Origin of the sequence: Paenisporosarcina sp. HGH0030 (assembly GCF_000411295.1) — a bacterium.
In the GTDB taxonomy this organism is placed as follows: domain Bacteria; phylum Bacillota; class Bacilli; order Bacillales_A; family Planococcaceae; genus Paenisporosarcina.
Genome location: NZ_KE150421.1, coordinates 2,211,589 through 2,269,259, shown reverse-complemented (window position 1 = coordinate 2,269,259; position 57,671 = coordinate 2,211,589). Strand labels below are relative to the sequence as shown.

Sequence of the window (57,671 nt, the reverse complement as noted above, 5' to 3'; positions counted from 1 at the left end):
GTATAATCGTTTTCAATATAATATTCGTGGTTGGCAAGTGTAATCGAATAGGCTTTTTCCATCAATTGCACTCTATGGCTCTTTATCGACACGGTCTGTGATGATACATGATCGGTAAATGTGTAGCCAATGCCTGGAAATGTACAATCTACACTATATAAAGGTTGCTCGTACTCATTTACGATTTTATAACAGTAGGGCAAGCCAGTGATCAGGGCATCGTTGACGATTTTGGCAACAAAGCCATGGGGCTGCTTTTGCATCGCAAAACTGGTGCCGCCTAGCTCATGATTGATGGGCATTGTTGTAGAAAGGAACACAGTTCCAGGCACTTTGTATGTATAGCGTTGCATAAGAATCCTCCTATTAATGAAAGTCATTTGAGTAATTTTTTACATAAAGGCGTTGTGAATCTGAATAACTTCCATACCACAACATGTAAAACACCGCTAATTCAATGATGGATTAGCGGTGTTTTACTTGAAAATTATATTTGCATCCACATCAGGTGATCGTTTTAGGCGTTCTTCCATAGCGGACATACACGGCATAAAACAGCGCGGCACTCAACAATCTCAGTCCAGAGTTTAGATACATTGCCGTCTCGACACCCCAACTGTTCAACATCCAAATACCGATTTGCGGTGCAAGAAACGCCGCAAATGCAAGCAGGACATTGTAGGTTGTGATGCAATACGTACGTGATTCTTCAGGAGACTGTTCCAACAATAAATTGAACAGCAGCAACACGACGCCTGACAGGAAGAAGCCTGACATTGTCTGGACGAGTGTTAAGTAATACAAGTTCGTCGATAGTACCGTCAGAAATGGCGTTGAAGCCATTCCAATTGCGGCCCATACGAAGACACGCACATTCGATTTGCGCTCAGCCCATTTTTTCCATAGCGGGAATGTCAAAATTTGCATCAACATATTTCCAACAGAAAACATACTGATCCAAAAAATGGTCGCCCCAACCACACGCACATGGTAAATGTTAAAAATCCCCCATGCCATTTGCCACGCAAAGTTGAAGAATAGTGCTGCTACTAAAAACCATACGTAATTAGCATGCTTGAAAATGGACCAATCCATTAACTTTTTCTTTACCAAAGGGCCACCCCCATGGGCAGGCGCTTCGTCGTGCTTCATCAACAAGAAGGCCTCCAAAAGTCCAAATCCAAAGGCCATTGCAAATAGGATTTGATACGCTGTCACATTGTCGGATTCATCTTTCATCACAATGCCGATGATAAGTGTCGAAACGAGCCCAACCATCGTCAACAGCCGATTGCGGTCACTGAAAAATTGGCCACGCCTGGATTCATCGATCATGCCGCTAATCAAGGTTTGCGAGCCGATGTTTGCCACAGTATTCGGCACACTCATTAGTGCAATGATGGCAAGGAAAGCCCATGCCTGCATCGATTCAGAAGGCAAATACACGAGCATGACAATCAGCAGGAACATCAACCTTGCAAGCAAAACCGACATCGCCACTAGCTTCTTATGCTCATGTGCTCGGTTCAGTAGAATGGCAGCTGGAATAGTCATGAGCAACGCGACAAGCGGGGGAAGGGAACTAATCAATCCCACTTGGTAGTTGGTGGCGCTCAAAATGGTAATTGCAAAAATGGGAAAGAAGTTGTTAGAAAAATTCATCGCAATGGTCGAAGCCATGCCATAATAAATGCTGATTTTTTCATTATATGGTCGCATAAGTTTCTCCGTTATAATTCAAAGAATAGGTTTGATATTCTATGAATTATAAACCTGTAAAAAAAGAAAACAAGTACTTCGAGACACAAAATTTTTGGGACGCTGTTTAAAATTTAGGAGGCACCCCATTCAAATGTTTTAAAAACAAACATGAGGGTTTTTTCTAATCGCCGAATATGTAGAGTTCACGTACAAAAAACAGCTTGCAATCTACGTTGAAGTAAATTGCAAGCTGTTCTGATTTTATTTTATTTTTTCAACATCGGAAAGGACGCTATCCAAATCGTCAGCGGCTTTATTTAATGTGTCTACATCAAGAGGGTCAATTTTTACTCCTGCTTCAATTATGTGAAGGGGTGTTTCAACTTGTTCATAAAGGTCCGCGTCTTTTTCTTTTACTGCATCTTCAAAACTCTCCCAAATTTCTTCTAAGTTTTCGCCATTTGCTTCGGCTTTCTTAGTGTCATTTGCTTCTAATTGCACTTTCAAATCGGCAACTTCAGCTTTCATTTCTTTTGCTCCATCCGCAATCGATGTTTGTGAAGTCGTCTCTTCTGTTTGGGTGTTATCATCAGTTTTTGTTTGTTCATCATTTGTTCCACAAGCCGATAAAGCCATTGATGCTGCGATTATTATTGGGAATACGTACTTTTTAGATTGCATTATTAAGTTCCTCCTGTTTTTTCATTCTTGATTGAATTGTTTTTTGTTTTATTTTACCCAAAAATGCTACAAAAACTGCAACGACTAACAAAATCATTTGAGGGATAAAGCTCTCCCAAGTTGAGTAGATCGCAAAAAAGTCAATGGTTGGAATTGGAGCTTGTGTAGCTGGAATAAGCCCGGCTAATTGTAAACCATGAATGCCCATACCCGTAAACTTAAAGCACAAGTAGAACATTAATATACTCGACACCATGAAAAATGGACGCATCGGAATTTTTAAGCCTACTTTTAAGATTAAGTACGACGTAATCAATAATATGGTTAGGCCAATCGCTATGCCACCTAATAAGGAACCTAAGTCAATAGAAGATGCCATTCCGATATAGAATAAGACGGTCTCAGTTCCTTCACGGAAGACAGCAAGAAAAGCTAAAATCGCAATTGAAAGTAAACTACCAGTATCGAGTGCCTTCGTACTTTTCTTCTGGATATAGCGATTCCATTCTAAAATACTCGATTTACTATGAAGCCAATAGCTCATGTAGCTGAGCATGACAGCAGCAAAAACACCTGTCCATCCAGCAATCAGAAAGTTGTTGTGACCAAATGTGCCAGCTGAGAATAAGAAGTTGACCAAAATGCCAAGAACCAGACTGATGCCAATGCCAGACCCCACGCCTACCCAAATCCATTTATTCTTGTCCGAATGACCGGATTTCTTTAAAAAGCCCATAAGCGCTACGACAACTAAAAGAGCTTCTAACCCTTCGCGTAACAGAATGGTCGTCGCATCTAACATCGTGTAGCTAGTTTTTGAAACCAGTGGAGATAAATAATCTCTCATTTCTTCAATGGTTTTTTTTGCCCCTTTTACATCGGGCGGATTAGCTGAAAGCATGGAATATGAAGTAACCATATCACTTTCTGCATTTTTGTAGACCGTTGCAGACTGAGTGAGCACTACACCTTCAACGTCCAACCAAGATTTTCTGAATTCCTCAATATCTAATTTAGCACCGTCAATATCTTGGTTATCAATTTTGTCTAAAGAGTGATTTAATAACATAATCAGTTTGGCAACATCGCCATTATTTTTTGAAGCATCTTGATCCGCAACTGAAGTTTGTGAGAATTGACCATTAATAAATTTAGTATTCGTTTCTTTCAGTTGTTGAAGCGATTTTTGAACACTTTCAGAGTTAACCGGATCTTGAGCTAAAGCAAACTGAACTTGTCCCATATTATCTTCTATATCATGGTAAGCCTGTTCAGATTTTTCCTTAATTCCTGATTCAAAAGAAATCCAATTAGCCGTGTATTTCTTAAATTGTTCAGAGGCAGTTTTAGTGTCGCCCAATTGAACAGATTTTACGACTTCATCAATTTGAACGTTTGCTTGGCGCAGGTCATCTTCAGGGCTCGTAGCAAAACTTTTGGTTGGAAAAATTAACAGCCCGATAAGGACGAAGACTAGAGCAAAATGTATAGATCGCATTATTTTGTCTCCTCTTTATATTGTTATTTAAATTAATTGAAAGATTAATTCGATAATGAAAATCATTATCAATTAGATTCTTACGAATTATAAGGTTATATAGATGTCTTGTCAATCGCAAAATAAATATGAATAAGGTCGAAATAAAAAAGGGGAGAAGAACGATTTTAATATAGAGGGAAAAATGGAGTGGTTGAATGGAAAAAATAAACAAAATGGTGCCTTAAATAAACTAAATGTGATGGCTCACAACTTTTCAATTTTCAAAAAGATATGTGCCATCACGATGGCCAAATTAAGGGTATATACTCCTGAAGGGAAATTCATATATGACGGTCTGATGCCAATCGAGTAAATGCCTATACATAAAATAATGAAGATATTAATATTGAACTACCTATTGTTTCTCCTTCGCTCGCTCTTTTTGAGCTGCGTCATACCGGGCACGCATCCGCCAACTTTGGATGAACGAAATCAAATAATACATCCCGACGTAAAGAACAACAAACAAAGCGATATCCAAAACAAATTTGAAAAGGGATTCCCAAACAAATTGACCGTCACTGAACAATTTGTATTGGAAAAATGGTAATAGTAAATACGTGAAGTTACTAATGAGCCACGCTGAAATGAATGCGGCAACTGCTTTCCAAAAAGTCATTAATGATCACCATCCTTTATAAGGATATAAAGTTGAAACAACATGATTCGGAATATCTTTAAGCACAAATTGTGAAAAACGGTCTGTGGAGTCATTTTTTTTAAATCATTTGGATCCCAGAGAACTGAAAGTACCAGGGACTATGTCCATTTATAACCGTCTCATTCTATTTCCTTGTGATATTTCAATGTGTACTTGATGGGTGGTCCCGCCGTCTAAACCGTTTCCTCGAGAAATAGCCAATTCTGTTTCAATACGGACTACTTTTGTTTCGTGCCCTTGAAGGGAAACGGTGTAAGGAGCATTTTCATTCATCAAAGGAACCACCTTGAATCTCTCTTCGAAAAGCGGTTCGTCACCAAATCGAACATCAAAAGTCACTTCATCGTCACTAAAATTTTCAAACGGTAAATCACACATGACACTCAATCTCTTGTCATCCATTTTCTTGAATTCACATACACTCTCATCCAACTCATAGTCAATCGCGTAAATACCCGAAGCGAGTGTGTTTTGATAGACATTGATTAAGAAAAAAGGCAATAAAAAGTAGAGAAGAATCGCTAAAATCACCAGTCGAGCCCGATATTTTTCCAAGGAAGTCCCAAACAGATAGATACCAACTACCAAAATGACAAGCAAGACGAGCCCACCAAACTTGAACCCATCCATATCCTGAATGGGAATGTTCATGACTGACGCTTTACCTGCGGCAAAAGGTTTCTCATGCGGAAAAGGGAAATTGAGCAGCATGACGAATACCATCAAGCCAATCCCCACGATCAGTCTTTTTTTGTTTCGGACGATTACTCGATTATCCTTCATCATTGAGCCATTTCTTCTTCCACTTCTTCTTTATTTGTTTTCTTCGGCAAACTTTTAACCAAACTTACAATCACCCACGTAATTAATACAGAACTAATCAATAGCACAATCGCATTCGGAAGGGCTTTATCATACAGTTCTGAGCTTTCCATAATGCCCCACTTTGGCCAAGTCGGTGCGACATACATCCAGATCACGGCAATCGAATTATTGATAATGTGCATTAAAATCGGAATCAATAAATTGCGTGTTTTCAAATACAACAAGGAAGCGATCACTCCAAAGATAAATGCCCCGACAACATCTGCATGCAACAGGCCAAACAGAATACTGGAAATGAGGATTCCGCCCCACATCGACGTTTTCTTCATCATGCGATGCAACAAAACGCCACGGAAGATAAACTCCTCAGCAATGGGACCAATAATGGCTATGCTGACAAGTGAAATCACTAAATAAATCGGGTTTTCCGGCATCGGAATGGGCTCCAACAGAAAATCCACAAACCCAGGAAAAATAGGATACAAGGCAAACAATTGAAGCCAAAATACACTTATTGAAAACGCAATGGAAATCGCAACAAATCCAAATAAACGAGGTAGCCATTCAACGGTTCCTTCCTTGAATACCACTTCACGTACAGATTGACCTTGTTTTCGGAAATGATATCGGAAGAACAGAAGGGGTGCTGCTATATACAAAATCAGCGTAATTCCTGCTTCCACAAAATTATCACTGTATGGAAGGAAAATAGCCCCAATCCCAAATACCACCATCAACAAAATAGTCAAACCAAACAAATGACGCGTCTTCATCTCTTCAAACATTCGCTCAACCCCAATCAAATTCTACTTACTTATACGCAACTGGGAGGAAATGGTTTCGAATTATTGAGAAACTCCTACTGGCTGCGATAATACATCTCTTTTTCGTCTATCGGAGTATATGCTTCTTGCAAGATACATGATGATGAGAATCAACAATAATAAACTGACCACGAGAAACGTGCTTTTCAGGACAACGTTCACATATAAATCATCCGTGCTGACTAAGAAAAGGGTTTCTATCCATGAAGGAAAGAAGAATTCTTGAAATAAAGTGAAGCCGTTATGTACGATGTGAATCAAGATCGGAATGAATAAATTTTTTGTCTTCAAATAAATCAGTGAGGCAAGGATGCCAAAGATGAAAGTAGCTAGCATCTTTTCGGCTTGCATATGGATTGCTGCAAAAGCCAAACTCGAAATCAAGATACCGGCCCACATATTCGTTTTCTTGATGAGGCGGTTCAACAAAAGTCCCCGAAAAACGAATTCTTCTGCGATTGGTCCCGTAACCGTCGTCACCACCATGGAGACAATCAAAAATAGGACAGTTTCATTAGAGGGTTCAACGATAAATGGGTCTAATTGAAAGAAAGAATCTTCTATCACTAAATAAACCCAAAACGTTGTAAGTGAAAATGTATTGAAAATAAGCGCAATTGCTAGCACCGATAAGAATGAAGTATCCACATTTTTGTCTGAAACAACAGTCCGGAGTGGAGATTTATACCGATAAAAGTAATAGCCAAAGAACAGCAACGCAACCAATTCAAAAGAAACGAAATCTGAAATAATGCGTTTGTAGTTTTCAGGAATGTCATACAAGGATAAAATCCATTCCACTGCGAGAGCAAAGACAATCATTAAGACAACAAAAATCCGGATTTTCATTTCTTTAAACATCCAATTCCTCCTCGCAAGAGTAAACCTGATTGTATTCAGAAGCATCCAAAATCTCTTCTGTTTGCCCCCACATGGACAATTTGATTTTCAGATAAAAGGTTTTATCATTTGAACGAACATAAACCGCATAGTAGCCATCTTCTTCTCCATATATGTTAGCTCGGATATTGTTTAGGCAGTCGCCTCCATAAGTCTCTTCTATAAACGCAACGGACAATTCCTTCGCTTTCCATTCATAAAGAAGACCCTGCAAGCTGAAAATGAATCCCACAATAGAAATTATAAGAAATGCTATCGCAATACGTTTTTTCACCCGAACACCATCCTTATATATATATTTCGAAATTTCCTTATATGATTTATTCTAACATTTATTTACAGTTAAAAATTGAAAAAAACCATCAATTGCTCTGTAATGGCCATGGATGGTTTTTTGTCTTTTATTAGCTGCGCCGATACTTCTGTACAAAGGGAAGAATGAGTGAAGAAATAATTCCTAATGACACTACTAATAAAAAAGCGTAGCCATAAGCTAAATGCCACTGCCCCCCTAAATAGAAACCAAAAAAGTACATCGGTAGAACAAGCACTACTGCTGTTACAATTCTTGAAAGGAAAGTAATTCGGTGTTCAGTGCCGCATTGGCTGCATTGAATTGGTTTATACATAAAGATATTTGATTTAAATATTTTGCCCCAGCTGAATCGATGATGGCATTTGACGCATTTCTGTAACCCCATGTCTTTTCCCTCCTCAATCAACCTGATAACTTCTTTTTTTCTAATAAGCAAATGGGGGAGAAATGGTTTCTGTTTACTTATAAATAAAAATTATTGACACTTTTAACTTAAAAGTTAATAATTCATTCAAGAGGTGATGAATTTTGGAATTCAATTCACAAGATTTTGGTGAACGATTGAAAGAAATACGCATTCAACACGGGCTTTCTATGTTGGCACTTGGGAAAGACATCGGTACTTCCGCTAGCCGCATCAAGAGTTGGGAAAGCGGTGAGAGTGTCCCTTCTGCAAACTGGATTGTGGCGATAGCTGAACGATTCAACATTTCAACTGATTTATTACTAATAAATAGTCCTTTAAAGCAATTGGAATGGTCAGAAGAAATGTACAAAATAAGCGAATCAGCCACAACTTTTAATTTCGTGAGTGAACCTGAAGAGCAAGTCTACTCTCAGTTAAACTCCTCAGCCAGTTCAAGTAGAACAGACGTTGAATGGGAAGACATCATGAACGGGACATCATCTCAAGATGACCTTTCTATAGAAGATTTATTTCCAGGGAAATCACAAAAACAACGATACCTGGACCAACTAACATCCCTATATTCTAAACTCACCACACAGGATTTAATGGAACTGTATACATTGGCGGAAGTGAAAGCAAGGAATAAACGATGATCAAACGAGTCGAATTTACAGTAGAAGTCACAAAACCAAATATTGTAGCACCTTCATCCTACAATCCAAATCCAGGACTAGGCTTAACAAAGCACAATCAATTGGAAAAGGTGCTGGGAAGCCTTACTCTCAACTACAAATAAAAGAGGGCTGGACCTTCAAAGGGGAATCCTTTTGTGAGGGAATGGGTGGATACGGAAAAGTGGAAGGCTGGAACATCGAAGATACCGACCAAGTCGAACCGATGAGTCTAGTTCAAGGAGATGGTTCGCCCTTCTCATACTTGCAAGGGGCAATGCTATACCGTGACATCGACGAATTCGGTCGTTTCTGGCACAGCACACAATGGGGAGTGGAAGAGTGTTGGATCAACATCTTGCCATGGAAAAAGGGATTATCCCTTACGAAGATGAAGAACTTGAAGAGGACCGATGGGCATTCACAGGAAAGAAACCTGTGAACTGGAATCCTAGCTATATCGAGAAAAAATGCGCTTGGGAATGTATCTCTAAGCGCATTTTTTTGACTGTCTTTATTTACTAAAGCATCCGTTAGTTCAATAAGGTATTTATGCGTATCATGGTCCTAAAGAGAATATGAATTTAACTTTTAGATCAAAGACTGTTCAATCTTTTAAATAAATAATAATGGTCAAAACCTTCTGGATAGTTTTCAAGTTTACCTAAAACTTCATAACCAAGTTTTTTATAAAAATCAGGGGCTTGAAAACTATAAGTCTCCAATCTAATTAAATTACACCCTTTTTCTATAGCTACTTTCTCTGCTTCCTTCATTAACTCTTTTCCTTGACCTTGTCCGCGTAACACGTCATCAATCCAAAGAATCTCAATGTGAAAGCATTTCCAATCTATATTCCCTAATATTCCACCTAATATGTTGTGATTGTCATCTTTAATAATAATATTTATTTTTTCTTCTTCAGTATAAGCAACTTGTTTCTTATTGTAATTGATTAGACTTTCTCTAACATATAATGCTTCCTTTTTATCATATCCAACATGAAGTTTTAAGTTTTCCATCTGTAATATTACCTCCTATAAACCAATTAATTAGTGTTCATAATTCAATTGTATCACCGTTTAACAAGCTATCACAGACAATAAAAAAGCGCTAGATTATGCTGCGAATTATGGTCCGGAATGCATCAGAAAAAGCCAACAGATCACTGTTGACTTGAATAAGGATAATTTAGTTTATTAGTTTATGTAATTCATTACCTTAGATTATACTAATTAAAACCCCAATTCTTTTCCCCTTTTTTAGACATTTCGGTTTATCCCATCGGTTATTTCAGCTAATATTTGCAGATTTCCTTCTTCTAATATAGTTCTTAGGTCCCTCTCAAAACCCCATTTGTCAATAATATTGTATGACTATACAATTCAACTAATCCTTCCTATTTATTTACCTCATCTAGAGAACTTACTACCATTAGGAGCTTCCTCAGAAATAGAACCAAACCTTTAAGGAGGTGAAGACAAGCTCTGATTCTAGCAGTCTACTTCTTTCAGTAATCTTTTTGGGACTGAATAACTTCTTATTTTTACCTCACCATGATTTTTCTCAGCTTAGAATTATCCGCTAATTACCTTATGGAATAGGAGAATGTAAATGAAAAAGCTAACCATGAAGACGCTTCTAGTTGGATCGATTGCCGCTTCTATGCTATCAGGCTCCATTTTTCAAGTGAACGCACTTGGAGCATCTAGGAATGGGACGGTATTGGATAAATCAACTGTTGCAATGAGTAATAATGGGACCGGTGATCACGTAATTACGCTCATTACTGGTGATGTCGTAAAAGTTTCTACCCTTAAAAACGGGAAATATATCATCAATGTAGAGCCAGCTAATGAGGATGGGGATGGAGTCAGGGTCCTGACCTTTGGTGAGGATACTTTCGTATTCCCGAACTCTACCATGCCTTACCTGGCAGCAGGAAAACTCGATAAGGACTTATTTAATATTACGAAATTGATTGAATATGGGTATGATGACAAGAATCAGGCAGGATTGCCGGTTATCGTCGAATACGAAGAGACAAAGGCTAGATCTTTCTCCAAAAACATTGCTCCAAAAGGAGCGAAGAAGGTTCGGGATTTGGAAAGTATTAATGGTGCCGCACTTACTACCGACAAAATGAAAGCGGATACATTCTGGGAAGATGTCACAGTTCAAAGGGACAATAAAGAACCTGAAAAATCATCACTCTTTAAATATGGAGTAGAAAAAATTTGGCTGGATGGCCGTGTAGAAGCAGCCCTTCATCAAAGTGTCCCTCAAATTGGAGCACACACAGCATGGGGAGCAGGCTTTACAGGTGAAGGCGTCAAGGTTGCCGTGCTTGACTCTGGAATTGACCCTGGCCACCCGGACCTTGTCGATCAATTGGACGAAGCGGTGAGCTTTGTACCTGGCGAAGAAGTGAATGACGGAAATGGTCACGGAACACACGTTGCCTCCACTGTGCTTGGAACAGGTGCAGCTGATGGAAGATCCAAAGGCGTTGCTCCTGATGCACGCTTACTGGTAGGGAAAGTATTGAGTGATCAAGGATTTGGACAAGATTCTTGGATTATTGATGGAATGGAATGGGCATCTGAGAATGCAAAGATTGTCAATATGAGTCTTGGAACCAGCGAGCCAGGTGATGGCAAAGACCCTATGTCTCAAGCTGTAAATAGACTTAGTGAAGAGAATGGAACACTATTTGTTATCGCTGCCGGTAATAATGGAGCAGAGGGTTCTATCGGCTCTCCTGGTGCTGCAGATTCCGCTTTAACTATCGGGGCTGTGGACAAATCGGATCGGCTTGCATGGTTCTCTTCAATGGGGCCTCGCTATGGCGATATGGGTCTAAAACCTGACTTATCTGCTCCTGGTGTAGGGATTGTTGCAGCCCGTTCCCAATTTACATCTGGCAGTGGATATTACTCTAGAAAAGATGGTACATCCATGGCTTCACCACATGTCGCAGGTGCAGCAGCTATCCTTGCCGAAAAACATCCGGAATGGGACGGAAAAGCTTTAAAAGAAGCATTAATGAACACAACAACGAAGCTTGAAGGTTACCAGCCTTATCAGGTGGGAACAGGACGGGTTGATATAGCTGCAGCCTTGGGAACACAGCTGAGAGCAACTAGCTCCGTATCATTCGGCTTCTTTAAATGGCCGAATGATCAAGCAGCCCCTGTTGAAAAAGTTGTTACCTATACAAATGATAGTGCCGAGGACATCACAATAGAGTTGGAAGCAACATTTACAAATGCAAAGGGTAAAGAAGCTCCATCTGGTATGTTAAACCTTTCTGAAAATACCATCACTGTTCCAGCCAATGGCACAGCGGACGTGAACGTAACACTTGATCCGACACTTGGCGAAACAGGTTCTCGTTATCAAGGATACTTAACAGCAAAAGCAAACGGAGAAGCTGTTGTACACACAACTATGGCGATGGTCAAGGAAGAGGAACGTTATACTCTTACACTAAATGCAACTGACCGTGACGGCTCTGCTGGACTGGCATATGTGGCAATATCCAGCGAGAAAATGGAGCCATTTGTTTATGCTGTCAATGGTTCATCAGAACTTCGCCTGCCGCCAGGCACCTATTCAGCCATGTCCCTAATGGATGTGGACGTGAACACAGACCACGCTGGTGTAGCCCTTGTAGGTGACCCGGAAGTGGAACTGAACGGACCAAAAACAGTGGAACTCGATGCAAGAAAAGCAAAAGAAATATCTGTAGAGGTACCGAAGAAAACAGAGGCAAATTACCAACGTATGGAATATCACCGAACAATTGGTGATATGCCCCTGACTAGTCTCTATTTGATGCCGGTTTGGATTGATAAGATGTACGCTGTTCCAACAAAAGAAGTCAAAACCGGATATTTTGAGCAGCTCACTCGCTGGCGTTTAACAAAACCATTTCTGACCATTAACTTTAATGGAAAGGAACTGGATGATATTCCATTGGCTGGAAGTACATTGTTGGATGGAAAGTATAACTTATCCACGGTCTATGCTGGAAAAGGCAGTTCAGCTGACTTCGACCGCCTAAAAGCAAAAGGTAAAGCTGTTGTGGTCGATCGAAATGATGAAGTAACCCCTTCTCAACAAGCTGCTGTTGCTGCTGCTGCCGGGGCAAAGCTACTGATCATCGTCAACAATGAGGATAAAGAATTTAGTAAATATGCTGGTACTCCAGAGTACACAGACAACCCGATTGCCGTTGCTAGTATCAGCAAAAAAGAAGGCGACAAGCTTGTAAAAGCTGTACGTTCAGGAGATGTAAAACTGCAAGTAGAAGGAACAATCGATTCTCCATATGTATATGATCTTATGGATGTCCATAAAGGTTCTATACCAAAGGATTTAACCTATGCACCGAAGAATAAAGACCTAGCGACAATCGACAGTCGCTACAATTCCCACATTGAAACAGCAGGTGGAGAATTCCGATACGACTTGCGTCCGCATACATTTGGGGCTGTAGGCTTCCTGAAAAAGATATCATTACCAAGAGCCCGCACTGAGTATGTTTCGGCAATAGAGGACACAGGCTGGTATCACGAGGCAACTGTCTTAGATTCGAAATGGCAGATCCGTCAGCCATTGGCCACTTACACAAAAGGACAAAAATTAACAGAGAACTGGTTCTCTCCAGTTGTCCGTCCAAGCTTGGGTGAAGGTTACTGGGCTCCTGAGCGCCAAGGCAATCATCTAATGATCAATGTTCCTGCTTGGGCCGATGCAGGAACAGGAAACACAGGCGGTATTAACGATTATAATATATCTGTAAAAAATCAGACATCTAAATTGTACAAGGGTGATACATTAGTGAAGGAAGGTAAAAGCCAAGCGCTCTATGCAACAGATGTCGCACCAAAAGAACGTACGCAATTCCGTTTTGTTACGGACGCAAAACGTGACGCAGATCGCTGGAATACGTCGGTCCGCACTCATACTGAATGGACCTTCTGGACGGAAGCATCAGAGGATTGGAGATACGATCTTCCATTCCTAACTCTGGATTACAAGGTGGACACCGATGTAAATGGGGATGCATTGGCAAACCGTCCTACTAACCTTGAGCTGTCTGTCGGTAAAGTGGAAGGTGCAGTAGGATACGGAAACGTGAAGGATGCCATTCTGGAAGTTTCATTCAATGAAGGCGAATCGTGGAAAAAAGTGAAGCTTACAAAAGATGGCGACGCTTATGCCGCAACCATCCAAAATCCGATAAACGCAAAATCCGTTTCACTCAGAGCAAGCGCTTGGGATGATGAAGGAAACAAAATTACCCAAGAGATCATCAAGGCTTACGGATTAAGATAATTTTAGTGGAAGATGCCTGCTTTATATAGAGAAAGCAGGCGTCTTTTCTTTTGGTTAGTGAGGTGTGACCCGATGTGAAAAAGATAAATGATTAGGATTGTTAGAATAGGATATTTTGAGCACCCCATCCTAGCTCAGAAGGAAGCACAAACATTCTTTTCACCCCCGAACGATGCAAAAAACATAAAAATAGAGCGTTTTTTCCTCTTTACAAGTCCATTTTCTGACCAAAACTTAAAGCTTCAGCCATAAAAACGTAACCTCTCCATCAAACAAACTGATTATTTCTTCTGAACTTCTCCACAATTGCTCCAGCATAACGATTAGCATTGACCATATCATTGTTGGACATGTAGTAGTCAAATAATTTTACCGCATAAAACTCTTTCGCCATTACATAGCCCATTTTGTCAAAGTGGGGAAATGCCTTGTTCTCCAGATAGTGATAATACTGGTCATCCTCACCTAGAATGGAGTGATAATGCATCGTAAAGAGATGATGAAAGGTGGCGGCCGAAAAATTCCTGCATAACACGAGTCCCTCTTCTACAAGCTTTAGAAGCTTTTCCTTTGGCGTCTTCCCTTCTTTCGTCAAAGCGTTTATGTACCCCTCCAGCGAGGCGACATACTTGGGCTCCGAGGATTTGCGTGCATCCATCGACTTTTTGTAATATTCAGCAGCCTGCTTGAAATAGCCGTGCATCAAATTCAGATAGCCGAGGTTATGATGCAGCATCGCTTTTTGATGATCGAGCCCATAATCCCCTGTCATATCTATCAATCTATGATATTCACTGCTTAGAAAACGGTAATCCTTCGATTGCTCGAGCTGGATGAGCATCAGCATTTCAGCTTTAATGATACGGGAGAAGCTGCGAATTTTGGTGAAGAAGGCCAGTGCCTTATTCGCATTGAAAAAAGCTAGGACGCGAGAATTGAGCGAACTATAGGCAACAGCCAAGTCGTAATAATATTCCTGATTGGAGTATTGCTCCAGACTGATTTGACCTAGAAAAGAGATGGCACTGACATAGTCATACTTCACGGTCAGATGGAAAATCCCCTTTATGTGCAACAACATATTTTCCTCATAATTAGATAAACCTGTCCAAACATCCATCTCCTCTATTAGAGCCTGCGCTGATGTGAACTCGCTAATAGACAAGTAGTATCTGGTGAGCACAAGGGTGTAGGATCGATAAAAATCCTGAATATATAAAAGGTTAATTCCATCAAGCTGCCTTTTTATACTATCCGCCTTTGTCTGCAGTTCCTTCACAATGGCATCATGCCACTCCTTTAATAAGGATTCCACCCTCCTGTAATTTAACACTTCCCTTTCCATATCAATTCCTAGTCTTTGAGATAATAATAGAATAGTTTCATCCGATACTTCTGTAAGCCCCCGTTCTATTTTACTGATATGAGTACTGGAGGAAATTCCTTCCCCTAGGTCCTTTTGCTTCATTTCTTGTTGTTCGCGATAGAATTTGATTATCTTTCCTTCCAGCATGATTCCCATCCCCTAAGCGTCTCCATCCCAATCTATTAACACAATTTGATTAGGATTAGGTCCACTAAATTTTGTATATATAGAAATGTTTTCATGTGCCATTATAGTCCATCCATGTGAAATTGCATGAGTTTGTGTGTTCAAATTAAATGCTCCTTAAGCCATGACGGCATCTTTTTCTATTTAGTTTTTCTCCTTTTTCAATTCTCTATTAAAGGGGGATAGTCCTTCTTTAACTTAACTTGCATTATTAGTTGATGAAGAAACTTAGGACAACGTTTTAGCATTGAAGTAGTATATGTAGTAGGCTCTATATTTTTATTTTTATCGTTTATTATTCTTTTTCAACCGGAAAATCTTTAGTTTTAAAGATTACAGCATTTAGCAATAACTTCGGTAGCGATATACAACCATAAATTGACAGGAAAAAGCCAACAGTATCTGTTGGCTTTTTTTAATATATCAACATTTTCACTCTTATTTCCTTTTTTCCATTCAGTTTTTCTGCTCATTTCTTCAACAAAACTGCCCCGTTAGTTTAATAAGAAAAAATGCTTTACTCCTACTTGAAGTAAAGCACCCGTTAGTAAAAAAATATATTGCTTTAGTTAAAGACTTTTTATATATTTCGTAACATTCCCTATACAGCAACTTCCTTGAGGATTATTTACCTCACACCCGCATCTGTCTGCTTTTACATTTACTCGAATGTGTTCTAAAGGTTTAGGAGAAAGTTCTTGTTCTTCATATTTCTTAATTTTCTCTTTTGTCCAACTAAAGCAATAGCAAACTGGTACTGTGGGAGAATCATCTTTTTGATGCACAGATACCTTTACTTCTGACTTAAGGTACAATTTTTTCTCTGTATCAAAATAGACAACATCACAATCTTTCGTTGAACAAAAGTAATGAGTCAAACTCGGATTCAAAGAATCTAAAACTGATGGTTTAAGCATTGATTTCAACGTAATAATTTTCAACTTTTTCCCTTTGGTATTACAAGATGGACAAAACTCAGTATCATTACTTTCAGTAATTTGTTCTTTTGAAGCACAACAATCAGTCATTTCTACACCTTCCCTTTTAGCTCTCTGAACCAAATGCATCCTAATGCAACAAATAATCCGATCCAAGTTTATGCGCTGCACTTTTTAAAAAATCAAATCAGCTGTGTCTACTTTCGTTGTCTTTTTTTGACTGTCGGTAATTTTAATTTTCATGGGAGTTGAAGATAGGAAGGACATAACCACATTTCCAGTAATCTTCATGTTGTTCAGATTTCTTTATAAACATTATGCTGAAAATTCCTCTTTTAACTTTACTCCGTAATACCGCATTGCTTTCAAATTTCCTTCGTATTCAAATATTTCTAGTTCGATTAAACAACGCAAGCGGTATTCGAGCCATTCGTCCCCTGTATATTGCTCCATCTGCCCTAAAACTTCGCCAATAACACGTGCAGCCTTTATAAAACCAGGGTATTCAAGTTCTTCATTTAGTCTCTTTGCACAAGTAATGATTAAGTCATCATCTCTGGTTAGCACATTATAATGCCATAATTGGTGGTCTGCCCATGTGCGAAGTAAAGATTGGTCATTATTAAGAAGGTTCTTTCCTTCTTCGCATAAACTTGTTCGTCTAATGTCTTTTAGGGGATGTTGCTTATATTGCTCATAAAAACAGGATAATTTCTCACTCGGAAGTTCGCCAGTTGCTTTCGGGTAATCTTCTTCATATGGATGCAAATCATACAATTTATGAAACGCCGTATAAGTATTTATTACAAAGATTGTGTTCAACTTTCCTTTTAGCAGTGCAAGGACTATCCGTAAGCCTGTTTGTTCGTGTGCATTATTACAAGTCCAAATAACAATATCCTGAACTTGTGGAATGGCTTTGATTCTATCCACTGAATCAATCATTCTTAGCATAGCAACATCACGCTCATTGCCCTCATCCCGGTAACGCTCTTTAAACCAGTGAAAACGTGCCTGCATTCCTTCTTTTGTATGTATATTTTTCACTGGACCAACAGATAAAATATCTGGTAATACAATGATTTCCTCTGTCTTTTCATAAGGTGTATTTCGAAACGCAGCACGTAAGCTCCCAGCTGGTGATTCACCAAATATAATATGTACCGTTTGTGCTTGAATCTTATCTATTTTCTTATTTCCATCCGTCATTAACGTTCTCTGCAATTCTTCTATCTTCCTCAATATCCGCACCCCTGTACTTTAGAGTAACTAGCCCTTCACTTGCTTACTCAATTTATTTTATCTTCTTCTAAAATTTTTTCTCAAACCTTCTTATTGAAGTAAAACATCAGAATAAGACTTCAGTTAGATTTATTTGCTTTTAAAAAATTCACCATTTCAATAAATGCTTTTTCTGTGGATTCTAAATTATATTTTGGAGAGTAAGGATCACTAAATCCGTGTTGTCCGGAATATTTATGTACCTCGATATTCTTTTTATCTAAAATTGATATTAACTCATCTACATTAAATGATGGTTCTTCATGCGGAAAGAAAAGCATAGTAGGACATCGAGGAGATATTTCCTCATAATTCCTAATACGCGAACCATAGTATCCAACTATTCCATCGACACACTCTTCTTCACTACACAACCAGGAAACAGTTGCCCCTATGCTAAATCCAATGATAAATATTTTTTTATAGTTGTTTTTAGCTTCTGATAATATATCTCTTATTTTATTTGAAGCGTCAGCGAAACCTATGTTCTCCATAAAATTACGATAAGCAACTTCCTCCTGAGAATAATCAAAAGGTGTTTCTCGTTTTAATAAATTTGGGCAAATGACATCAAAACAATCTTCGGATATAATTTCACAAAAACTCTTCATATGTTGGTTGATACCATAAATTTCGTGTATCACAATGATTAGAGTATCAGACTTATTTTGGATTTTAATCATTCTGTACCTCCCTCGGTAGTTAATACCACTTCTGTAATGTGTTTATCAACACCCCCATTAGTTCATCAAGAAAATAGGCTGCTTAAAGCAGCCAGATGATCTTTAACTAAAGCACCCGTTAGTTGGATAAGCCAGTGTTTTACTCTTGATTGTGAAACTCTACCCATACTTTATATCTATTAGGTTCATCTTCTGATGTAAAAACTCTTAGTTCTCTTGCAGTAGCTAATCTAAAAGCCATTGCACAAGCAATTTTATAATCCGTTGTAATATAACCATTAAAGTTTCTACCATAAATTTCATTCACCAATGAATCTGCCCATACATCAGCTTCAAGCATTGTTTCAAAAACTATATCTTCAACTAACCAATTAATATTCACAGAATTTCACTTCCTCATATTTCAATCCGTAATATATATACTTATTGGACGAACCTGCCCCGTTTTAGTTCAATAAGAAAAAATGCTTTACTTCTACTTGAAGTAAAGCACCCGTTAGTTTAAGCGTAATTTTTCACAATATTTCAGTGAAGAATAGAAATTCTCATTTATTTCTACTTCACAAAAAATGCGATAATACCTATAACAATACACAGAATCCCACCCAAAAATTGCCCTAATCCTGAAGCTTCTCCCATTAGTATAAAATTGAATAAGTTTTTAGTTTTTCGATTTTTTCCAAATAAACCATCGTCTGTTTTCATACGATAAAGACCCCAAACCGTTAAAACTATCCCAAAAATAAATAATATAAATATCATTTTCATTCCTCCGTTGTTTGTTTAATAAGTGTATCTTAATGAAATGGATTATTTGTCATCCTCATCGAAAATAAAAGTTTCTTCAATTGATAAATTAAAAACTGAAGCTATTTTATACGCAAGTAGCACAGATGGATTATACTTTTGTTTTTCTAATGAGATGATTGTTCTAGAAGATACACTTACTTTATCAGCTAATTCTTGTTGCGTTATTCCATATTCTATTCGGAATTCTTTTACTCTATTTTTCATAAATCCTCCAATTTAAAGGGAAAGATTGTAATACTTTCTAGAGCCACTTTCACTAATTATTAATGACACTAAGATAACAAATAATGCAGTATTTGTTGGGATAACTACATAATTAGTTAAAAACATAAGAATAAAAACTTCGCACATCAGAATATACAAGGAAAAGCGAGCAACTTTTCCATCAATTAAAGCATCTCTTTCGTCATATTCCTTTGCTAATTCCTTTTCTAGTGATATATTCTTACGGGATTTAATGTAAGAAATTGTTGAGTACAACAAAATTATTCCACCTAAGAATACTATGATATAGCCAAAATTAAATCTTCCTGATGTATCGAAAATTATTTGAATGATTCCCAATATAATTAGCAAAGTTGAGACTACAAAACGCTGTATGAATAGATTTTTCAATTATACCTCTCCTAACCAACTTATTCTCCTGAAGTGAAGTTAACTTCATGTGAAGTTAATTTCATATTAACCCATTTCAAAACAAATATCAATCAGTAAATAATGATTTTAAAATGACGGACATGGAGTCGGAAGTGATCGATTATTTAATGAAAACAATCGATGGTTCATCAATGATGGGCTGTCGTACAGTAATCACAGGATTAAGATCGGATGTCGTACGAAAAATGCTGTCTCTTGGCATCAAATTCGATAAAGACACCAAAACATTCGGGACGTTACAACAAGCATTGAATATCTATTTAGTCAGTCCGGTTAACGTGGAAGCGAAACCATTACCGTATTAAGGAACGAGCTGAGCGAAGGAACATTTCGCACAGCTCTTTTTTAGGAAATTATTGGCTTATGGCGATTGTTTTGGTTAAATCAAAAGAGGAGTAAAAAGAATTTAAAGGAAGAATGGGATTAAAGCATATCGATATCGCCAGCCAGGATAAAAAGGGGATACAATGAATGAAAAAAATAATGGTAATTGGTATATCAGCAGGAGCAGGGAAGTCAACATTTGCCCGGAAATTAGGGGAAGCCTGGAACCTCCCCGTTTTTCATTTAGATACGCTATTTTGGAAGCCAAACTGGGTGGAAGCGTCTTTGGAGGAATTTTCAAATGCCCAACAGGAAATCGTTACTCAAGATCAATGGATCATGGAAGGGAATTACAGCAATACATTCGACATTAGAGCAGCGCATGCCGATACCATCATCTATTTGGAACTTCCACTTCACGTGTGTCTCTACCGGGTCGTGAAGCGTTCTCTGATGAACCTGGGGAAAACCCGGCAGGATTTGGGGGAGGGGTGTAAGGACAAACTCGAATGGGCATTCATTAAGTTTATCCTCACGACTTATTATCCAAGGAAGCGAAAGATGGACGAGCGTCTTCAAAGCTTCCAAGCAATAGGGCCGGCCAAGAAAGTAATCACATTGAAGAGTAAAAAAGAAATTCAATCATATTTAGAAAAAGTATGCGGCTATGCGCATCCGTAACGCCTTTACTAATGGAATACTGCACTTTTGGATTACGAAAGAATGGTCACTCAATTTACAAAGAAGAAGCAGCTGAAGATGCAATTTCAGCTGCTCTTCACTTTCTGACAAAGAAACCAGCTCCTCTGAAAATCCAAAATTAGTGATTTCCCCTAATAAGGTTCTTCTGGAAGGGGTATTAGAATATCCTTTAATGATAAGACTGAATATTCAATCAGTATCAAACGAAGCTAAAGCGTTTCACATTACCGATGGGAAAGGGAGTGGAGAACGATGGAATGGTCCTACTGGAAAGTCATTATGAGATACGGCCACGTGGGCTTACGGAAAGAAGTAAGCGTAGCACGACACTTAATCAAGCCTGCAGATTTCACCTTACTGGATGTCATGATAGACGCCCAACACATGCCAGGAGTAAAAGCAAAGGGCATTTTATCGGCACGACGCATTACACAGGAAGCCTATATAATTGGGAGTCGGGAAGAAGCCGAGAATTTCTATTTGCAAAAGTTAAAAACGTTTAGTCGAATGAGCAGTTGAGCAAACTTCTAAGAAAAGGTAAGAGTTTCTGCCTAGCTATGGTAGCGCCTGGCTGCACCAGTACCGAGTGTATGAAAGAGGGACGATTGAAGTGACCATGTCACTTAATCGTCCCTCTTTTTCGTACTGGAAATTTACGAGTACAGCTGTCGCTCCCCAAGAACCTTTATTCACTAGTATCGGTCTTGGTGACGAAAGAAGGAACACTTACTCAATAAAAAGGAAGCAGCCAAGATGCAATTTCGGCTACTCTGTTATTTAATATCACTATATCTGCATTCCATTATTTTCAATCCAAAGTTGCGATTAAATAAGTTATGATAGAATTTGTGCTTTTTTAACGTAGATAATCAGGAGTGTAGAAAATGACTAATAAAATACCAACAAATAACCTATTAATTACCCATCCCCATCTAGCAAAAGAATGGAACACAGAAAAGAACGATGCTTTAAAACCTGAACATGTAACTCCTGGTTCGGGTAAGAAGGTTTGGTGGATTTGTTCAAAGAATCATGAATGGAATACATATGTTTACAATAGAGCAAGAAATAAATCTGGATGCCCATCTTGTGCGAAAGAAAAGTTTCTGGAAGTTAAAAAAAATTATAGGCCACCATTTGAAAAGACGATTGCATTTTTAAAACCAAAGCTTGTGAACGAATGGAATTTTGAAAAAAATGGAGACAGAGGACCCGATACTTATACAGAAGGTTCAAATATAAAAGTATGGTGGAAGTGTGCTGAAGGGCATGAATGGGAAGCCGCTATTTGTGATAGAAAGAAGACGAACTGTCCTTACTGTTCTGGTCAGAGAGTGAGTAGGGAGAAGTCTTTCGGATCCTTACATCCGCAGCTTTTACAAGAATGGCACCCAGAAAAAAACATGGGAAAATCAGCTTTTGACTTTATGCCAAATACGCATCAAAAAGCGTGGTTTCTTTGTGAGAATAATCACGAATGGGAAGCCTATATTTTTAATCGTACAAAAGGAAAAGGTTGTCCTTTTTGTTCTGGCCATAAGGCAACAGATGAAACCTCTCTCCTAGCCGCAAATCCTCAGCTTTGTGAAGAATGGAATAGTGAGAAAAATGGTGATAAAATTCCCAATGACTTTAAACCTTTCTCAAACGAAAAAGTATGGTGGCGTTGTTCAAAAGGCCACGAATGGGAGGCTGCTATTTCAAGTCGCCATGACGGAAGAGGTTGCCCTGATTGTTCGAGAAACTCCCAGACTTCCTTCCCTGAACAGGCAATCTTTTTTTATATGAAGAAACTCTTTCCAGAGACAGAAAACCGGAAAAAATTAGACTTTCTGGCTAATAACGCGGAAGCTGACATTTTTGTTGATTCACTGAGTCTCGCAATCGAATATGATGGATACCATCATATGAATGAATTAGAGAGAGATGAGAGAAAAAATGCCTTGATGAAGGAAAATAACATTCAACTCATTAGGGTTCGCCAGTTTGTTGGCGACAGGAAATTGCCGATTATTGAGAATAGTGATTCCTTTGTAATTGAGCATGATTACAACCATAAGAAAGGGTTAGATAAATGCATCGGAGAAATCCTTGCTTACCTTAATGAAAAATATTCCTTGGATGTAGCCAGTGTGGATGTTGACTCGAACAGAGATCGCGGAGAAATTCTTAAACAAATGAATGAAAATGAACGAAATCTCGAAATGCTATTTCCCCTAGTATCCGAAGAATGGCATCCAACTAAGAATAATGCACTTATGCCAAACCAAGTATCTCCATTTTCCCATCTGAAAGTTTGGTGGAAGTGCGAAAAAAATGACAAACATGAATGGGAAGCGACGATTGCCAATCGTGCCAATGGCAGAAAATGTCCTTACTGTTTAAACAGGAAAATAAATGAAACTAATTCTCTTATGGCTTTAGCACCTCAAATGGGTAAACAGTGGCATCCCACAAAGAATGGAGCTTTAAATCCGAATGAAATAGCCTTGAACTATGGAAAAAAGGTCTGGTGGCTATGTGAAAGGGGACATGAGTGGGAAACGACCCCTAATAACCGTGTAAACAGCAGTAACAACAGCAGATGTCCTCTTTGTTATAAGGAGGAAAGAAAATCATCAGTGTAACAGTATTATTTATTTGGCTCTTTGTTAATATGTAATCCTGTAACGGTTTGCTTGTTGTTCATTAAATCCTAAAACCTTCATGCAAATACAACACTAAAAAACCACTTCATCAGATGAATGATGAAGTGGTTTTTCAGTTGAATTCGACTATTGATACGACTTTTTTCTTAAAATAAGTATGCAATCGATACTCGCAAATTTGTCGAGTCCATTAATAGACAATCGAGCGATCTTCTGATGCGATATCGAAGTTTAGTTTAAACAATTGGTTCTTAAAGGTGATTAAGTTTTTACTCGCACCACCCCACTTTGTCATCGGCATTCTTTGAATGAGTGATGCTACTTTGCGTTCATTGTACACTTCCAATTCCTTGCCTTGTTTATCACTGAAATCGATATTCATACGGTACGATTTGTCCGTCAGGTAATGATGAAAACATTTAGTTGTATCAATCGCTTGAATAGGTAAGAACCAGTCATCTTCCCCACGAGTAAGCATACCTCGGACCGGATTTCCACTTTTTTGCGATCAAAAAGAGAAACCGTTTTGACTTTCTTCATTTCCCCTGTTCGGCTATCTTTTTCGTATACACGATAGCCGATAATCTCATCATTTCGAACAGCATGCAAAGAAATATTAAAAGAAGTCGATGTCACAGTTGTCGGCGGTTCCGGCAATTCCTCTTTAAGACTTGAATCCGAAAGCATTGAGAAACTTAATGCTTTCGGATTTAGTTTACATTTGTCAATTCACACGAAAATGTAAAGTTTTTGACTGTCATGCCTTTATAATAATCTATACAGAAATATTCTTTCTGTAGCTAATTCAAAGAACAAGCTTTTTCTTTTCATATTAAGTGCAGCTCTAAAAAAGCTCATAATAACTTCACACCTTTTGGATAAGATGGATAATATGTTACTAGAGTAAAGAATTATAGGGGGGCTCGCAGTGAATAGACTAACTATCATGGTAATTGATGATGAAGAAACAATGAGATCCTTGATTAAGACGTTCCTTAAAAGAGAAGGTTATAGTATTTCAGAGGCATCTAACGGGATGGATGCCTTTACTAAAATATCAAAAAAAGCACCTGACCTTATTCTGGTGGACATAATGATGCCGTATATGGACGGCTTCACGTTTGCGATGGAGTTGAAGAAAAAATTCGATATTCCTCTAATCTTCTTGTCTGCTAAAGGGGAGGAATGGGACAAGGTTCACGGTCTGAAACTTGGAGGTGATGACTACATCGTCAAACCCTTCCATGGAGAAGAACTGTTGGCTCGTATTGAATCCGTATTAAGAAGATCAACATATGCTACTCAAAACAACAATTCATTAAAGATTGGGCCGCTGGTTCTTGATTCTTTGGGATTTAAGGCATATGTCAACGATCGAGAGCTCTCATTGACACTAAAAGAATTTGATTTGTTATTCATGCTTGCTAAAAACAGAGGGAAAGTCTTTAAAAGAGAACAGCTATTACAAGCTATTTGGGGAGAAGACTATCAGGGGACCGGCAGGACGGTAGATACGCACATTAAAACTTTGCGATTGAAGTTAACGGAAGATGCCAAACTCATACAGACCATTTGGAGTGTAGGGTATAAGTTTGAGGTAAGTGATTGAGAGAAATAGCAATGACATTAAGTCAGAAAGTATTATTGCTTATTAGTTTGTGTATCGTTTTTGTCCTTCTCTTTTCTTTTTTCTTCCTTCATTTCTTATACAAGGATTTATATATTACCAGCGTGAAAGAATCAGTTATCTATCAAGGAGAACGAACCGCTGCCCACTATCACTATGGCTCATTAAGTGACGAAATCATTGAAAAAATCCAATGGTACAATATTGTCTCCGAGTATGAGGTAATTGTAGTGGATGATTTAGAAGAACTATCCACTTACTTTCCATATAAGCTCAATTATGAAGCTTTGGTCAATGAAGAAGATAAAGAACTACTGCAACAGGGCCGTTATGTCATCAAGGATGGATATGTTGAGGAATTAAATCGAGAGATTGTCGGGGCGGTATTTCCTATACTTGCGGAGAAGAAACTAATCGGCTTTATTTATATTTATGTACCCTTGGCAGATTTGCAAGAAGTTTTTCAAGGAAGTATCCCCATCCTAATACTTGTAGGGAGTTTATTTTTCATTGTTCTATTTATTGCGGTGAATCGTATTCATCACTCTCTATTTCAGCCACTTACAGATATTCAGAAACTTGCACTAGAGGTTTCCAATGGAAATTATTCATATCGTCTAAATTTTCTACATGACGATGAAATTGGAAAGCTCGCAAATGCATTTAATCGGATGAGTTCATCTCTTGAAGAACAAGAAGTTCGAAAAAAGGATTTTTTATCAAATGTTGTACATGAATTACGCACCCCTTTAACGTATATTGGCGGTTACACGCAAGTGTTGAAGGAGCAAATCTTTTCCTCACCAGAAGAAGCTCAGCATTATTTGTTGACCATCGAAAAAGAAACAGGTCGTTTAATTAAATTGATCCATGATTTAGTAGACCTCGATCATCTTCAAGAAAACATGTATCTACTTAATAAGGAACCAATTGCAATGGCGCAGTTATTTTTTGATATGCTTGATTTATTTCAAATTCACATGAATGAAAAAAACATACAGTTAAAAATGGATATTCAGGAAGAGGTAATTGGCAATGGAGATCCCAAGAGAATCCAGCAAATCTTTTATAATCTGCTAGATAATGCAATTAAGTATTCACATGAGTATGGAATTATCTCAGTAATTCTGACGGAAGAAAAGGAAATACTTCGTTTTAAAATTACTAATCAAGGGACCGAAATATCCACTAAAGACCTCCAACATGTTGGAGAAAGATTTTTCAGAACCGACAAGGCACGAAGTAGATCCACAGGAGGGACAGGTCTTGGTCTTTCCATTGTCAAAGAAATTGTCAGATTGCATGATGGATTGTTTTCGATAGAAAGTGATTCAAGACTTGGAACATCCGTAGTTATTGTATTACCTGTGCTCACATCATCCTGATATAGGCAGAATTTCATAAAAATCAAAGTGACCTTGGAATTGGAATTCTAAGGTCATTTTCTTGAATGTTACTTATTGGTCCCATATTTCACTCAAACTTCACTTTTATCCAATAAACTAATGATGTTGCTCATTTTCTACAAAATTGGAGGATAAGATAAAAGTGAAAAAAGGAAATTATAATCGTTTTTGGCGATGGCATTTTTATGCGGCGTTATTTATTACACCCTTATTGCTTACATTAACACTTAGTGGTATTGGCTATTTATTCTATACCAATGTTGAAAATCAGCTGTATGATGATTTCTTTTTTGGCACAAGTGAGAAAACAGAAGAATTAACAATTGACCAAGGGATTTCCAATGCTGAAAATCTACATAAAGGATTTTCTGTATCGAAAGTTATTGTTTTAGATGGTTCTTATAACACGCGTTTAACAATGTCGGATGAAAATGGCGAGCAGAAATATGTGTTTTTAGATGACAACTACCAAATCGTTGGCAGTCAAAATGCTGAAAAAACGTTCTCGAATATTATGCGTAACATTCATAGTTCTCTATTGGTTGGTGGGGCGTTCGTTAACTATTTAGTAGAATTGGCAGCATGTTGGGCTATATTCCTTCTACTTTCAGGTGTTTACATGACAATTAAAGGGAAGGCATTGAAGAAAAAACAAAATCCGACGAATAGGCAAATAAATAAAAAATGGCACGCATTGCTTGGGTCAGTGATTGTCATCCCAATGATTGTAATTATCTTTACAGGGTTGCCTTGGTCAGCATTTATGGGGAATTTCATTTATTCTGCTGCTCAGGAAAATCCGTCAATCGGCATTCCTACCTTAAAACAGCAGCCGCCTACTTCTGATCTGAGTGAAGTTCCTTGGGCTACTCGTAAAAATGAAGCTCCTTCATCAAACGATGCTCACGCTCATCATAGTAACATGTCAGATGGGTCTGGAATGACCGATGAAAGCAATATGAAGGTAAGTGTGCAACAACTCATGCAAAAGGTTGAAGAAGCGCATATCTCCAAACCGTATTCCATCGTCTATCCAATGAGTGAAGATGGTGTATTCACGGTATCAAAAGGGAGTAATACAGGAGTCACTGGTTTGGATGTACACCCAAATGATGAAATGACTACGTATTTTGATCAGTATAGCGGAAAACTCATTTCAGAAGTTAACTATGATGATTATGGCATCTTAGCAAAGTGGTTTACATGGGGAATTCCATTGCATGAAGGGCATTTATTTGGCTGGCCAAACAAATTGATTAATTTAGTCGTATGCCTAGCCTTCGTATTTGTTATCATCTGGGGCTTTAAAACATGGCTATCTCGTAAAAAAGCAGGTCAATTCTCTGCACCACCGAGGGTTGCAAGCGGTGTGCCTATCGGCTTTATAGCATTATTGATTGTGTTAGGAATCATTATGCCACTGTTTGGTATTTCGTTAATCTTCGTTGTATGCATTGAGGGAATTATGTATCTCATCAAGAAACAAAAAACTACTTCCTCAACAAATTAACACGTAAGGAAAAAGCATCGAAAAATCACAGAGATTGATTTTTCGATGCTTTTATTTTGTTTTAGTGTAGCAAGAATGGAATAGACCACTCATCCAAATCTATGACATCACAAAGGATAGCATGATATCGATATCATGCATAAAAACACCATATTTCATATGTCTAACCTCACATAAATTTCACAACTATCATTTACCATTAAACTACATATAAAAGATGACTTGATTGGAGGTAAAGTATGAATAAAAATAGATACTTGATTATTGCGCTTGCACTAGTAATGCTTGCTGGTTGCAATCCCCAAAAAACATTTCAAATGGAATCATTTGCATTTACGAATCAAAATGAAGAGGAATTCGGAACGGAAGAGTTAAAAGGTAAAGTTTGGATTGCGGATTTCATCTTTACTAGTTGTGATACTATCTGTCCGCCAATGACAGCGAGTATGGCAACATTGCAAGAGAAATTCAGAGAAGAAGAAATAAATGTTGAATTCGTTTCGTTCAGCGTGGATCCAACAGTAGATACTCCTCAAAAACTGAACAACTATTTAAAGAATTTTACAGACGACGATTCGAATTGGAATATGCTCACAGGCTATTCCCAAGAAGAAATTGAAATATTTGCACGTGATGAGTTCCAAACGCTTGTCCAGAAACCGGAGACATCAAATCAGGTCATTCATGGATCTGACTTCTTTTTAGTTGATCAGAATGGGGGAATTGTAGGTACCTACAGCTTTATTCAAGGGGATAGTACGGATGAATTAATAAAAGATGTTAACAGGTTATTTTAATGAAGTAATACGGAGAAATATGGAATAGTGACAATGTGGGAGTAGAATTTGTGATTGTATATTAATTTTATTATCACGTTTCTTTCGACTGCGTAACAAAAAGATAAGAATATAACACAAATTCTTTTGGCACCATTCTTTGCCAATTTAATTAATTGCAAGGTCTTTGCTACATCTAAACTTTACGTAAAGGAGCCTGACTCATGAAACATACTTATTCATTTATCCTGCTGCTAACTGCAATTGTAGTTCTATCTGCATGCGGGAATAACATTGCTGTTAAAGAGACCGAACAACTCGTTCCCGAACCCGTTTTAGTTGATCTCGCTGTCCCTGTGAAGGCGGAAGTCGGACATGAGATTGAATTCTCTGTCCGCGTTTCACAGGATGACGAAATAGTAACGGATGCTGATGAAGTGAAGTTTGAAGTTCTGAATGAGACTTCCGGGGAAAAGACGATGATTGCAGCTGAATTTAAAGCTGGCGAATATTCTACAACTTTCACTTTTGAAAGAGGTGGATCGTATTCGATTACTTCCCATGTGACAGCACGTGATATGCATACAATGCCTTCGAAAGTAATTGAAGTAGTCGGTGGGGAAGACAAACCAATATCTCCAGGAGTGTCGTGTTCAGAAAAGGACAAGTTCGGGAACATAAAAGGTAAAACTTGATTTTCTATTTTATAATATTTCATTGTCAAAAAACTAGCAGTAGCTGAATCAACATCTTCAGCTGCTTTTTTCATTCGAAAAAGACCTTCCTATTTATCCCACTATATTTCTCCTCACAAACCAGTAACATTATAGTAAGTGATAAGTATTTTTGAAACAGATAAAGAGAAGGTGAAGACGATGAATGACAAAATGACTGAGTATATAATAGGCAGGCTAACAACTTTATATCCAGATAGGATGGTCATTTCACTTCATAAAAAGGATAACCACTTGTACAGGTTGGCAAAGGAAAAGGCTGAAATACAAGGGATGAAACTAATTGATTGGTTGGCATCTAATGGTTTTACGCAAGTACGTAAGCCAAATGAATCAAAGAATGCAGCCTATGATAGCTTTATTGAGGAACTCCAAGCTACCTTTCCGGATCGAATTGTTCTGAAGTTAAGTACGGACCATCCTGTCTTATATCGACGTTTGTTTTATGCATCACGTACAAAAGGAATGAATGTAGAGTCGTTCGTTGAGTCGATGGGGTTTTACTACAATCGTATCCCGGCAGGGACGATAGTTGTTCCTGATGGGAATAATGTTTATGATGTGAAAACCATGGAACAGTTAATGAATGAATTTAGCGTTAAGCAGACAGAGTGGGCAGAGTTGTTCGGAGTAAGTCGTCAAGCAATCGGATCATTATTGAAGCGTAGACGTAAATCTAATGCCAGTTGGGTTGAAGAGGATTTGACGGTGGAAGAGGAAAGTATTTTCCTTGAAATGATTATTCGATTTGAGGTTTCAAATGACTCTACGAATACAAAGTATCGCATCTATTCTAATGAGAATGAGCAATTTGTATTTCTTGTTAATAATAATCGACACATGAAAGTAGTCTTCAATGGCACTGTCGAGTTGCAAAAGGCTCTCAAACGCCAGTTATATCACGTGTTTCAACCTTATGATTTGGAAAGATTAAAACAACTACTCGAAAGTGCATTAAAAGACGGATATGAAGAAAGAGGTATGGACGATAATGAAATGCGCCTCATTCGAGAATTGACACAAGGGAAAACACATGGCTTTAATCATGAAAAACTTTTAGAACACTTTGGAATTCAACATCTGCGAATAATCGACCGTCGTTTTATTGGTGATGATGAAATTCTTGATATCTTGAAATCGTTTTATGATGAGGAGCTAGGCACTGTCAAAATTCCCTTGAGCTCAAACCAGTATTCTCGTATCGTTATGTTAGCAAAAAACCGAGGATTCTCTTTGAAAGATTTCATTGAGCATTTCGGGCTTCCTTACAAGCGCATACCGCAGACGAATACATTTGAAAAGTACCGTTCATTGCTAGTTCAAAGATATGCTGTAGCGCCGGGAGAAGTTTACATTAGCTCATATGATCCTTTTTATAGCGCACTATCTCTACAAGCTTACAAAAAAGAAATGAATTTAACGGATTATTTATGGGAGACCTATGGGTTAAAGAGGGTTTTATACGAAAACCTGAATGAAGGCTATAAACCATATGACTGGCGAAATTACATAGTGGATATTGATAAAGAAGAAGAGTTTATTTCATTCATTGAGAATCATTACGTCATAAAAGATAATTTTATATTCATCCCAAGTAATTCCATTTTCTATGCCAAACTCTATTTCTATGGCGTGAGATTCGAACGAACCGTGACAGAATTGATTGAGTCATGGGGCTTCGAACGAATCTACAATCCTCCTGAAGATTTTGTAGCAGAGGAAGTCGATCCTAATGTGGCATTGGATGTTCGAGAAGATTTACTTTCAAGGTTAAAGAATGTTCAAAGCGCACTTGGAAAGACCCAAGTAGTTGAAGAAAAACGGAATAGAAGTCGTGAGTTGGTGAAGTTGTTGAAGGAGCTATATCTAGATCGTTGCCAACTTTGTGAGGATTCGGACGGGGTACCCGTCATCCGGATGGAGAATAGGCGGGAGTATGTCGAAGTTCATCATATCATTCAACTCTCGACAGCAACATCCACAAACGATGAATCCGATCTGCTGCTGGATTCTTATCAAAATGTCATTGTTGTTTGCCCTCACCATCATAAAGTTTTGCACTATGAAAACGGTGGTTATGAAGATTTGAATTGGAATGATGGTGTGCCTCAATTTAAGAATAAGAAAGGCATGCTTAAAATTCATACAAATTATCATTTAGAGCCTAGAATTTAATTTAGAGCTCAAAGACTATTGATCCTGCTTATTTTAAGAAACCGACTGAAAATACTTCAGTCGGTTTTTAATATGGAGTTAATTCAATTGGGATTTATTTTTGGGAATCTAGAGTAGTCAATGCCCGTTTAATTTGCTCATTCAGTTCCTGGTACTCAGTATTTTCATACATTTTCATCATGGTCTGACTGATTGTCTCTTTTGACTCCCAATTAGATAAAGGAAGGAAACTGGTATAAATGCCAGTGTATTTTTTACCGTCTTCGAAGGATATGTCGCGAATTAGTATGCCTTCATTTTTAAGAGCTTGTAAAAGTTCCACACGTTTTTCCTGATGGAGTGGGCCAACTTCGACTTTTAACATGAGGCGGTTATTGCTGTTTGCAAACCAGGCAATCAATCCTCGATCGAGCCACCACTTTTGTCGTAAGTCTTCACGGTTATGTGCTGCTGCCCATTCTTTTTCAACGAACGAAGGGAGACGGTGATGAGCAGTGAAGTTGTCACTTTCCATTCCTTTAGAAGCTGCAAAGGCTTTGAAGGCTTCGGACATAATGCTGTTGCCGACTTTGACGATATAATCGATGGCTTCCTTGTTTTCCATGTATAGTTTTTTCAAGACCGCTTCGTCCACTGTTGCAGTTGAAATCAACTGATGATTCACTGCTTTCATGGAAGATTTTTTATTGACGGAAGTATATAGCAGGTCTACTGCATCTTTATGGTCTTGATAAATGGACAAGGCAGATTGGTTTAGTTCTTCGTTCTCCTCCAATTGATCTGCCAATACTTCTATGTAGTAAGAAATGAATGAGTGCACTTCGTCATTCATAAAGGCCTCGTTCAAAACCACATAATCCTTCAACGTACTTAATATATTCCTATAAGTAAGCATTAAATATTCGTCTTCCGATGGAGGGTCTTCCAACATTGTTAAATATATAGGAACAATCGTATAGCCCTCGAATTTTTCGTTAACAAACGCTAAGTAATTTTTCAATTGATTAAAAGATTCTTTAGACCAAAACTTATTTTCAATAAGAATAACGGTTTTATTGCTTTCAGACACAGCCAAAATATCGATCCGTTGATTAATTGATGTTAAGAGTTCTTTGTGGACGATGACATCCTGAAAATTGAGGTTGACTAAATTCAATGGATTAAGATGGGCAAGTTTGTTCGGATCCTCCAGATTATTTGGATGGACGAAAGCTTTTGCTAGAAGTTTCTTTAAAAAGAAATCTCCTAGATTATGATTCCCTTTAGGATTCAACATCCACACCAAGAAATTCGAATGACGTATTTCAAGTTGATCCACCGATAAAATCTTAAATGGATTGAATCTCTTAAAATGATTGTTCAATTTGGCGAATTCTATGGAGTCTTCAAGTAACGATAAAAGTTGTTGTGCATGTTGTGTCAAAAGGCTACCTCCAGAGTTAATGATTATAAATTATTTTACTATATGAATCTCATAATTACCCTAGGAACTGACACGAAATTGAGGGTTTTTAAAGTTATAGACAAGAATCGACAAAAGTTTCTAGATTTCACAATTATAATAGAGGGGAAGTTTGGTAAATTGTCGTGAGGTGTAAAATGAATTCGATTGCAAAGTTGGTTGGGTCTATTGTTGGCATTTACATAGTGATTAATCTAGTATTTGTAGGTTTTCAATACTTTAGTGAAAAGCAAGAACATGACCGAATGCTTATGTTAAAAAGAATGATGGATTCATATACTACGGAACTTAAATCAACAGAAGTAGCATTAAACGAAAAGGAAATGAATGTGACAACATATTTTAAAGATTTGGAACTACGCTCACAGAAAGTGATGGTCGCAGGTTTAGAGGCTTATCGGAAAAATTATGAGAATTTGATTGAGTTACACAATGGTACTGTGGCAGAGTACAACGAATTAAATGAGCAGGTTGGTGAAATATGGTTTATCGTGCCAGGGTTCCGATCGAAAACCTAACGAATTTTGTAAAACTAAACGAAAGAGGGATATAAATGTTTGGGTTTTTTAAAAAGCCTTGTGCAATTTGTAAACGAAAAATTAGTCCATTACTGAAATATCGCAATGATCGCAATGATGTGTTGAACGTCTGTGTTGCTTGTAGTGAGTATGCAGAGCGAAGGGCTTATCGGAAAGTGAAGTAGTAGCTTCTAAAATTTTAACGTCTATCACATTTTTGTTCCAATTCAATAAATAAGGGGTAAAATGGGGCTTTAAATCCACGTGGGTGGCACCGAAAGATGGTCAAACAAAAACCTGCAGGAAAATCGGTTTTCTATAGACTGGATTTTTAATGGATGAGTACGATTCTAAAATCTTAAAGTGCAGAAAAAAAGATACCAATTTGTGAAAAAAGTAAAAACGCTATAACATAAATACTAGAAACTCGATAAAGGAGAGAAGAGCGTTGAGCCCAACCAAAAACTTATCAACTGAAGAGCAAAACAAATTACTCGAAACACTACAGAAACGCTTTGAAAAACACACAGAACGCCATGAAGGAGTCAACTGGCAGGACGTGCAAGCCAAGCTAGAAGACAGTCCGGAAAAGCTTTGGTCCCTTAACGAAATGGAACGAACTGGCGGGGAACCGGATGTCATCGGCTACGATGAAGAAGCTGTCGAGTACCTTTTCTGCGACTGTGCCAAAGAAAGTCCGAAAGAGCGCAGAAGTCTCTGCTACGACCGCGCAGCCCTCGAAGCACGCAAAAAATTCAAACCTGAAAATACCGCGTTAGACGTAGCGTCGGAAATGGGCATTGAATTGTTAACCGAAGAACGGTACCGACACCTCCAGACGCTTGGCGAATTTGACACCAAGACATCCAGTTGGATCCAAACGCCAGACAATATCCGCAAACTCGGCGGCGCACTGTTCTGTGATCGTCGCTATGACACGGTCTTTGTGTATCACAATGGAGCCGATTCGTATTATGCTGCGAGAGGGTTTAGAGGATTATTGAAGGTTTAAAGTTATATGGATAGCAGGGTTTATCTCAGATAGCCTTGATATATGTTCAATCAAAATTTCACAACAATTCAATAAAAATAAAAAAACGACCTTGAGGATCAAGGTCGTTTTTTCTATAGAAATCGAGCCGCAAGAGCGTTTCGACTAGTGACAGGTTTTATTAAATATGATACAGTTATATAGATATGCTTAAATTTTCGAATTGATATAGTATTCCTTACTATAAGTATACAATACCAATTCGTCAATAGTCAAGCGTTTTGATTAAACTTTTTAAGGGGCGATTGCGATGAAACTGGAACTGCATCAGGAACAACAACGATTGGACCATGTTATGGACGTCATCTCAAACGAAATGCAGACACTTGATGGAGATACGTCACGACGAAAAAAAGAAGTCATCAACATTCGGAAGCATTTTTGGGACGAAGTGAAAGTAAGTACAGATTCATTTGATGATTATTTAGAAACGATTATTGGTTTGCGTCAAGAAGCAGAAGCGTTAGCTGTCAGTCAAAGCTTGCATCGCCATACATCAAAACGTTTAGCTACACTCCAGCGTATGCAAAAAATCCCTTATTTCGGTCGAATTGATTTTTTAGAAGACGGCACATCCTCGCCTGAACAAATCTACATCGGCATCTCCACACTTAAAGACGCAAGTGGAGATGATCTTCTCATTTACGACTGGCGAGCACCGATCTCGAGCGTGTATTACGATTATCAGCCGGGTCCTGCGAAATATACGATTCCAGGAGACTACATTGAAGGGGAATTAGAAAAAAAGTGGCAATATATAATTCGTGATGGCACGTTGGAATCGATACTTGACACAACTCTAACAATTGGTGATGAGATTTTGCAACAAGTGCTTGGAAAAGGCACTGATAAGCAGATGCATTCAATTGTCGCCACCATTCAACAGGAGCAAAACCAAATTGTTCGTCATGACCACGGGAAATTGTTAATTGTGCATGGTGCAGCTGGGAGTGGCAAGACATCGGTCGCGCTGCAACGAATTGCTTATTTGCTATACCACTATCGAGATAGTCTGACGAGCGATCAAATCATTTTATTTTCCCCAAATTCCATGTTTAACAGCTACGTCGCCAATGTGCTTCCAGAACTCGGAGAAGTAAACATGCACCAAGTGACTTTTCAACAATATCTGCATCAACGGCTCGATCAACAATTTCAAGTCGAGAATCCATTCGATCAATTAGAATATGTCTACACAAAAACGAAAGATCCTTCCTACTACACGCGATTGGCCAGTATTGAATGGAAAGCTTCAACAGATTATTTTGATGCCATCAATACCTATCACAGTTCTTTGGAAAACGCTGGTATGTGTTTCCAGGATCTTCGCTTTCGCGGAAAACTCATGGTGAGCGCAAAGCAAATGGAAGATCGATTTTATGAGCACCACACGTCACTTCGGCTCCTCAATCGAATCGAGAAATTAAGGGACTGGCTGATTGAACAAATAGCTCAAGTGGCGAAAGAAGAGTGGCAAAAACCGTGGGTCCAAGAAAAAATGGACTCGTTAAGTAATGATGACTATCATAAAGCGCATCGGTACTTAGCCAAGAAACATGGCTATGAAAGAGAGACGATGGCGGATTACGACATGAGCCCAAAAGCACTCGCGCAGTTAATCGTCCGTCAAAAACTCAACACTTTGCGAAAACGAATTCGAGCGTTTCAGTTTGTGGATATCAAACAACTTTACAGACAGCTTTTTGGAAACCCTACAAACATGCGGAGCTTCTCATCATACGAGTTGCCTCAAGACTGGCCGGCAATTTGTGAACGAACATGTGAAGCGCTCGATGAAGGTAACCTGTTGTATGAAGATGCGACACCGTACGTCTATTTAAAAGAGTTGATTCTTGGATTCCAGACTAATCGTTCCATTAAACAAGTTGTGATAGATGAAGCGCAAGACTATTCGCCTTTTCAGTTTGGATTTATCAAACGCATATTTCCTGCCGCGCGAATGACGGTGCTGGGTGACTTTAATCAAGCGATTTTTGCGCATGCTCGTCAAACGAATGATTTCCAGTCTCTATTGGATTTGTACGGACCCAACGAAACAACGGTCATTTATCTAGCCCGAAGCTATCGTTCGACAAAGCCGATCGTCGACTTCACCAGAAAACTTATACCAAACGGTGATCGAATTATTCCATTTGAACGCGAAGGAGAGAGCCCTCGCTTAGAACGAGTACACAGTACAGAAGAACTTCATCAACACATCATCAGGAATGTAGAGCAGTTGCAAGAGTGTGGCTACCAGAGTATTGCAATCATTTGTAAATCCGTTGAGGAAAGTAGTCATGCCTATGAAGGGTTATCTACTGTTCCTGGCTTGAAATTGATGACGACGGGCTCTATGGAATACGAACAAGTGGTTGTTGTCATTCCGTCGTACTTATCAAAAGGCATTGAATTTGAAGCGGTCATTGTGTACGATGCATCAACGCATGTCTATGGAGACGAAAGCTTGCGCCGCGTCTTCTATACCGTTTGCACGCGAGCAATGCATCACTTACAACTCTATAGCCTGGGAGAACCCACTCCATTTTTACTTGAATTTCCGAATTCAGCTTATTAACTACAATTGAATGAAAAAAGTAGAAAAGGTTTTGTTTTCGTCGGTGTGCGGTCGCTCAGTCATTTCTATGCGAGGCATCCCTATAGCTGTATGTTTTATTAAATCCAATCTCATATTTCGATTATTTGAAGCTTTATCAAAAAATAGAATTTGCGAGAAACCTTTGTTCCTGCATCGTTAATTTGTTTTTATTGGAACAACGTACTCTTAAGTTCCTTTTGTATGTTAGAATCTTTAGTGAATATTGGAAATTAGTTTGGAGCTTAATGTAATGATTTCCCGAACAGTCTTCGGACACGTTTATCTATATGTTTTGCACGATGGTCATTAATGTGATTCTTTGTTTCAGTATTGTTATATGGAGGATATCTATTTATCAATTTCGAGAGTTGCTCGCAGAAGTTTCCTAATTATTAGGGGATAATCTTGAATAGTAAATATGGTCAAGGAATGAAGAAACGAAAATTCTTAGTAAACTACCCGGAAGCCCTGATCCTCTGAGAGCAGAGGCTTCTTTTTCGGTTTCTTCTTTAGATGGAATGAAAGGGTAAGTGAATTGCAGATTCTATAAATTGAGAGTTGGTGCGGTTATATGAGATTTATAAAGTGGATTGTCTTATTTCTTTTTGTCCTGCTATTGCCGCTTGCCGTATGGCTATGGGAAGAACGGCATGCACAAAATTTGGATATTGTTATTCTGGATAAGACCGTTCCGAACGGGGATTTGCGTGAACATAAAGGTCTGACATGGTTGCTTAACCATACCCATATTAATAAAACGAATGGAGATTCCTATAGTGAAAAGGAAGACTATGCTGGAGTGACCTTTGATGGCAAAAGTGAAAGTGTACGTGGATTGCCTGAGGATTTAAGTTCTGCTGATATGATTTACGTCGCAGACACTTATGGAATCTATGAATCCGAGAAAGAGAAACGGAGTGATAAAATCGAGGGAGGCTTAAGCTCTGGTGAGTGGACGTCAATTCAACAGGCTGTTGATCAAAATGATGTACCATTGATCATGGAGTTTAATTCAATCTCATCACCGACGGAACCTTTAGTGCGGAAGGAAGTATCTAAATATTTAGGGTTTGAGCAAAAAGGGTGGACTGGCCGCTACTTTAAAGAATTGTCCAATGACAACGGGGAAATACCACAATGGCTAGTTGACTCCTATGAAGCGGCTGGCAATCAAAAGTGGTCATTTGCAGGAGAAGGCCTTGTGTTCATTGAAGAGAATACAGAAATGGTCCGTGTATTGTCACTTGAAAATGGCGATGTCGAAGAAGCATCCATTAACTTGAGGTTTACACAAAATGGCGAGAAGAAATTTAACTTGGACGGAGAATCTCCATACAGGTATTGGTTTGATATAACCGAAGCTGTGGATGAAAATAATGTATTGGCTTATTTCGAACTCCCTGTAAATAAACAGGGACAAGCATTGCTTGACGAATGGGGAATTCCATCCCGTTTTCCGGCAGTAATTGAAAAGAAACAGGATGCAACAAGTTCGTACTATTTTGCAGGTGATTTCGTAGACACGAATGATATTCCTTCAATCTATCAATATAGTGGAATGACAAAAATAAAAGAATGGTTTACCTTCGATTTTGTTTACCCTGAACAAAGCTTCTTTTGGAAAACATACGTCCCAATGATGAAAGTACTTTTGGAAGATGTGAAAGACGCTGATAGCAAAGACAAACAATTGATACATAAACCTGCTGTTCTTCAAAATGAACTTGGTCTGAATTACTCAGCCAAAGTAAATGGCGATCGTTTTGACGTATATACAAATGGGGAATGGAAGACATTAACGGTTAAAGGCGTCAATATCGGAATGGGGAAACCGGGAACTTTCCCTGGGGAAGCAGCTATTACAAAAGGTGAGTATGCAAGATGGTTTAAACAAATTGGAGAAATGAATGCCAATACCATACGAATTTACACGCTTCATCCCCCTGCTTTTTATGAAGCATTGAAGGAATACAATGAATCTCATGAAAAGCCGCTCTATGTATTTCATGGGGTATGGGTTGATGAAGCACCTTTGGAAGAAACACTCGATGCATTTACACCGGAAATCACGGATCGTTTCCAAAAAGAATTCCAGAAAATTACTGATGTGATTCATGGAAATGCCGAAGTTGCAAAAGAACCTGGCCATGCTTATGGGACTTATAAAGCCGATATTTCGCCGTATGTGATTGGGTGGATGATTGGGATTGAATGGTATCCATTCATGGTGGATAATATGGCAACGAAATACAAGGGAATGGACCAATATAATGGGGAATATATTCAAACAACCAATGCCGTTGGATTTGAATTATGGATAGCCCAGCAAATGGATCAATTGACTGTGTATGAAGCGGAAACGTATAAATGGACGAGACCGATGAGCTTTACTAACTGGGTCTCGACCGACAATATAGAACAACCAGCTGAACCTTTGGAACAGGAGGATTTGGCAAGTGTCGATCCAAACCATATGCATTATAAAGAAAATCTTTCAATGCCAGGAATGTTTGCTTCCTATCACGTCTATCCATACTATCCAGATTTTTTAAATTTGGAGGAACGGTACACTGAGTATATTGACCACCGGGGAGAGAAAAATAACTATGCGGGTTATTTACATGATTTAAAAGCGTCCCATAAAATGCCTGTACTTATTGCAGAATTTGGACTTCCTGCATCACGTGGACTTACACATGTGAATCCATTTGGATGGAACCAAGGCTTTCATACCGAGCAAGAGCAAGGTAACTACCTTTCTAGTCTTTATGAGGATATTATTCAAGAAGGCATGATGGGTGGTCTTGTGTTTACTTGGCAAGATGAATGGTTTAAGAGAACGTGGAATACCATGGATTTAGACAATGCAGATCGCCGTCCATTTTGGTCAAATGCACAAACGAATGAACAGAATTTTGGTCTCCTGAATTTTGATCGTATGCTCATAAAAACAGATGGCGATATAGAGGATTGGGCAGATGCAGACCCGATGTACCAGTCTGGAAAAGGGCCGATTACTGCACTTTATGCCACTAGTGATGAACGTTTTCTATATGTGAGGATTGACGGCAAACCTGGGACGGATTGGCTGAAAAACACCAAACCGCAATTGCTGTTTGACGTTAATCCTGGCAGTGGAAATGATCGTGTAGATGAATTGGGAGATGTTACTTTTAATCAGCCATTTGCTGATTTCTGGTTATCTATCCAGTCCACAGAAGAGGCAAGAATGAAAGTAGATGCTTACTACGACGTTTTCTACTATCAATACGGAATTGAACTAAATATGATGGATTCAGCAACAACAAAACCTACTAAAAACAGTGGTTTGTTCAATGAAATCCGCTTACCGCTTAATAAAGGCATTACAAGACCGGATACAGGAGAGTCGTTCCCGTTTTCTTCATATGAGACTGGGAAAATGCGTTTTGGAAATTCCAATCCTGATTCACCGGATTATGACTCCTTAGCAGATTATTATGTCGATCCATCAACAGGTGTGATGGAAATTCGCATACCGTGGCTATTGTTGAATATTAAAGATCCTAGTTCCAAAGAAGTTTTTGGTGATGTATACGTCGATGGCATGGATGCCAAGCAGCAAATCGATGATATTGGAATCGCCCTTGGAGTGACGGACAATCAGGGTCAAGTAATCCAGACTTTCCCTTCAAGCACCTCAACTAGCATTAGTGTCGATGAAGTGTCTCGCTATCGGTGGGAAGCATGGGAGCTACCTTATTCAAGCGAGCGTTTGAAACAATCATATCTAATCCTACAAGAAACATTCAGCAAAACACCATAAAGAAAAGAGGTTGTGCAGCGTATGCACAACCTCTTTTTAATCTGTAGATATACCTTTTCGCTGCATTTGTCCCCATTCTGCTTTTTTGGTGAAAAAGACAATTAAACCTTCAATACGCCAAATAACCATAATTGGACGGTACCAGAAACTCTCGGTTAGTGACCAAAAGAACAGCTTCACCAAATGAGAGACTTTCGGATACTTATGCATAGTCATCTCTTCCATTAGGACAGCAAGCGATGAAACAAAGGAGCCATACATGACCGTTACCAGGAATAGGGTGAAGACTACTGCAGGGTCGAGGAAGTCAAATAACAACCCAAAAATAATCAGTAAATATCCGATGAATTCGAACACTGCTCCAAGCAATTCCACAAATAAAAAATAAGGAAATGTGACAAAGCCAATGGTACCAAACCTTGGATTAAAGAGCATTTTTCGATGTGTATAAAGCGTTTCAGCTAAACCTGTTTGCCATCGAACACGCTGCGACCGTAAATCATTGAAAGACTCAGGGGCTTCTGTCCAGCAGACAGGATCCGGTATATATTCAATCCGGTCTGCCAGTTTTTCCTCACGAATCATTCGCTGGAGCCTGACGATCAATTCCATATCTTCTCCAACAGTACCTTCTTGGTAGCCGCCAATATGAATCACCTTGTCCTTACGAAAAACTCCGAATGCCCCCGAGATAATCAATAGCTGATTGAATCTGCTGAATCCCAAACGCCCAATCAAAAACGCACGGAAATATTCTACAATTTGCATGATGACCAAAGGTTTACTGGAGAGCTCAATCACTTCTATTTTGCTTCTGGCTATCGTTGTGCCATTTGCAACACGGATGGATCCACCAACAGCAATAATTTTCCCATCTGCCGCAAGGATAGGTTTCATTGCTTTTAATAATGCATCTTGTTCCAATATGGAATCCCCGTCAATCGCACAAAAGAACGGGTAATTGGCTAAATTAATCCCACTGTTTAATGCATCTGCTTTACCGCCGTTTTCTTTGGAGATTACGACTAAATTAGGGAATATGGGGGATTTATACACTTTACGGATAGGCTTAGTATGGATATGCTTTCGAATTGCATGATCCACCACTACCAATCCGTACTCGTCTATCAATTTGGAAAGAGTTTGATCCTTGGAGCCATCATCCACCACAATGATTTCATATTGTGGGTATTGCAAAGTCAATAATGATCGGACGGTACTGATGACCCCAATCTCTTCATTATAAGCAGGAACAATTATGGAAACGGGTATCGTACTTTCACTAATAGCCAAATCTTCCAGAGTCTCTTTCTTATCCAGTCTGCCTTCCCTTAACACTTTCCGTAAAGACAGTAGAAATAAGACAACATAGCTTAATGCCGTAAAAGACATATAAATGATAATCATTAGCGCAAAAAATTGAAACAACCTAATCCAAATATCAGACATAAGACGGAACCTCTCTATCTAGCTTTAAACACTGAGATGCCATATCTCTGGCATACGGATCAGGGTGGCTTTGTGAAAGTTCAAGCAGCTTGCTCTCACCAAACGTTTGCAATATAGCATCTGCTGTTGAATAGCGAACCCACCAAACAGGATCTCCAAGAAACTCACTAAGTTCACTTTCAAATTGTGGTAGGGTCAATGCGCCTACAATTTTTGCTGCAAACATCCGCTCTTCCCAAATTTCGGACTTGAAAAATGGTTCCAGAAACTTGGTATCTGATAAGTAGCTCATCCTGAAAATTGCTTTCAATGCTTGAATGCGCATTTCCGGAAGTTCATGAAACAATTTTTCCTCAACGAGTTGCAAATATTCCAGTTTCTTCGAAAGCCCAAAATACATTAACAAAGAACTGACAGCTTTTGAACTGCCATGAAGCGAAACATACTCAACTGCCTGTGGGATTACATCGTCAGGGAAGCGAGTAAACGCTGATAGAAAAACTGTTTCAGTCGCTGATTGATCTTTTTCTAAATACGCTAAAATGGACAGATCGCCTATGGCTGCCAAGGTGCGTATCAATTGCTGCTTTTCTTCGTCATGAATTTTGATTTCTTCCAGTCTTCGTTTAAGAATGGGCTGTAAAGATTCCATTCGAAAATTTTCTATATAATATAGTGCATTTACACGAGCCGGCCAAGCCCCAGTATTCAGTACTCTTTTATAGTATGAACTTAAATAGTATGTAGCGCTCTCGCGGATCTTGTGCTGCAATCCTTCATCTGTTGTAATCGCCATACTATCACTGAACAATTTCTCTGCAACACGATACTCTTCAGGGGGAAGAGGGATATATACATCTTGATCATTATATAAATACTGAATAAACAAAGGCATGGTTTCTTTGTAAATATGGTCTTCATGCATTTCTCGCTTGCTTTTTTTCATTTTCTTGCTTACTAAAAATAACAGCAGTAGCAGCTGGGAAAGAGCCAAAACAACAAATAGAATGATAAAAAAAGTAAGTAGGATATTCATAGGAATAACCTATTGACTAGACGCTGGATACGGGCCAATACCTCTTGTGGATGAAAAGGTTTCAGCATGTAGTCATCTGCGCCCGAATTGAGGGCGTGCAAAATATCTTGGTTATTTTTTCTGTCAGTCAACATAGCAATTAGCACACGTTCGGATTGCACTTTTTTCTTCACAATGTGTAGGACTTCTAATCCGTCCATTTTGGGCATTACACCATCCAGCATGACAACGTGATAATCCTGTGGTGTATACCAATTTGATTCCGAAAACTCAAAGCCGTCATTGTAGCAGTGGACACTAATATCAAAAGTATCCGATTGCCATGCAGAGAACTGCCTTTCAAGTAATGCTCGAACCATCGCATCATCATCAACGATATGTATCATTAAGCGGCTAGCGAGGGAACTGGCAAACGAATTTTCATCATACACATGAATGGAATTTCTGCCTGCTTTTTTGGCTTGTTGTAAAGCACGGTCAGCCTGCTTCAGCAAAGTTCCGTCGATATGAGTAGAAGGAAACCATTCTGATATCCCAGCTGAAAAGGTGATATTCCAAAGATCTCGCATCTGTTCAGCGATATCTTCTACGATATTTGCAGCAACAATAGCTGATTTATGGCGAATCAATAAGACAAATTCATCACTACCAAAACGGAATACGTCTATCTTTGTACGTAGGGTCTGTTGGGCAATCTGAACAAAAGATTGTAGCACTTCATTTCCTTTTTGCTGGCCATAAATATTATTGAAATCTTTAAATAAGTCGAAGTCAATGAGAGCAATTGAAAAAGATTCATTGGATATTTTGTAGCGATTATAAAGAGAAGACTTGGTTATATAAAATTGTTTCCTGTTGTATGCACCAGTTAATTCGTCAACGAGTAATTTATTCGTAATCGACTTTCTAAAAGCCACGCGGTTTAATATAAAGGGAATGAAAATATCCAAATCAATCGGTTTTCTGATAAAATCTATTGCCCCTAGTTCATATGCGCGTATTCGATTTTCTTTTAATTGATTGGAAGAGATAATCGCGGTTGGTATAGATCGATCTCGTGAAATATCTTTGATTTCCAGCAATACATCAAATCCACTTTTATCGGGCAGGTTTGCTTCAATAAGAACGAAATCTGGATTGACGGTATGGAAATATTCAATTCCTTTTGAAGCGGTCGTTGCAATTAAAACAGAAATAGAATGTCGGTCAAAGGAATCTTTCATGTCCATGACAAAATCAATATTTGGGTCAATAAGTAAAATTAACACCTCATCCCGATGTTGAGATTTAGATTCAATTAATGGAATGTGTTGATCCATATTGTGCACCTCCAAACTTTGAATGTTAAGTATAACAAAATAGAGTAAATAGAAATACATGTTAGTATGGGTCAGGAAATCTATTAAATCGTTAAGTAGCAGGCAAACCATTTTGGTGACAACGATAGCATAATGGAAATATATATATCATTTAGCTTTTGATAGAAGAAATGGTGACTCAACATATGCTAATAGGATAAGTACTAGATTGTTAGATTGGTTGACAGATAATTTATGTTGTTGTAGACTGTTGATGTTGTTGAAAGACTGATTTACACAATTGAATACAACCTCACTTATATGGTGAGGTAGAGGCGCGATATTTAACAGTCCTTAGAGGAGTTTGAGAAAGCTTTGATACTAGGGAGAAGGAAATGTCGCCGAAGTGAGTAATATTTCTCGGTATTACTTGCTGGGTCTGTAGTTAAGAACTGCAGGACTGTCTCAATAAACGTCCCGGTTTATTGAGGTGTGCTATCTCATTTGGGAAAAGTAGAGGATTTAGGGCAACTATACATATTGCGACCTGAGTTCATCTCAGGTCTTTTTTTTGTGGAGTTGGCCTTTTTAGTCTATAAAGACGATTTAAAACATATATCAAACAAAAGGGGAGAACTAGTCATGAGAAAAAAATCAGCCATATTTTTAACGATATTCCTTTCTACCATTTTGCTTTTAACAGCTTGTGGGACAAGCAGTTCAGAGAAAACAGGTTCATCAGAAAAGAAAGATCCATTCATAGTAGGAATGGAAGCAGGATATGCGCCATTCAACTGGACTCAAATGGATGATGCAAATGGCGGAGTGAGAATTGACGGAAATGCTGAATACGCAGGTGGCTATGACGTTGAAATTGCAAAACGAATCGCTGACAAGCTAGGTAAAGAATTGGTCATTGTCAAAACGGAATGGGACGGTCTTGTTCCAGCATTGGTTTCAGGCAAGATCGATGCCATCATTGCTGGCATGTCACCAACAGCTGAACGCAAAGAGTCAATCGATTTTTCGGACAACTACTATACTTCAGAGTTGGTCATGGTTGTTAAAAAGGGCGGGAAATATGAGGGCGCCGCTTCAATCCATGATTTCAAAGGAGCAAAAGTAACGGCACAATTAAATACATTCCACTACTCTGTGATCGATCAAATCAAAGGTGTGAAAAAGCAGACTGCTATGGATAACTTCCCGGCGATGCGTGTAGCACTTGAATCAGGAATGATTGATGGATATGTATCGGAACGCCCAGAAGGAATCAGTGCTTCCGCAGCTAACGACAACTTCGCTATGGTTGAATTTACAGATGGTTTTGAGACTTCTGTAGAAGACACGACAACTGCAGTCGGATTGCAAAAAGGCAGTGACTTGACAGAAAAAATTAATGAAGCACTTGCAGAGATTTCAGATGAAGAACGCCAGGAAATCATGGATAACGCAATTAAAAATCAACCGGCAGCACAATAAGTAACAACGTGATACCGGCTGCAATAGCAGCCGGTTTTACGTTTTCCAAGGAGGACAAAAATGAGTACTGAGTGGATTATGACGATTTTATCTAATAACTGGCCGATGTTCATTCGTGGAGCAGGTATGACACTCTTGATTTCCATTATCGGGACAATTCTTGGGGCAATCATTGGATTGCTGATTGGTGTCATCAAAACGGTTCCAATGCCTGAACGAGGGGCTAAAAAATGGCTATTAAAAATTATTAATACAATTTTATCTGTGTATGTTGAGTTTTTCCGCGGCACGCCAATGATCGTGCAAGCCATGGTTATCTTTTATGGATCGGCCCTGGCATTTGGCATCAGCATGGACGTATTGTCTGCGGCCATCTTCATCGTATCGATCAATACAGGAGCGTACATGGCAGAGATTGTCCGTGGGGGAATAGTGTCCGTCGATAAAGGCCAATTCGAAGCATCTCAGGCAATCGGCATGAATCATTTCCAGACGATGATCCATGTCGTCCTGCCGCAAGTCATTCGCAACATTTTGCCGGCAACAGGCAATCAATTTGTCATCAATATTAAAGATACGGCTGTACTTAACGTCATTGGCGTTACCGAATTGTTTTTCCAAACGAAATCAGTGGCCGGAAATAACTTCAGGTATTTTGAATCGTTCTTTGTTGCCTGTGTCCTGTATTTCATCATGACATTCACCGTCACATTAATCCTTCGATATGTGGAACGGAAACTGGATGGACCTAAAAATTACAGCATGATCGGAATGCCGGAAAATGTACTTGGTACAGCAAAAAACGGTAACCGATAAGAAAGGAGAAGTTCACATGGAAGCAGTTATTGATATACAGCATCTAAGCAAATCTTTTGGATCCCATGAAGTATTGCGCGACATTGACTTCTCGGTAAATAAAGGGGAAGTGGTCTGTGTCATTGGTTCTTCGGGATCTGGAAAGTCCACTCTTCTGCGTTGCATTAATCTATTGGAAAAACCGAGCGGCGGACAAATCATTTATAATAATGAAAACATTTTGGATAACAAGCATGATATCCATGCTTACCGAACAAAACTCGGAATGGTCTTCCAGCAATTCAACTTATTCAACAATCATAATGTCCTCAACAATTGTGTCATTGGACAAGTAAAAGTTTTGAAACGCTCAAAGGAAGAAGCGGAAAAAATTGCGATGAAATACCTGAAAGTTGTTGGAATGGACCGATATATCAACGCGAAACCAAGCCACTTGTCAGGTGGACAAAAACAGCGTGTAGCAATTGCACGTGCACTGTCAATGGAACCAGACGTCATGCTGTTTGATGAACCAACATCAGCACTAGATCCTGAGATGGTAGGAGAAGTTCTTAAAGTCATGAAAGAACTTGCTGAAACAGGCCTTACAATGCTAATCGTCACGCATGAGATGGAATTTGCAAAGGAAGTTTCAGACCGTGTCGTATTTATGGACAAAGGTGTTATTTGTGAAGTGGGAAGTCCAGAGCAAATTTTCAATAATCCAACGCAAGAACGTACAAAAGAATTCTTAAAACGAACATTAAAAAAGATGTAAATTAATCTTTTCTAAATCATAATTACATGACAAAAAAGGGATATCCGATTACTGGATGTCCCTTTTCTTATTGTCTCTCAAGTGCAGCAAATCTATGATTTTTATCGTTGAATATATTAAATGAGTTTGATTTTGATGTTGCGCTTAATGTGAAATCACGATTTGATTGAGGCTTTTATATTTATTTTCAAATAAAAATCATAGCTATTTCTTTTTTGGACATCTTATTAGAAAGAAAATGTTGTATGAGGTGATATCTATGATTATTGAAAGGTCGTCTAAGTGGAAAGAAGGCTTCATTAATCGATTGGAAAATCGTGAAGCTTGGGATAACTGGACGCTATATAAGATGAGTTATGACGTAGTAAAGTCGAACTTGATTACCGAATTTACCGGTCTTCAATCTCCTAAATATTTACCTAACCTGACACCATTGAAGCATCAACTCGAAGTCGCGGAAACCGTGATAGAACGCATGAATGGTAAAGCAATTCTCGCAGATGAAGTGGGGCTTGGCAAAACCATTGAAGCCGGTTTAATTATGAAAGAGTACCTCATCAGGGGACTTGTGAAAAAAGCGTTAATATTGGCTCCAGCTTCTTTAATCAATCAATGGGTGCAAGAGTTGAACCACAAATTTTATATTCCAGCCATTGCTTATCGAAAGAACTATGGTTTAGATCATTACAGTGTCGTCGTCATGAGCATGGATATGGCTAAAAGGAGCCCACATAAAGAACATATCTATGAGCAGGACTATGACTTAATCATCATTGATGAAGCACACAAATTAAAGAATCATAAAACAAAAAACTATGAGTTTGTTCAAGATTTAAAGAAGAAGTTTTGTTTGTTACTGACGGCCACGCCCATTCAAAACAATCTATTTGAATTATTTCATTTAATCTCCTTGCTGAAACCTGGACATCTCGGTGATTATGAGACGTTTCAAGCAGCGTTTTCCGCAAGTAAACATAGCTGGGAAAATGATGACTTCTTAAAAGAATTAGTGAATCAAGTGATGGTCAGAAACCGAAGACAGGACACAGGAATTGAATGGACCAACCGACGTGTTCAAACCATTCCGATTCAGTTTACCCCACAAGAAAAAGAAGTCTATGAAATGATTTTGGAACTGAAGAATATATCCCCTGAATTTTCGAGTGCATTCACGATGATTACACTGCAAAAGGAAATGTGCAGCAGTAAGGAAGCTACGTATTTGACCTTAAACGAGATGCGGCAAAAATGCACCGATTCAAAGGCGGTTCTTTATATAGAAGAAATCATTCAAAAGTTGGTGACGCTCGAAGTCAATGCAAAAGCTGAAAAAGCTTATGACATTATTACCGAGGCAAATGATAAAGTCATCTTATTTACCGAATACCGAGCCAGTCAAGCATATTTACAATGGTATTTACATTCTAAAGGAATCACAAGTGTCATCTTTAATGGGAAGTTCAAGGCGAGTAAACGAGACTGGATGAAGCAATTGTTTAAAGACCACGCACAGGTGCTGATTGCGACTGAATCTGGTGGAGAAGGGATTAACCTGCAGTTCTGCCACCATGTCATCAACTACGATTTACCTTGGAATCCGATGAAATTGGAACAGCGCATCGGACGTGTTCACCGGTTAGGTCAGGAACATGATGTTCACATTTACAACTTGGCAATTGAACAAACCATTGAGAAAGATATCTTAGAGTTGCTCCATGTCAAAATCGATGTATTTGAGAAGGTAGTGGGTGAGCTAGACAGTATTTTATCCACATATAAACAATCCATTTGATTTGAGACATCTAGAGGAGGAATCATATGTATCCACAACAAATCCACGAATATTTAGTGAGGTTTTTTAAAGAAAACAATTGCCAGATCGTCAAAGAACATGACCACTACATCACTGTTCAATTAACCATCGATATGGACAAAAAAATCATGAACCGCCCATATTATTGGCAATACATCGAAAATACAAACATTGTTCCGAGTCCGGCTCAAATAACGTTGATTACTGATCAAAACAAATTGGAGGAAGACATCAAAGGGGAAGTTGTGCACTTTGGTTCTCCATGGCTTAATCATATATTTCAAGCAACTAATGATCTGGGTTCATTTGTCCACATGTATGAACGGGTATCCGGTAATCCAGGTTCCCAACCCATATTAACTCCATGGTTAGGCGTGAACTATAAAGTATCGTATTACAGCGATCAGACGAAGGAAATGCTGTACTCTTTAGGTATTAATTTGATGACAGGGGAAATGAAACATAGTTTTCAGGAAGAGATAAGTGAACTGGATTTGGATTCCACCATGCCGAAAAATGCCTTTGACTTAATGTATATTATTAAACCAATAAGAGGACTAGAGCGATTGGATGCTGCAATCGAAAGCCTTATCCAGCATGACGACCACACATGGGCGGATGAAGCCAAAAGTAGATGGCAAAAGGACCGGCAAGTGCTGGAACATTTTTATGAAGCGATGGATAACAAACCGGAGTGTTACGAAATGGAGAAAAAAGCAATGGATGAGCAGTACCAAACGCGAATTAACATCGACGTAGTAAATGGCGGATTGTTCTATATGCAATCATAAATGCTGGAATCTAACTCAATGTTATTTCCCAAGACGTTATCAAAAAGTAAATGGACTTAATACAAAAAAGGCAGAGTTGTTTAACCCGTTCAGTTATCTGGTACACAATCTAAATTAAACATACAAAAAGAGCCCAAATTCGCATTGAATTGGGCTCTTTTAAAATGCCTATATAACAGGCTTTTTTAATGATTAATACATACTATATTCACCGTTTTAGCAAAGTGTTGCTAAATGTCTGTTAATTGCTTGAATGGAAATATAAAAAAGATAGTAAATGTAAATACCGAACGCAAAAACATCCAGACAAAAGGCAGAGTGTTTGCACCTAATATTTATAAGTGTTATTAAACTAAGAACCCGTTAGTTGAAGAAATTTATTGTAGAGTTGAACAAAACTGTTGATTAAGAAATCTTTTCTTCTCGTTCTTTTATATTCATATAGAGAAGAATACTGAGCCAGAAAATTGCACCAATTGTACTGGTAATAACTCTCAACAACTGAGTTTCATCAAAACCAAAAAGCAAATGTCCTAAAGTATATAAAGCTGACAGAACAATAAACCATCGAAGTAATATTTTTTTCATTGCTAGTAACTCCTTATTTCAAACAAAAAATGCCGTACTTATGTAAGTTTACCTCGGTCTGCTTTCATAAGGAAGATAGATTAAATTAACACAATCGTTAATCAACGATTCTACTCTTTGAACTAACCTGCGCCGTTAGTCTAATAAATACAAAATCTCAATACCTAATAAATATGTAAAAGGAATTAAAATTAAATGGGCAAAAAATATCATCCAAGTCTGTTTATTATTTCTTCTAAATTTCATTTTTCTTTTAAAAATGAAATTCAAAACAATAGTACCTACAATTGTTACGAAAATAGAAAAAATATACCATACCATATCTGTTGTTTTTTCGGAAATTTGAGGGCTCTCTGTTGCAAAAGTCAGCATTAAGAGTAAAGGAATGCTACTTGGGTAAACAAGAAAGTAAGATAAAACATAAGGTAAATATTTTTTTGTTGCTTTGGAATTCATTTAAGTATTTCCTCCATATTAAACGGGTTATAGTTAAACAATTGTGTCTGATGTAATTATAATAAACTTGGTACTAATAATTTCTATAATATTATTAGTACATTATTAACCTAAACTGCCCCGTTAGCCATCCATGCAGAAAAAAACGCTGCACCACAGATCAAGAACTAAATATCACTTATTTGACTTGACTTCCAATCAAAATGTCTTTTAACTGGTCAACACTTTTGACAATATAAGTAGGTTTTGAATGACTTAGTTCTTCAAATGAACCATATCCATAAGTTACTCCAATAGAGTCAATACCGTTATTATTTGCCCCAATGATATCGTGCTTCTTGTCACCGATCATAATAAAGTCATCTAGCTTATGCCCATTGTACATATCGAGTATGTATTGAATAATCTCTGTTTTTGCTGTTCTTGTTCCATCAAGATTACTTCCGACAACAAGGTCAAAATATTGGTCAATATTAAAATGAATTAGTATTTGTTCAGAAAATATAGTAGGCTTTGATGTTGCAACAACTAAAGTGAAATTTAGGTCTTTCAATGATTTCAATAGTAACGATATATTTGAATATAACTCATTTTCAAACATCCCCATCTCTCTAAACCTTTCTCTATAAAAATCAATTGCTTTTTGCGTATTTTCCTCATCGAAATTGTAGTATTCAGCAAAAGAATCTTGAAGTGGTGGACCAATGAAACATTCAAGTTTATCAATATCAGACTCAATAATGTGCATTTTCTGCAATGCATATTGAACAGACTTTGTTATACCTACTTTAGGGTCTGAAAGCGTTCCGTCTAAATCAAATAAAATTATTTTGTATTTGTCCATATTAAACTCCCCTTTGTATCAAATTCCAACTTAGGTTTATCATAAGAATCTTTAAAAAAATCATGCGCTTGTTGAACTACCCTGCCCTGTTAGTTAAGTAAGAAAAAGGCTTCACTCCTAATTGAAGTAAAGCCCCCGTTAGCACAATAAGAAAGGATCAAAGAATGATCCTTTCTTATTGAACATTCTATCGACCTATCTCTCGGTTATATTTTTTATAACTGCCATTTCCTTACCAAACCTATCACCATTATCAATAAATCCCAAACTCGAGTATAAATTATGTGCTCCCAAATTTTCAGGGTGATAGCCTACAACAATTTTTTGGGCGTTCGGTAATTTAGCCATCTCTGAAATCATTAACTTAGTTGCAGCTTTACCTATCCCCTTGCCTTGGAATTCCTTATCCACCATTATTCTATAAACCCAATAAGCATCAAGTTCTTCTTGAACAGAATTGTACATCAAAAAGCCAACTACTTTTTCTTCAGCGTAAATAGCATATGGCTTTAATGTAGGCTCAAACTTTGACTGAGCTATTGATATAGCATTGGGCTCAATGTATTCTTTTTGTTCTGTTGATACCTCTAATTCACAACAGCCGTACCAGTTTTCTGCATTTAATTCTACGATTTTCACATTTTCTGTACTCATAATTTTCCCCTTTCAAAATTCGGGGCAACGCTAAACAACTTTGTTAATTAGTCGTTATCCCCTTGTAGTCATTAATAATAAAAATTCTTTTGTTTGTCATAATGAACGCCTCCTCTAACGCCTATTTCCTAAAAATTATATCAATGAATTTTTAGATTTTTTAATTATACTATTTTTTCCCATTCTTTCTTGTAATAATTTTACGTTCTTCTTGAACTAACCGGCCCCGTTAGTCAACCAAATAGCTTAATAATAAATCTTTCAAGGCTCGGCCTTTAAAGTTTTTACTGGGTCTGCTTTAATTTGCTAATCAATATATCTATTTATTATATTTCCATATATTTGTTATAAATCTTTTTATTATTAAAATCGAGCAAAAAAAAAGCACTGCTAAAAGCAATGCTAATTTGTATGTTTATATGACATTAATTGCATAGTTATTTAAACTTTTGTACCAGAAAACTGAACGGATTAAGAGTTGTTTCCTCTGTCTTTTTTGTGTGGAAGAAAAAGAACTTAATTAAGTCCGTTTAATAAACCAATTCAACTCGATTTCTAAGCGCAATGAGTATTCATTTAAAAAGACTTCTTTAAATTCTTTATAGCCATCTTCACCTAAAATATGCGTAAAGTATTTTTTTACCGTGTTGTATTCACCAACGGAAACCCCTTGAACTGTAAATTCTTTAATAGGGTAGTGCTGCAAAGATCCGTTATCTACCAATGCAATATATTTCTTATATGTTGCAAAAGTGTTGGTTGCGTAATGTTTCATTTCAACTTGTATATCTACACGGGTTCCGCTTGCTTTTTTAAATTTAATTGTTACTTCACCCATATCATTCTTAAAAGTAGACTTCGTTCCATCAAACGTATAATTAATCAATTTTTATTACCTCCGCAATTGTTCTGTTGCAATCCTTACTTTATCACAGAACAAGATAAAAGAGCTCACACCCTTATGTCCCATTTATTCCCAATTATAAAGAAGGTGTTTGAACATTTAATGTGGAATAACTTCTATAACTAATATGAATGGGTAAACAAAATCGAACAAGTTGTAAATTATTGTTGCATGTAAATACTCATGAATTTCATCATAAGGGTAAGATTGCGACGTCTCCCTCAGGAATTATGTACCTCCAAATACAGATGTGTTAGGCACTGAAGATTAGAGAAAAATAAGTGACACTTCGTTTTATTGAAAACTATAGGATACTCAGTACGCATGATGATCTAAAAGGAGCAAGAATTGATGACACTATTAAATAGATTGCAAAAAGGGGATAAAATCGGTATTTATTCGCCTTCATCACCCATCACATATTCTTCACCGAAACGCTTTCAGCGGGCAAAAAGCTTTTTAGAATCTAAAGGTTTTGAGATTATTGAAGGAAATCTTACAGGAAAGCAAGATTATTACAGATCGGGGACCATCCAGGAGCGAGCCGACGAATTAAACGAACTTATTCGAAACCCGGAAATTAAGATGATTATGTCGACAATAGGCGGTACCAATTCCAATGCGCTGCTACCGTACCTTGATTATGAAGCTTTTAAGAAAAACCCGAAAATCATGATAGGGTATTCTGATGCTACCGCCATCTTGCTCGGTATCTATGCCCAAACAGGAATTCCAACATTCTATGGACCTGCTCTGGTGCCTTCTTTCGGAGAATTCGAACCATTTCTTGACCTTACATATGATTATTTCAAAGAGATGTTAATCGAAGAACAAAGTCTTCCTTATATTATCCCTACACCGTCAATTTGGACGGATGAACCTTTAAACTGGGAGGTTAAAACGGGTGATAAAGTACAGAGGGATAATGAATGGGTATGTGTGAATGAAGGTGTGGCGCATGGCCGATTAGTAGGTGGTAATTTAAATGCGATGTATGGCATTTGGGGAAGTCCATATGTCCCGGACATCCAGCAAGGGGATATTATCCTGTTAGAGGACACGATGAAAACGGCATCCGTCGTCGAAAAGAATTTCACTCTGCTCAAGCTGAATGGTGTATTTGAAAAAGTTTCCGGCATTCTATTGGGGAAACATGAATTATTTGATGATCAAGGTACTGGAAGAACTCCATATGATATTTTGCTCGAAGTGATGGGGAACAAGGACATTCCGATTCTTGCAGATTTTGATTGTTGCCACACGCATCCGATGCTGACTTTGCCTATTGGCATAAACGTGGAGCTGGATGCAACGAATAGAAAAGTGAAGATTATGGAGAAATGGATTAAGTAGATAAGCTAGCGTTGCTTTTCGTTCAATTCAAAATAGAGATGGAGGACTTAATAATGAAGCCTATTACTACACCTGACCTTTCAACAAGACCGTTCAATTTAGTGGTTGACCGCATAATGGATGCATCGCCCGATGTACTGTTCCAAGCGTGGACTACACAGATCGATCGTTGGTTCGCTGTACCAGGAAGCGTCATCATGCAGGGAGAAATCAGCACGTCCTTCTTCTTTGAGACTGCCTTTGACGGTCAACGTCATCCTCACTACGGAAGGTTTTTAAGGATCGAGCAAGACCGTCTTGTCGAAATTACTTGGGTTACTGGGGATGGAGGAACAAAGGGCGCGGAAACCGTTGTCACAATAGAGCTAGAGCCAAATGGAGATGGAACACAAATTCGTCTTACGCACGCAGGCTTTATAGATGATGAGTCAAGAAACGGACATAAAGATGCTTGGCCGATGGTTCTTGAACATCTAGACAAGTGTATGATGGAACGTTCTTAAGGTTCAAATACAATAAACATCTTTTGATAGGGGCAATTAATAATGAAACCTAGATTAAATTACTTACTCATAGTGTTTGCAGTTTCATAAGCATTTTATCTGATATTCGGTACGTGGATGTCGATAAAGGGATTTTCTCTTAACCATGGATGTGATTCATTTCATTCTTGATTACTCTCCAGATTTGAAGAGGTATTTTCTTTCGTTACAATTGCTTCTTGAACTAGCATGCCTGCCATTGACATACAATAGCAAAAGCGGCACGTTTTAAGTGCCGCTTTTTTGAATTAATATTACCTATAAGAGTCATGAGTTGGGCTAAACAAGTCTTCATCTGAATTTCTGACAACAGAAAAGTGTTCGACATTATAATGACCGTGAAGAGTACGATTATGATGTTTAATAATTTGTTCTGCACTTAAAACATCATTATCATTTGTTGAATGCCCATCGCCGACTAATGTAATATCCAAGCCACTGATAGTAGCTGTTCTGACTGCACTATCTATGCAGTGTTGTGTTTTACAGCCCATAATAACAACATGTTTAATCTGTTGAGTTCTTAAATGATTCAGAAGACTGGTCCCGTGAAAGGAATTCGTCGCTGACTTATCGAAAATTTTTGCATCCGTGGGTACATTGATTTCATTGTGAACTTGAAAGCCTTCACCTTTCCCCTCAGAAACATCGAGATCTCTTACAAACACAACTGGGACATCTGCTTCGCTTGCTTTTTCAATCACTTTATTGATATTCCTAATAAGTTGCGCTTTATTAAAAACTGCACTTTCTTTCTGATTCCCATCAATTAATTCTTGTTGAGCATCAATGATTAATAGTGTTTGATTCAAATGATTTTCCCCTTTCAAAATGTAGGGAAACGCTAAACAACAATTAGTTAGACGTAATCCCCATATAAATTTTCATGCTGACATTTCTTTTGTTTGTCATACTATCATCCTCCTCGGCAAAAATTCGTCTATAAATTAATATTTTTAATTTTTAGACTATTAAATTGTATCATGTTTCTTCTATAATAATAAAGTTACAATTGCGATAGGCGAGAAAAAGTGTAAAGCAATCTGTTTTTCGTTTTTGAACTCCCATGAAAGGGCAGTATCTAATATAAGTAGGACTACTTCAACGAGACATGTTAGTTCAATATCACCTCCCGTGTGAATTTTACTTCCTTCTTATTAAATTAACGACTAATCGGTAAGCTACTAAGACAGGTCTTTTCTTATTGAACTAACGAGGCAGGTTAGTGAGTCTACATTCATTATCGTTTTTTCTAGCTTAATTATTTACGCATCACATTGATCATAGTCGCTACATGTTATTAACTCTCAAGGAGTTCAGAGTATATGCTTTTGAATAATATTAAGCTAGGAGATTGAGTTTCTGAAATAAGATTAGAAAACTTTTAGTATTGTGTTGACTTTTATAAGTCAGGCTGATATATTTATAAAGTTGCTGATTTGAAAGCGACAAAGTGAAAAAAGAATATCAAAACTTTTTGTTGACATAGCAAACAGGATTTGATAAGATATAAAAGTTGCCATTACAACAACGGCAAACAAATGAACCTTGAAAACTGAACAGCAAAACGTCAACAATAAAGCGGAACACACTTCGGTGTGGGAAGCGAAACTTGAACTTAATTGTTCATTTTAAAACGTCATTAATTTGACGCCAGCAACAAAGTCGAGCTAATCGACTCACCTATTATGGAGAGTTTGATCCTGGCTCAGGACGAACGCTGGCGGCGTGCCTAATACATGCAAGTCGAGCGGAATGA

55 protein-coding genes and 1 riboswitch (1 of these 56 running past the window's edge) are annotated in these 57,671 nt (G+C 38.1%); of the genes, 25 read left to right on the top strand and 30 right to left on the bottom strand.

Annotated elements, in window-relative coordinates; genetic code table 11:
* The 10 genes from HMPREF1210_RS10790 to HMPREF1210_RS10745 form a co-directional block, all read right to left on the bottom strand.
* Positions 1-353, bottom strand: partial view of a hypothetical protein gene (locus HMPREF1210_RS10790; protein ID WP_016428719.1) — the 5' portion only. The gene continues 166 nt to the left of window position 1, outside the view; 353 of the gene's 519 nt are visible here — the first part of the coding sequence; its start codon is at positions 351-353; the stop codon falls past the left edge of the window.
* Positions 354-504: 151 nt separating this feature from the next.
* A complete protein-coding gene (locus tag HMPREF1210_RS10785) occupies positions 505-1,719 on the bottom strand; it encodes an MFS transporter (RefSeq protein WP_016428718.1) in 1,215 nt (404 codons plus the stop codon).
* Between the two features lie 243 nt (positions 1,720-1,962).
* Positions 1,963-2,382 (bottom strand): hypothetical protein, encoded by a 420-nt coding sequence (locus tag HMPREF1210_RS10780; protein WP_016428717.1) that lies wholly within the window; start codon positions 2,380-2,382, stop codon positions 1,963-1,965.
* Entirely contained in the window at positions 2,372-3,880 is a 1,509-nt protein-coding gene (locus tag HMPREF1210_RS10775) for an FTR1 family protein (RefSeq protein ID WP_016428716.1), read from the bottom strand. Before HMPREF1210_RS10775 ends, HMPREF1210_RS10780 begins: the two co-directional genes overlap by 11 nt.
* Positions 3,881-4,277: 397 nt before the next feature.
* On the bottom strand, positions 4,278-4,541 hold the full coding sequence (locus HMPREF1210_RS10770) for a hypothetical protein (RefSeq protein ID WP_016428714.1): 264 nt from the start codon (positions 4,539-4,541) through the stop codon (positions 4,278-4,280).
* 150 nt (positions 4,542-4,691) lie between these two features.
* Entirely contained in the window at positions 4,692-5,369 is a 678-nt protein-coding gene (locus HMPREF1210_RS10765) for a hypothetical protein (protein ID WP_051123204.1), read from the bottom strand.
* Positions 5,366-6,193 (bottom strand): CPBP family intramembrane glutamic endopeptidase, encoded by an 828-nt coding sequence (locus HMPREF1210_RS10760; protein ID WP_036659560.1) that lies wholly within the window; start codon positions 6,191-6,193, stop codon positions 5,366-5,368. Before HMPREF1210_RS10760 ends, HMPREF1210_RS10765 begins: the two co-directional genes overlap by 4 nt.
* 60 nt (positions 6,194-6,253) lie before the next feature.
* Positions 6,254-7,093, bottom strand: a complete 840-nt coding sequence (locus tag HMPREF1210_RS10755; RefSeq protein WP_016428711.1) for a CPBP family intramembrane glutamic endopeptidase — start codon at positions 7,091-7,093, stop codon at positions 6,254-6,256.
* Positions 7,086-7,406 carry a hypothetical protein gene (locus HMPREF1210_RS10750; protein WP_016428710.1) on the bottom strand — a complete coding sequence of 107 codons (321 nt, stop codon included), beginning with the start codon at positions 7,404-7,406 and terminating at the stop codon, positions 7,086-7,088. The genes HMPREF1210_RS10755 and HMPREF1210_RS10750 overlap by 8 nt, the downstream gene beginning before the upstream one ends.
* Positions 7,407-7,536: 130 nt before the next feature.
* Positions 7,537-7,833, bottom strand: coding sequence for a TIGR04104 family putative zinc finger protein (locus tag HMPREF1210_RS10745; protein WP_016428709.1), 297 nt, complete (start codon positions 7,831-7,833; stop codon positions 7,537-7,539).
* 143 nt (positions 7,834-7,976) lie between these two features.
* On the opposite strand from HMPREF1210_RS10745, the gene HMPREF1210_RS17375 reads away from it, so the two are divergent.
* From HMPREF1210_RS17375 to HMPREF1210_RS10735, 3 genes are read left to right on the top strand one after another with little or no spacing between them, the layout of a single operon-like run.
* Positions 7,977-8,510, top strand: coding sequence for a helix-turn-helix domain-containing protein (locus tag HMPREF1210_RS17375; RefSeq protein WP_016428708.1), 534 nt, complete (start codon positions 7,977-7,979; stop codon positions 8,508-8,510).
* A complete protein-coding gene (locus tag HMPREF1210_RS18075) occupies positions 8,507-8,653 on the top strand; it encodes a hypothetical protein (RefSeq protein ID WP_016428707.1) in 147 nt (48 codons plus the stop codon). Before HMPREF1210_RS17375 ends, HMPREF1210_RS18075 begins: the two co-directional genes overlap by 4 nt.
* 59 nt (positions 8,654-8,712) lie before the next feature.
* Positions 8,713-8,970, top strand: a complete 258-nt coding sequence (locus HMPREF1210_RS10735) for a hypothetical protein (RefSeq protein ID WP_147640310.1) — start codon at positions 8,713-8,715, stop codon at positions 8,968-8,970.
* Between the two features lie 154 nt (positions 8,971-9,124).
* Here HMPREF1210_RS10735 and HMPREF1210_RS10730 read toward each other — a convergent pair whose 3' ends face one another.
* Positions 9,125-9,550, bottom strand: coding sequence for an N-acetyltransferase (locus HMPREF1210_RS10730; RefSeq protein WP_016428705.1), 426 nt, complete (start codon positions 9,548-9,550; stop codon positions 9,125-9,127).
* A gap of 592 nt (positions 9,551-10,142) precedes the next feature.
* Here HMPREF1210_RS10730 and HMPREF1210_RS10725 point away from each other — a divergent pair.
* A complete protein-coding gene (locus HMPREF1210_RS10725; RefSeq protein ID WP_016428704.1) occupies positions 10,143-13,871 on the top strand; it encodes a S8 family serine peptidase in 3,729 nt (1,242 codons plus the stop codon).
* Positions 13,872-14,139: 268 nt separating this feature from the next.
* Here the strand turns inward: HMPREF1210_RS10725 and HMPREF1210_RS10720 are convergent, their stop codons facing one another.
* The 8 genes from HMPREF1210_RS10720 to HMPREF1210_RS10685 form a co-directional block, all read right to left on the bottom strand.
* Positions 14,140-15,384 (bottom strand): helix-turn-helix domain-containing protein, encoded by a 1,245-nt coding sequence (locus HMPREF1210_RS10720; RefSeq protein WP_036659556.1) that lies wholly within the window; start codon positions 15,382-15,384, stop codon positions 14,140-14,142.
* Between the two features lie 608 nt (positions 15,385-15,992).
* Positions 15,993-16,451 carry a copper chaperone Copz family protein gene (locus tag HMPREF1210_RS10715; protein WP_036659554.1) on the bottom strand — a complete coding sequence of 153 codons (459 nt, stop codon included), beginning with the start codon at positions 16,449-16,451 and terminating at the stop codon, positions 15,993-15,995.
* A gap of 225 nt (positions 16,452-16,676) precedes the next feature.
* Positions 16,677-17,603, bottom strand: coding sequence for a DUF1835 domain-containing protein (locus HMPREF1210_RS10710; protein WP_147640309.1), 927 nt, complete (start codon positions 17,601-17,603; stop codon positions 16,677-16,679).
* A 119-nt stretch (positions 17,604-17,722) separates the two neighbouring features.
* On the bottom strand, positions 17,723-18,325 hold the full coding sequence (locus HMPREF1210_RS10705) for a dienelactone hydrolase family protein (protein WP_016428700.1): 603 nt from the start codon (positions 18,323-18,325) through the stop codon (positions 17,723-17,725).
* 139 nt (positions 18,326-18,464) lie between these two features.
* Positions 18,465-18,707 carry a hypothetical protein gene (locus tag HMPREF1210_RS10700; protein ID WP_016428699.1) on the bottom strand — a complete coding sequence of 81 codons (243 nt, stop codon included), beginning with the start codon at positions 18,705-18,707 and terminating at the stop codon, positions 18,465-18,467.
* A gap of 173 nt (positions 18,708-18,880) precedes the next feature.
* Complete coding sequence (locus HMPREF1210_RS10695) at positions 18,881-19,087, bottom strand: hypothetical protein (RefSeq protein WP_016428698.1); 207 nt, start codon at positions 19,085-19,087, stop codon at positions 18,881-18,883.
* 48 nt (positions 19,088-19,135) lie between these two features.
* A complete protein-coding gene (locus HMPREF1210_RS10690; RefSeq protein ID WP_016428697.1) occupies positions 19,136-19,339 on the bottom strand; it encodes a helix-turn-helix transcriptional regulator in 204 nt (67 codons plus the stop codon).
* A gap of 12 nt (positions 19,340-19,351) precedes the next feature.
* Positions 19,352-19,750: a hypothetical protein gene (locus HMPREF1210_RS10685; protein ID WP_016428696.1), complete on the bottom strand. Its 399-nt coding sequence runs from the start codon at positions 19,748-19,750 to the stop codon at positions 19,352-19,354.
* Positions 19,751-19,884: 134 nt separating this feature from the next.
* Between HMPREF1210_RS10685 and HMPREF1210_RS10680 the strand changes: the two genes are divergently transcribed.
* From HMPREF1210_RS10680 to HMPREF1210_RS10665, 4 genes are all read left to right on the top strand, one after another.
* Complete coding sequence (locus tag HMPREF1210_RS10680) at positions 19,885-20,097, top strand: hypothetical protein (protein WP_016428695.1); 213 nt, start codon at positions 19,885-19,887, stop codon at positions 20,095-20,097.
* Positions 20,098-20,263: 166 nt separating this feature from the next.
* Entirely contained in the window at positions 20,264-20,797 is a 534-nt protein-coding gene (locus HMPREF1210_RS10675; RefSeq protein ID WP_016428694.1) for a hypothetical protein, read from the top strand.
* 273 nt (positions 20,798-21,070) lie between these two features.
* Positions 21,071-21,337, top strand: a complete 267-nt coding sequence (locus HMPREF1210_RS10670) for a hypothetical protein (protein ID WP_016428693.1) — start codon at positions 21,071-21,073, stop codon at positions 21,335-21,337.
* 365 nt (positions 21,338-21,702) lie between these two features.
* Entirely contained in the window at positions 21,703-23,445 is a 1,743-nt protein-coding gene (locus HMPREF1210_RS10665) for a zinc-ribbon domain-containing protein (RefSeq protein WP_016428692.1), read from the top strand.
* Positions 23,446-23,656: 211 nt separating this feature from the next.
* Here HMPREF1210_RS10665 and HMPREF1210_RS10660 read toward each other — a convergent pair whose 3' ends face one another.
* Positions 23,657-23,944: a hypothetical protein gene (locus HMPREF1210_RS10660; protein ID WP_016428691.1), complete on the bottom strand. Its 288-nt coding sequence runs from the start codon at positions 23,942-23,944 to the stop codon at positions 23,657-23,659.
* Positions 23,945-24,394: 450 nt separating this feature from the next.
* On the opposite strand from HMPREF1210_RS10660, the gene HMPREF1210_RS10655 reads away from it, so the two are divergent.
* From HMPREF1210_RS10655 to HMPREF1210_RS10630, 6 genes are all read left to right on the top strand, one after another.
* Positions 24,395-25,075 carry a response regulator transcription factor gene (locus HMPREF1210_RS10655; protein ID WP_016428690.1) on the top strand — a complete coding sequence of 227 codons (681 nt, stop codon included), beginning with the start codon at positions 24,395-24,397 and terminating at the stop codon, positions 25,073-25,075.
* Between the two features lie 11 nt (positions 25,076-25,086).
* Positions 25,087-26,478 carry a cell wall metabolism sensor histidine kinase WalK gene (locus HMPREF1210_RS10650; protein WP_231391082.1) on the top strand — a complete coding sequence of 464 codons (1,392 nt, stop codon included), beginning with the start codon at positions 25,087-25,089 and terminating at the stop codon, positions 26,476-26,478.
* A gap of 163 nt (positions 26,479-26,641) precedes the next feature.
* Positions 26,642-28,009, top strand: a complete 1,368-nt coding sequence (locus tag HMPREF1210_RS10645) for a PepSY domain-containing protein (protein ID WP_016428688.1) — start codon at positions 26,642-26,644, stop codon at positions 28,007-28,009.
* A gap of 239 nt (positions 28,010-28,248) precedes the next feature.
* Positions 28,249-28,806: an SCO family protein gene (locus HMPREF1210_RS10640; RefSeq protein WP_016428687.1), complete on the top strand. Its 558-nt coding sequence runs from the start codon at positions 28,249-28,251 to the stop codon at positions 28,804-28,806.
* A gap of 203 nt (positions 28,807-29,009) precedes the next feature.
* Positions 29,010-29,480 carry a FixH family protein gene (locus tag HMPREF1210_RS10635; protein ID WP_016428686.1) on the top strand — a complete coding sequence of 157 codons (471 nt, stop codon included), beginning with the start codon at positions 29,010-29,012 and terminating at the stop codon, positions 29,478-29,480.
* Positions 29,481-29,660: 180 nt separating this feature from the next.
* Entirely contained in the window at positions 29,661-31,694 is a 2,034-nt protein-coding gene (locus HMPREF1210_RS10630; RefSeq protein WP_016428685.1) for an HNH endonuclease signature motif containing protein, read from the top strand.
* A gap of 94 nt (positions 31,695-31,788) precedes the next feature.
* Here HMPREF1210_RS10630 and HMPREF1210_RS10625 read toward each other — a convergent pair whose 3' ends face one another.
* Positions 31,789-33,117 carry a PD-(D/E)XK nuclease family protein gene (locus tag HMPREF1210_RS10625; RefSeq protein ID WP_016428684.1) on the bottom strand — a complete coding sequence of 443 codons (1,329 nt, stop codon included), beginning with the start codon at positions 33,115-33,117 and terminating at the stop codon, positions 31,789-31,791.
* Between the two features lie 176 nt (positions 33,118-33,293).
* Between HMPREF1210_RS10625 and HMPREF1210_RS10620 the strand changes: the two genes are divergently transcribed.
* The 4 genes from HMPREF1210_RS10620 (at position 33,294) to HMPREF1210_RS10605 (ending at position 41,129) form a co-directional block, all read left to right on the top strand.
* Entirely contained in the window at positions 33,294-33,674 is a 381-nt protein-coding gene (locus HMPREF1210_RS10620; protein WP_016428683.1) for a hypothetical protein, read from the top strand.
* A 448-nt stretch (positions 33,675-34,122) separates the two neighbouring features.
* Entirely contained in the window at positions 34,123-34,686 is a 564-nt protein-coding gene (locus tag HMPREF1210_RS10615) for a DUF4256 domain-containing protein (RefSeq protein ID WP_016428681.1), read from the top strand.
* A 289-nt stretch (positions 34,687-34,975) separates the two neighbouring features.
* Complete coding sequence (gene helD / locus HMPREF1210_RS10610) at positions 34,976-37,303, top strand: RNA polymerase recycling motor HelD (protein ID WP_016428680.1); 2,328 nt, start codon at positions 34,976-34,978, stop codon at positions 37,301-37,303.
* A 592-nt stretch (positions 37,304-37,895) separates the two neighbouring features.
* Entirely contained in the window at positions 37,896-41,129 is a 3,234-nt protein-coding gene (locus HMPREF1210_RS10605) for a hypothetical protein (protein WP_016428679.1), read from the top strand.
* Positions 41,130-41,165: 36 nt separating this feature from the next.
* Here the strand turns inward: HMPREF1210_RS10605 and HMPREF1210_RS10600 are convergent, their stop codons facing one another.
* Genes HMPREF1210_RS10600 through HMPREF1210_RS10590 form a run of 3 tightly spaced genes read right to left on the bottom strand, consistent with a single transcriptional unit; the run spans position 41,166 to position 44,933 of the window.
* Positions 41,166-42,578 (bottom strand): glycosyltransferase, encoded by a 1,413-nt coding sequence (locus tag HMPREF1210_RS10600; protein WP_016428678.1) that lies wholly within the window; start codon positions 42,576-42,578, stop codon positions 41,166-41,168.
* Positions 42,571-43,614, bottom strand: a complete 1,044-nt coding sequence (locus HMPREF1210_RS10595) for a HEAT repeat domain-containing protein (RefSeq protein ID WP_016428677.1) — start codon at positions 43,612-43,614, stop codon at positions 42,571-42,573. The genes HMPREF1210_RS10600 and HMPREF1210_RS10595 overlap by 8 nt, the downstream gene beginning before the upstream one ends.
* The gene (locus HMPREF1210_RS10590; RefSeq protein WP_016428676.1) at positions 43,611-44,933 is read right to left on the bottom strand and encodes a response regulator; all 1,323 of its coding nucleotides are present in this window, start codon (positions 44,931-44,933) and stop codon (positions 43,611-43,613) included. Before HMPREF1210_RS10590 ends, HMPREF1210_RS10595 begins: the two co-directional genes overlap by 4 nt.
* A gap of 301 nt (positions 44,934-45,234) precedes the next feature.
* Positions 45,235-45,418: riboswitch (Lysine riboswitch) on the top strand.
* 136 nt (positions 45,419-45,554) lie between these two features.
* On the opposite strand from HMPREF1210_RS10590, the gene HMPREF1210_RS10585 reads away from it, so the two are divergent.
* The 5 genes from HMPREF1210_RS10585 to HMPREF1210_RS10565 all read left to right on the top strand — a co-directional run bounded on the left by HMPREF1210_RS10585 (position 45,555) and on the right by HMPREF1210_RS10565 (position 50,571).
* Positions 45,555-46,394, top strand: coding sequence for a transporter substrate-binding domain-containing protein (locus tag HMPREF1210_RS10585; RefSeq protein ID WP_036659550.1), 840 nt, complete (start codon positions 45,555-45,557; stop codon positions 46,392-46,394).
* Between the two features lie 60 nt (positions 46,395-46,454).
* Entirely contained in the window at positions 46,455-47,210 is a 756-nt protein-coding gene (locus HMPREF1210_RS10580) for an amino acid ABC transporter permease (RefSeq protein ID WP_016428674.1), read from the top strand.
* A gap of 16 nt (positions 47,211-47,226) precedes the next feature.
* A complete protein-coding gene (locus tag HMPREF1210_RS10575; RefSeq protein ID WP_016428673.1) occupies positions 47,227-47,967 on the top strand; it encodes an amino acid ABC transporter ATP-binding protein in 741 nt (246 codons plus the stop codon).
* A gap of 259 nt (positions 47,968-48,226) precedes the next feature.
* A complete protein-coding gene (locus HMPREF1210_RS10570; RefSeq protein WP_016428672.1) occupies positions 48,227-49,759 on the top strand; it encodes a DEAD/DEAH box helicase in 1,533 nt (510 codons plus the stop codon).
* Positions 49,760-49,785: 26 nt separating this feature from the next.
* A complete protein-coding gene (locus HMPREF1210_RS10565) occupies positions 49,786-50,571 on the top strand; it encodes a YqhG family protein (protein ID WP_016428671.1) in 786 nt (261 codons plus the stop codon).
* A gap of 405 nt (positions 50,572-50,976) precedes the next feature.
* Here HMPREF1210_RS10565 and HMPREF1210_RS10560 read toward each other — a convergent pair whose 3' ends face one another.
* The 5 genes from HMPREF1210_RS10560 to HMPREF1210_RS10540 form a co-directional block, all read right to left on the bottom strand.
* Positions 50,977-51,159: a hypothetical protein gene (locus tag HMPREF1210_RS10560; protein WP_016428670.1), complete on the bottom strand. Its 183-nt coding sequence runs from the start codon at positions 51,157-51,159 to the stop codon at positions 50,977-50,979.
* A 135-nt stretch (positions 51,160-51,294) separates the two neighbouring features.
* Entirely contained in the window at positions 51,295-51,615 is a 321-nt protein-coding gene (locus tag HMPREF1210_RS10555) for a hypothetical protein (protein WP_016428669.1), read from the bottom strand.
* A gap of 178 nt (positions 51,616-51,793) precedes the next feature.
* Positions 51,794-52,459, bottom strand: coding sequence for an HAD hydrolase-like protein (locus tag HMPREF1210_RS10550; RefSeq protein ID WP_016428668.1), 666 nt, complete (start codon positions 52,457-52,459; stop codon positions 51,794-51,796).
* Between the two features lie 195 nt (positions 52,460-52,654).
* Positions 52,655-53,113, bottom strand: a complete 459-nt coding sequence (locus HMPREF1210_RS10545) for a GNAT family N-acetyltransferase (RefSeq protein WP_016428667.1) — start codon at positions 53,111-53,113, stop codon at positions 52,655-52,657.
* A gap of 520 nt (positions 53,114-53,633) precedes the next feature.
* On the bottom strand, positions 53,634-53,999 hold the full coding sequence (locus HMPREF1210_RS10540) for a hypothetical protein (protein ID WP_016428666.1): 366 nt from the start codon (positions 53,997-53,999) through the stop codon (positions 53,634-53,636).
* Between the two features lie 369 nt (positions 54,000-54,368).
* Between HMPREF1210_RS10540 and HMPREF1210_RS10535 the strand changes: the two genes are divergently transcribed.
* A complete protein-coding gene (locus tag HMPREF1210_RS10535; RefSeq protein WP_016428665.1) occupies positions 54,369-55,370 on the top strand; it encodes a S66 peptidase family protein in 1,002 nt (333 codons plus the stop codon).
* Positions 55,371-55,423: 53 nt separating this feature from the next.
* Complete coding sequence (locus HMPREF1210_RS10530; RefSeq protein WP_016428664.1) at positions 55,424-55,873, top strand: SRPBCC domain-containing protein; 450 nt, start codon at positions 55,424-55,426, stop codon at positions 55,871-55,873.
* Between the two features lie 293 nt (positions 55,874-56,166).
* Here the strand turns inward: HMPREF1210_RS10530 and HMPREF1210_RS10525 are convergent, their stop codons facing one another.
* Positions 56,167-56,724 (bottom strand): cysteine hydrolase family protein, encoded by a 558-nt coding sequence (locus tag HMPREF1210_RS10525; RefSeq protein ID WP_016428663.1) that lies wholly within the window; start codon positions 56,722-56,724, stop codon positions 56,167-56,169.
* Positions 56,725-57,671: the final 947 nt, after the last annotated feature.

Bases quoted from the DNA above. Each gene is read 5' to 3' on its own strand.
- HMPREF1210_RS10780 (WP_016428717.1), bottom strand. From the start codon at position 2,382: ATGCAATCTAAAAAGTACGTATTCCCAATAATAATCGCAGCATCAATG.
- HMPREF1210_RS10730 (WP_016428705.1), bottom strand. From the start codon at position 9,550: ATGGAAAACTTAAAACTTCATGTTGGATATGATAAAAAGGAAGCATTA.
- HMPREF1210_RS10690 (WP_016428697.1), bottom strand. From the start codon at position 19,339: ATGAAAAATAGAGTAAAAGAATTCCGAATAGAATATGGAATAACGCAA.
- HMPREF1210_RS10640 (WP_016428687.1), top strand. From the start codon at position 28,249: ATGAATAAAAATAGATACTTGATTATTGCGCTTGCACTAGTAATGCTT.
- HMPREF1210_RS10660 (WP_016428691.1), bottom strand. From the start codon at position 23,944: ATGCTTACTCGTGGGGAAGATGACTGGTTCTTACCTATTCAAGCGATT.
- HMPREF1210_RS10675 (WP_016428694.1), top strand. From the start codon at position 20,264: ATGAAAAAAATAATGGTAATTGGTATATCAGCAGGAGCAGGGAAGTCA.
- HMPREF1210_RS10720 (WP_036659556.1), bottom strand. From the start codon at position 15,384: ATGCTGGAAGGAAAGATAATCAAATTCTATCGCGAACAACAAGAAATG.
- helD (WP_016428680.1), top strand. From the start codon at position 34,976: ATGAAACTGGAACTGCATCAGGAACAACAACGATTGGACCATGTTATG.
- HMPREF1210_RS10760 (WP_036659560.1), bottom strand. From the start codon at position 6,193: ATGTTTGAAGAGATGAAGACGCGTCATTTGTTTGGTTTGACTATTTTG.
- HMPREF1210_RS10565 (WP_016428671.1), top strand. From the start codon at position 49,786: ATGTATCCACAACAAATCCACGAATATTTAGTGAGGTTTTTTAAAGAA.
- HMPREF1210_RS10630 (WP_016428685.1), top strand. From the start codon at position 29,661: ATGAATGACAAAATGACTGAGTATATAATAGGCAGGCTAACAACTTTA.
- HMPREF1210_RS10600 (WP_016428678.1), bottom strand. From the start codon at position 42,578: ATGTCTGATATTTGGATTAGGTTGTTTCAATTTTTTGCGCTAATGATT.
- HMPREF1210_RS10570 (WP_016428672.1), top strand. From the start codon at position 48,227: ATGATTATTGAAAGGTCGTCTAAGTGGAAAGAAGGCTTCATTAATCGA.
- HMPREF1210_RS10755 (WP_016428711.1), bottom strand. From the start codon at position 7,093: ATGTTTAAAGAAATGAAAATCCGGATTTTTGTTGTCTTAATGATTGTC.
- HMPREF1210_RS10605 (WP_016428679.1), top strand. From the start codon at position 37,896: ATGAGATTTATAAAGTGGATTGTCTTATTTCTTTTTGTCCTGCTATTG.
- HMPREF1210_RS10620 (WP_016428683.1), top strand. From the start codon at position 33,294: ATGAATTCGATTGCAAAGTTGGTTGGGTCTATTGTTGGCATTTACATA.
- HMPREF1210_RS10560 (WP_016428670.1), bottom strand. From the start codon at position 51,159: ATGAAAAAAATATTACTTCGATGGTTTATTGTTCTGTCAGCTTTATAT.
- HMPREF1210_RS10785 (WP_016428718.1), bottom strand. From the start codon at position 1,719: ATGCGACCATATAATGAAAAAATCAGCATTTATTATGGCATGGCTTCG.
- HMPREF1210_RS10575 (WP_016428673.1), top strand. From the start codon at position 47,227: ATGGAAGCAGTTATTGATATACAGCATCTAAGCAAATCTTTTGGATCC.
- HMPREF1210_RS10530 (WP_016428664.1), top strand. From the start codon at position 55,424: ATGAAGCCTATTACTACACCTGACCTTTCAACAAGACCGTTCAATTTA.
- HMPREF1210_RS10635 (WP_016428686.1), top strand. From the start codon at position 29,010: ATGAAACATACTTATTCATTTATCCTGCTGCTAACTGCAATTGTAGTT.
- HMPREF1210_RS10695 (WP_016428698.1), bottom strand. From the start codon at position 19,087: ATGATATTTATATTATTTATTTTTGGGATAGTTTTAACGGTTTGGGGT.
- HMPREF1210_RS10595 (WP_016428677.1), bottom strand. From the start codon at position 43,614: ATGAATATCCTACTTACTTTTTTTATCATTCTATTTGTTGTTTTGGCT.
- HMPREF1210_RS10670 (WP_016428693.1), top strand. From the start codon at position 21,071: ATGGAATGGTCCTACTGGAAAGTCATTATGAGATACGGCCACGTGGGC.
- HMPREF1210_RS10550 (WP_016428668.1), bottom strand. From the start codon at position 52,459: ATGGACAAATACAAAATAATTTTATTTGATTTAGACGGAACGCTTTCA.
- HMPREF1210_RS10580 (WP_016428674.1), top strand. From the start codon at position 46,455: ATGAGTACTGAGTGGATTATGACGATTTTATCTAATAACTGGCCGATG.
- HMPREF1210_RS10745 (WP_016428709.1), bottom strand. From the start codon at position 7,833: ATGGGGTTACAGAAATGCGTCAAATGCCATCATCGATTCAGCTGGGGC.
- HMPREF1210_RS18075 (WP_016428707.1), top strand. From the start codon at position 8,507: ATGATCAAACGAGTCGAATTTACAGTAGAAGTCACAAAACCAAATATT.
- HMPREF1210_RS10705 (WP_016428700.1), bottom strand. From the start codon at position 18,325: ATGATTAAAATCCAAAATAAGTCTGATACTCTAATCATTGTGATACAC.
- HMPREF1210_RS10650 (WP_231391082.1), top strand. From the start codon at position 25,087: ATGACATTAAGTCAGAAAGTATTATTGCTTATTAGTTTGTGTATCGTT.
- HMPREF1210_RS10535 (WP_016428665.1), top strand. From the start codon at position 54,369: ATGACACTATTAAATAGATTGCAAAAAGGGGATAAAATCGGTATTTAT.
- HMPREF1210_RS10585 (WP_036659550.1), top strand. From the start codon at position 45,555: ATGAGAAAAAAATCAGCCATATTTTTAACGATATTCCTTTCTACCATT.
- HMPREF1210_RS10665 (WP_016428692.1), top strand. From the start codon at position 21,703: ATGACTAATAAAATACCAACAAATAACCTATTAATTACCCATCCCCAT.
- HMPREF1210_RS10590 (WP_016428676.1), bottom strand. From the start codon at position 44,933: ATGGATCAACACATTCCATTAATTGAATCTAAATCTCAACATCGGGAT.
- HMPREF1210_RS10555 (WP_016428669.1), bottom strand. From the start codon at position 51,615: ATGAATTCCAAAGCAACAAAAAAATATTTACCTTATGTTTTATCTTAC.
- HMPREF1210_RS10715 (WP_036659554.1), bottom strand. From the start codon at position 16,451: ATGACTGATTGTTGTGCTTCAAAAGAACAAATTACTGAAAGTAATGAT.
- HMPREF1210_RS10765 (WP_051123204.1), bottom strand. From the start codon at position 5,369: ATGATGAAGGATAATCGAGTAATCGTCCGAAACAAAAAAAGACTGATC.
- HMPREF1210_RS10775 (WP_016428716.1), bottom strand. From the start codon at position 3,880: ATGCGATCTATACATTTTGCTCTAGTCTTCGTCCTTATCGGGCTGTTA.
- HMPREF1210_RS10545 (WP_016428667.1), bottom strand. From the start codon at position 53,113: ATGAGTACAGAAAATGTGAAAATCGTAGAATTAAATGCAGAAAACTGG.
- HMPREF1210_RS10725 (WP_016428704.1), top strand. From the start codon at position 10,143: ATGAAAAAGCTAACCATGAAGACGCTTCTAGTTGGATCGATTGCCGCT.
- HMPREF1210_RS10770 (WP_016428714.1), bottom strand. From the start codon at position 4,541: ATGACTTTTTGGAAAGCAGTTGCCGCATTCATTTCAGCGTGGCTCATT.